Source organism: Janthinobacterium sp. NFX145 (genome assembly GCF_049810325.1).
Taxonomy (GTDB): Bacteria; Pseudomonadota; Gammaproteobacteria; order Burkholderiales; family Burkholderiaceae_D; genus Janthinobacterium; species Janthinobacterium rivuli.
In genome coordinates, this window is the sequence record NZ_CP187360.1 from 3,018,263 (window position 1) to 3,075,056 (window position 56,794).

At 61.4% G+C, this 56,794-nt stretch carries 54 protein-coding genes and 1 pseudogene (2 of these 55 cut by a window edge); 20 read left to right on the forward strand and 35 right to left on the reverse strand.

What is annotated here, in order from left to right:
- Positions 1-182: the end of a hypothetical protein gene (locus ACPJXG_RS13560; RefSeq protein ID WP_176389061.1), read on the forward strand. It extends 466 nt beyond the left edge of the window; only the last 182 of its 648 coding nucleotides appear in the window; the start codon falls outside the window, past its left edge; its stop codon occupies positions 180-182.
- Between the two features lie 76 nt (positions 183-258).
- Here the strand turns inward: ACPJXG_RS13560 and ACPJXG_RS13565 are convergent, their stop codons facing one another.
- The 10 genes from ACPJXG_RS13565 to ACPJXG_RS13610 form a co-directional block, all read right to left on the reverse strand.
- A complete protein-coding gene (locus tag ACPJXG_RS13565) occupies positions 259-507 on the reverse strand; it encodes a DUF3297 family protein (RefSeq protein ID WP_010398340.1) in 249 nt (82 codons plus the stop codon).
- A 54-nt stretch (positions 508-561) separates the two neighbouring features.
- Entirely contained in the window at positions 562-1,368 is an 807-nt protein-coding gene (locus ACPJXG_RS13570) for an OBAP family protein (RefSeq protein ID WP_425254560.1), read from the reverse strand.
- Positions 1,369-1,401: 33 nt separating this feature from the next.
- The gene (locus ACPJXG_RS13575; protein ID WP_035818984.1) at positions 1,402-1,716 is read right to left on the reverse strand and encodes a hypothetical protein; all 315 of its coding nucleotides are present in this window, start codon (positions 1,714-1,716) and stop codon (positions 1,402-1,404) included.
- 185 nt (positions 1,717-1,901) lie between these two features.
- Positions 1,902-3,674 carry an ABC transporter ATP-binding protein gene (locus ACPJXG_RS13580; protein ID WP_425254561.1) on the reverse strand — a complete coding sequence of 591 codons (1,773 nt, stop codon included), beginning with the start codon at positions 3,672-3,674 and terminating at the stop codon, positions 1,902-1,904.
- Positions 3,671-4,225, reverse strand: coding sequence for a hypothetical protein (locus ACPJXG_RS13585; RefSeq protein WP_425254562.1), 555 nt, complete (start codon positions 4,223-4,225; stop codon positions 3,671-3,673). The genes ACPJXG_RS13580 and ACPJXG_RS13585 overlap by 4 nt, the downstream gene beginning before the upstream one ends.
- Positions 4,225-4,740 carry a MauE/DoxX family redox-associated membrane protein gene (locus ACPJXG_RS13590; RefSeq protein WP_425254563.1) on the reverse strand — a complete coding sequence of 172 codons (516 nt, stop codon included), beginning with the start codon at positions 4,738-4,740 and terminating at the stop codon, positions 4,225-4,227. Before ACPJXG_RS13590 ends, ACPJXG_RS13585 begins: the two co-directional genes overlap by 1 nt.
- Entirely contained in the window at positions 4,734-5,600 is an 867-nt protein-coding gene (locus ACPJXG_RS13595; protein WP_425254564.1) for an SDH family Clp fold serine proteinase, read from the reverse strand. Before ACPJXG_RS13595 ends, ACPJXG_RS13590 begins: the two co-directional genes overlap by 7 nt.
- On the reverse strand, positions 5,582-6,595 hold the full coding sequence (locus ACPJXG_RS13600) for an ATP-grasp domain-containing protein (protein ID WP_425254565.1): 1,014 nt from the start codon (positions 6,593-6,595) through the stop codon (positions 5,582-5,584). Before ACPJXG_RS13600 ends, ACPJXG_RS13595 begins: the two co-directional genes overlap by 19 nt.
- 70 nt (positions 6,596-6,665) lie before the next feature.
- Positions 6,666-6,851 (reverse strand): hypothetical protein, encoded by a 186-nt coding sequence (locus tag ACPJXG_RS13605; RefSeq protein ID WP_035818970.1) that lies wholly within the window; start codon positions 6,849-6,851, stop codon positions 6,666-6,668.
- Between the two features lie 193 nt (positions 6,852-7,044).
- Positions 7,045-7,239, reverse strand: coding sequence for a hypothetical protein (locus ACPJXG_RS13610; protein ID WP_035818969.1), 195 nt, complete (start codon positions 7,237-7,239; stop codon positions 7,045-7,047).
- Between the two features lie 303 nt (positions 7,240-7,542).
- Here ACPJXG_RS13610 and ACPJXG_RS13615 point away from each other — a divergent pair, with 303 nt between their 5' ends.
- The 3 genes from ACPJXG_RS13615 (at position 7,543) to ACPJXG_RS13625 (ending at position 9,791) form a co-directional block, all read left to right on the forward strand.
- Positions 7,543-7,923, forward strand: a complete 381-nt coding sequence (locus tag ACPJXG_RS13615) for a hypothetical protein (RefSeq protein WP_425254566.1) — start codon at positions 7,543-7,545, stop codon at positions 7,921-7,923.
- Between the two features lie 7 nt (positions 7,924-7,930).
- Positions 7,931-8,260, forward strand: coding sequence for an immunity protein Imm33 domain-containing protein (locus ACPJXG_RS13620; protein ID WP_219309265.1), 330 nt, complete (start codon positions 7,931-7,933; stop codon positions 8,258-8,260).
- 85 nt (positions 8,261-8,345) lie between these two features.
- Positions 8,346-9,791: a serine hydrolase gene (locus ACPJXG_RS13625; RefSeq protein WP_425254567.1), complete on the forward strand. Its 1,446-nt coding sequence runs from the start codon at positions 8,346-8,348 to the stop codon at positions 9,789-9,791.
- Here ACPJXG_RS13625 and ACPJXG_RS13630 read toward each other — a convergent pair.
- The 3 genes from ACPJXG_RS13630 to ACPJXG_RS13640 form a co-directional block, all read right to left on the reverse strand.
- On the reverse strand, positions 9,788-10,363 hold the full coding sequence (locus ACPJXG_RS13630; RefSeq protein WP_176389057.1) for a type 1 glutamine amidotransferase family protein: 576 nt from the start codon (positions 10,361-10,363) through the stop codon (positions 9,788-9,790). The two genes, ACPJXG_RS13625 and ACPJXG_RS13630, sit on opposite strands and share 4 nt — an antisense overlap.
- A 216-nt stretch (positions 10,364-10,579) precedes the next feature.
- A complete protein-coding gene (locus tag ACPJXG_RS13635; protein ID WP_035818959.1) occupies positions 10,580-11,353 on the reverse strand; it encodes a ferredoxin--NADP reductase in 774 nt (257 codons plus the stop codon).
- A 225-nt stretch (positions 11,354-11,578) separates the two neighbouring features.
- A complete protein-coding gene (locus tag ACPJXG_RS13640; protein WP_425254568.1) occupies positions 11,579-12,685 on the reverse strand; it encodes an acyltransferase family protein in 1,107 nt (368 codons plus the stop codon).
- Between the two features lie 264 nt (positions 12,686-12,949).
- Here ACPJXG_RS13640 and ACPJXG_RS13645 point away from each other — a divergent pair, with 264 nt between their 5' ends.
- Positions 12,950-14,455: an anion permease gene (locus tag ACPJXG_RS13645; protein ID WP_425254569.1), complete on the forward strand. Its 1,506-nt coding sequence runs from the start codon at positions 12,950-12,952 to the stop codon at positions 14,453-14,455.
- Positions 14,456-14,480: 25 nt separating this feature from the next.
- On the opposite strand, the gene ACPJXG_RS13650 is transcribed toward ACPJXG_RS13645, so the two are convergent.
- From ACPJXG_RS13650 to ACPJXG_RS13685, 8 genes are all read right to left on the reverse strand, one after another.
- Complete coding sequence (locus ACPJXG_RS13650) at positions 14,481-17,021, reverse strand: EAL domain-containing protein (RefSeq protein WP_425254570.1); 2,541 nt, start codon at positions 17,019-17,021, stop codon at positions 14,481-14,483.
- Positions 17,018-20,680: a response regulator gene (locus ACPJXG_RS13655; protein ID WP_425254571.1), complete on the reverse strand. Its 3,663-nt coding sequence runs from the start codon at positions 20,678-20,680 to the stop codon at positions 17,018-17,020. Before ACPJXG_RS13655 ends, ACPJXG_RS13650 begins: the two co-directional genes overlap by 4 nt.
- 37 nt (positions 20,681-20,717) lie before the next feature.
- On the reverse strand, positions 20,718-21,875 hold the full coding sequence (locus ACPJXG_RS13660; RefSeq protein ID WP_425254572.1) for an ABC transporter substrate-binding protein: 1,158 nt from the start codon (positions 21,873-21,875) through the stop codon (positions 20,718-20,720).
- Between the two features lie 120 nt (positions 21,876-21,995).
- Positions 21,996-23,003 (reverse strand): NADP-dependent oxidoreductase, encoded by a 1,008-nt coding sequence (locus ACPJXG_RS13665; RefSeq protein ID WP_425254573.1) that lies wholly within the window; start codon positions 23,001-23,003, stop codon positions 21,996-21,998.
- Positions 23,004-23,040: 37 nt separating this feature from the next.
- Positions 23,041-23,850: an oxidoreductase gene (locus ACPJXG_RS13670; protein ID WP_425254574.1), complete on the reverse strand. Its 810-nt coding sequence runs from the start codon at positions 23,848-23,850 to the stop codon at positions 23,041-23,043.
- A 103-nt stretch (positions 23,851-23,953) separates the two neighbouring features.
- Positions 23,954-24,562 carry a TetR/AcrR family transcriptional regulator gene (locus ACPJXG_RS13675; RefSeq protein WP_425254575.1) on the reverse strand — a complete coding sequence of 203 codons (609 nt, stop codon included), beginning with the start codon at positions 24,560-24,562 and terminating at the stop codon, positions 23,954-23,956.
- 76 nt (positions 24,563-24,638) lie between these two features.
- The gene (locus tag ACPJXG_RS13680; RefSeq protein ID WP_152598688.1) at positions 24,639-25,169 is read right to left on the reverse strand and encodes a ribonuclease domain-containing protein; all 531 of its coding nucleotides are present in this window, start codon (positions 25,167-25,169) and stop codon (positions 24,639-24,641) included.
- Positions 25,170-25,172: 3 nt separating this feature from the next.
- On the reverse strand, positions 25,173-26,069 hold the full coding sequence (locus ACPJXG_RS13685) for a LysR family transcriptional regulator (RefSeq protein WP_035818931.1): 897 nt from the start codon (positions 26,067-26,069) through the stop codon (positions 25,173-25,175).
- 154 nt (positions 26,070-26,223) lie between these two features.
- On the opposite strand from ACPJXG_RS13685, the gene ACPJXG_RS13690 reads away from it, so the two are divergent.
- Positions 26,224-26,883: a hypothetical protein gene (locus ACPJXG_RS13690; RefSeq protein WP_425254576.1), complete on the forward strand. Its 660-nt coding sequence runs from the start codon at positions 26,224-26,226 to the stop codon at positions 26,881-26,883.
- 39 nt (positions 26,884-26,922) lie between these two features.
- Here the strand turns inward: ACPJXG_RS13690 and ACPJXG_RS13695 are convergent, their stop codons facing one another.
- The 3 genes from ACPJXG_RS13695 to ACPJXG_RS13705 all read right to left on the reverse strand — a co-directional run bounded on the left by ACPJXG_RS13695 (position 26,923) and on the right by ACPJXG_RS13705 (position 30,852).
- A complete protein-coding gene (locus ACPJXG_RS13695; protein WP_425254577.1) occupies positions 26,923-28,872 on the reverse strand; it encodes an FTR1 family protein in 1,950 nt (649 codons plus the stop codon).
- 139 nt (positions 28,873-29,011) lie between these two features.
- The gene (locus ACPJXG_RS13700) at positions 29,012-29,722 is read right to left on the reverse strand and encodes a hypothetical protein (RefSeq protein WP_219309229.1); all 711 of its coding nucleotides are present in this window, start codon (positions 29,720-29,722) and stop codon (positions 29,012-29,014) included.
- A gap of 92 nt (positions 29,723-29,814) precedes the next feature.
- Positions 29,815-30,852 (reverse strand): zinc-dependent alcohol dehydrogenase, encoded by a 1,038-nt coding sequence (locus ACPJXG_RS13705; RefSeq protein WP_235211667.1) that lies wholly within the window; start codon positions 30,850-30,852, stop codon positions 29,815-29,817.
- Between the two features lie 203 nt (positions 30,853-31,055).
- Here ACPJXG_RS13705 and arsH point away from each other — a divergent pair, with 203 nt between their 5' ends.
- A complete protein-coding gene (gene arsH / locus ACPJXG_RS13710) occupies positions 31,056-31,787 on the forward strand; it encodes an arsenical resistance protein ArsH (RefSeq protein ID WP_425254578.1) in 732 nt (243 codons plus the stop codon).
- A gap of 116 nt (positions 31,788-31,903) precedes the next feature.
- Here the strand turns inward: arsH and ACPJXG_RS13715 are convergent.
- The 6 genes and pseudogenes from ACPJXG_RS13715 to ACPJXG_RS13740 all read right to left on the reverse strand — a co-directional run bounded on the left by ACPJXG_RS13715 (position 31,904) and on the right by ACPJXG_RS13740 (position 39,455).
- Positions 31,904-32,688 (reverse strand): annotated as a pseudogene (locus ACPJXG_RS13715) (IS5 family transposase).
- 437 nt (positions 32,689-33,125) lie between these two features.
- A complete protein-coding gene (locus tag ACPJXG_RS13720) occupies positions 33,126-34,262 on the reverse strand; it encodes a hypothetical protein (RefSeq protein WP_425254580.1) in 1,137 nt (378 codons plus the stop codon).
- Between the two features lie 4 nt (positions 34,263-34,266).
- Complete coding sequence (locus ACPJXG_RS13725; protein ID WP_425254581.1) at positions 34,267-34,713, reverse strand: hypothetical protein; 447 nt, start codon at positions 34,711-34,713, stop codon at positions 34,267-34,269.
- A complete protein-coding gene (locus tag ACPJXG_RS13730) occupies positions 34,710-37,544 on the reverse strand; it encodes a hypothetical protein (RefSeq protein WP_425254582.1) in 2,835 nt (944 codons plus the stop codon). Before ACPJXG_RS13730 ends, ACPJXG_RS13725 begins: the two co-directional genes overlap by 4 nt.
- 171 nt (positions 37,545-37,715) lie before the next feature.
- Positions 37,716-37,988: an integrase core domain-containing protein gene (locus ACPJXG_RS13735; RefSeq protein WP_425254583.1), complete on the reverse strand. Its 273-nt coding sequence runs from the start codon at positions 37,986-37,988 to the stop codon at positions 37,716-37,718.
- An 828-nt stretch (positions 37,989-38,816) separates the two neighbouring features.
- Positions 38,817-39,455, reverse strand: coding sequence for an SDR family oxidoreductase (locus ACPJXG_RS13740; RefSeq protein WP_425254584.1), 639 nt, complete (start codon positions 39,453-39,455; stop codon positions 38,817-38,819).
- A 199-nt stretch (positions 39,456-39,654) separates the two neighbouring features.
- Between ACPJXG_RS13740 and ACPJXG_RS13745 the strand changes: the two genes are divergently transcribed.
- Complete coding sequence (locus tag ACPJXG_RS13745) at positions 39,655-41,220, forward strand: M28 family peptidase (protein ID WP_425254585.1); 1,566 nt, start codon at positions 39,655-39,657, stop codon at positions 41,218-41,220.
- Between the two features lie 269 nt (positions 41,221-41,489).
- Positions 41,490-42,890 (forward strand): chitinase, encoded by a 1,401-nt coding sequence (locus tag ACPJXG_RS13750; protein WP_257626234.1) that lies wholly within the window; start codon positions 41,490-41,492, stop codon positions 42,888-42,890.
- 36 nt (positions 42,891-42,926) lie between these two features.
- Here ACPJXG_RS13750 and ACPJXG_RS13755 read toward each other — a convergent pair whose 3' ends face one another.
- Positions 42,927-43,511, reverse strand: coding sequence for a TetR family transcriptional regulator (locus ACPJXG_RS13755; protein WP_425254586.1), 585 nt, complete (start codon positions 43,509-43,511; stop codon positions 42,927-42,929).
- A gap of 92 nt (positions 43,512-43,603) precedes the next feature.
- Here ACPJXG_RS13755 and ACPJXG_RS13760 point away from each other — a divergent pair, with 92 nt between their 5' ends.
- Positions 43,604-44,005 carry a nuclear transport factor 2 family protein gene (locus ACPJXG_RS13760; protein WP_425254587.1) on the forward strand — a complete coding sequence of 134 codons (402 nt, stop codon included), beginning with the start codon at positions 43,604-43,606 and terminating at the stop codon, positions 44,003-44,005.
- 158 nt (positions 44,006-44,163) lie between these two features.
- Positions 44,164-44,592 (forward strand): DUF2061 domain-containing protein, encoded by a 429-nt coding sequence (locus tag ACPJXG_RS13765; RefSeq protein ID WP_035818911.1) that lies wholly within the window; start codon positions 44,164-44,166, stop codon positions 44,590-44,592.
- 113 nt (positions 44,593-44,705) lie between these two features.
- On the opposite strand, the gene ACPJXG_RS13770 is transcribed toward ACPJXG_RS13765, so the two are convergent.
- Complete coding sequence (locus ACPJXG_RS13770; RefSeq protein WP_425254588.1) at positions 44,706-46,145, reverse strand: amidase; 1,440 nt, start codon at positions 46,143-46,145, stop codon at positions 44,706-44,708.
- Between the two features lie 101 nt (positions 46,146-46,246).
- On the opposite strand from ACPJXG_RS13770, the gene ACPJXG_RS13775 reads away from it, so the two are divergent.
- Entirely contained in the window at positions 46,247-47,140 is an 894-nt protein-coding gene (locus ACPJXG_RS13775; protein WP_425254589.1) for a LysR family transcriptional regulator, read from the forward strand.
- Between the two features lie 3 nt (positions 47,141-47,143).
- On the opposite strand, the gene ACPJXG_RS13780 is transcribed toward ACPJXG_RS13775, so the two are convergent.
- Complete coding sequence (locus ACPJXG_RS13780; RefSeq protein WP_425254590.1) at positions 47,144-47,938, reverse strand: SDR family NAD(P)-dependent oxidoreductase; 795 nt, start codon at positions 47,936-47,938, stop codon at positions 47,144-47,146.
- A gap of 189 nt (positions 47,939-48,127) precedes the next feature.
- Here ACPJXG_RS13780 and ACPJXG_RS13785 point away from each other — a divergent pair, with 189 nt between their 5' ends.
- From ACPJXG_RS13785 to ACPJXG_RS13815, 7 genes are all read left to right on the forward strand, one after another.
- Positions 48,128-48,535 (forward strand): MerR family transcriptional regulator, encoded by a 408-nt coding sequence (locus ACPJXG_RS13785; protein ID WP_051958548.1) that lies wholly within the window; start codon positions 48,128-48,130, stop codon positions 48,533-48,535.
- Complete coding sequence (locus ACPJXG_RS13790; protein WP_176390136.1) at positions 48,532-49,185, forward strand: SMI1/KNR4 family protein; 654 nt, start codon at positions 48,532-48,534, stop codon at positions 49,183-49,185. Before ACPJXG_RS13785 ends, ACPJXG_RS13790 begins: the two co-directional genes overlap by 4 nt.
- A gap of 566 nt (positions 49,186-49,751) precedes the next feature.
- Positions 49,752-50,303 (forward strand): DUF4142 domain-containing protein, encoded by a 552-nt coding sequence (locus tag ACPJXG_RS13795; protein ID WP_425254591.1) that lies wholly within the window; start codon positions 49,752-49,754, stop codon positions 50,301-50,303.
- A gap of 103 nt (positions 50,304-50,406) precedes the next feature.
- On the forward strand, positions 50,407-50,793 hold the full coding sequence (locus ACPJXG_RS13800; protein ID WP_425254592.1) for a hypothetical protein: 387 nt from the start codon (positions 50,407-50,409) through the stop codon (positions 50,791-50,793).
- A 14-nt stretch (positions 50,794-50,807) separates the two neighbouring features.
- Complete coding sequence (locus tag ACPJXG_RS13805) at positions 50,808-51,245, forward strand: hypothetical protein (RefSeq protein ID WP_425254593.1); 438 nt, start codon at positions 50,808-50,810, stop codon at positions 51,243-51,245.
- A 239-nt stretch (positions 51,246-51,484) separates the two neighbouring features.
- A complete protein-coding gene (locus tag ACPJXG_RS13810; protein WP_341353794.1) occupies positions 51,485-51,952 on the forward strand; it encodes a cache domain-containing protein in 468 nt (155 codons plus the stop codon).
- Positions 51,953-52,012: 60 nt separating this feature from the next.
- The gene (locus tag ACPJXG_RS13815; protein ID WP_425254594.1) at positions 52,013-53,563 is read left to right on the forward strand and encodes a methyl-accepting chemotaxis protein; all 1,551 of its coding nucleotides are present in this window, start codon (positions 52,013-52,015) and stop codon (positions 53,561-53,563) included.
- On the opposite strand, the gene ACPJXG_RS13820 is transcribed toward ACPJXG_RS13815, so the two are convergent.
- Both ACPJXG_RS13820 and cadR read right to left on the reverse strand, forming a co-directional pair.
- Positions 53,560-54,642, reverse strand: coding sequence for a hypothetical protein (locus ACPJXG_RS13820; protein ID WP_425254595.1), 1,083 nt, complete (start codon positions 54,640-54,642; stop codon positions 53,560-53,562). The genes ACPJXG_RS13815 and ACPJXG_RS13820 overlap by 4 nt on opposite strands.
- Positions 54,643-54,653: 11 nt before the next feature.
- Complete coding sequence (cadR, locus tag ACPJXG_RS13825; protein WP_035818887.1) at positions 54,654-55,085, reverse strand: Cd(II)/Pb(II)-responsive transcriptional regulator; 432 nt, start codon at positions 55,083-55,085, stop codon at positions 54,654-54,656.
- Between the two features lie 99 nt (positions 55,086-55,184).
- On the opposite strand from cadR, the gene ACPJXG_RS13830 reads away from it, so the two are divergent.
- Positions 55,185-56,794: the 5' portion of a heavy metal translocating P-type ATPase gene (locus ACPJXG_RS13830; RefSeq protein WP_425254596.1), read on the forward strand. It continues 700 nt past the right edge of the window; 1,610 of the gene's 2,310 nt are visible here — the first part of the coding sequence; it begins with the start codon at positions 55,185-55,187; its stop codon lies off the right edge, out of view.

Consider the following 56,794-nt stretch of genomic DNA (forward strand, 5'->3'; position numbering starts at 1 on the left):
TCACTTTCCGCTTCAGCAACGAGCAAAGCTGCTCGACCGCCTTCCTGGCCACCACGCCACTCTATGGTTTCCCCATCAAGGTCGTCGCCACGTTCAAGGAGAACAAAGGTTGCCTGAAAGTGTGCGACAGCCGCGACCAGTGGCCGGGTTTCTGCGCCTTCCAGCCGCCGCCTGCAGCCTGATCGGCCGGCTGGGCAATTCCTGCGGACGTAAAAAAGGCCGATGCAAATCGGCCTCGATGACAACTGTAGGTGTTGCTTAGCGGTAGAACGCTTCGACTTTGCCCTTCAGCTTGATCTGCAGCGGACGGCCGCGGCGGTCGAGGGACTTGGTGGAAGCAACCTTGATCCAGCGTTCGCTGATGCAATATTCTTCCACGTCAAGACGTTCCTTGTCGTTGAAGCGGATGCCGACGTCGTTCTCGAACACGGCTGCAACGTGGTAAGGGCTGCTAGGGTCGATCGACAAGCGATCGGGCAATGGGGGTAAGGTGGTGGTATCGTTCATGGGCGTAATTATCGCCCAGAATGCCGTTCCAGACAACGGCCTTTCGCGCGCAGCCTATCTGGCCGGGGGTGAAATGGCAGGCGCGGCCGTGTGCGGGGAGGGTGGTGACGGCGATGACGCAGCGTGCTGCGTTCCGCTCGGGTCGGCCAGCTGGATGGTCGTGCCGTGTTGCCAGGCATCGGCGCCGTCTATGATGGCGGGCGCGGCGATGTCGGCCCGCTGGCGGCGTTTTTCGGCGGAATCGATGCGGAAGCGGCGGTCGCGCGCGGCGACCATGGCGGCGTCGGCCTGGCCATCGCTAGTAAAACCCATCATCAGTTGCGGCACGCCCAGCGGCAAGGTCTTGTGCAGATCCGTGTGCCAGGTATGCCAGGTCTTGCCATACGTGGCGACGAGTTTTTGCATCAAGACTTTTTCGGCCACGGCGGGAATGCCGGGAGCGATCAGCTGGCCTGATTTCACTTCATGCACATGGCTGTGCCACAGCGCTTTTTCCGCCGCCGGCAAGCCCTGGTACAGTCTGGCGCTGACGATGTATTCGACGCCCATCAGCTTGGCGTCCTTGACGTTGCCATCGTAGATCACGCACTGGATCAGCTCTTCATTGACGATGGCGCAATAGTGGTGCGCTTCCATCTGGCCGCGCAGATTGCCGTTGTAAAAATGAAAACCGTCAAGATAGGCATTGAGTGCCGCGACGGGCGGCCGCGCTTGCAATGCGTCGGCACCCGCGTCCAGCATACGCGTGGAGACTCCGGCCGGCGCGCCGGGCGCCTCCACGTTCGATGCCGTATTCCTGGCGCCGCAGGCGGCAAGGCCCATGCCCAGCCCGGCGCACAACATGGCCGTCAGTGCTTTCATGTTGAGAAGGCGCGTCTAGCCATGCCTGCGGGATCAGGATTTGTCGTCATTCTTGTGGCTTTGACGTCCCGCTTCCACGTGCTGCTCATGCGTGCCGCCGCGCGTGCCGGTGCCGGAGCCCGATTGCTGGCCCGACTGTTGGCCCGATTGCTGCGAGCCCGACTGCTTGTCGCCGTCATTCTTGTGGCTTTGGCGGCCTGCCTCGACATGCTGCTCGTGCGTGCCGCCCTGGGTGCCGCCCGACGATTGGCGGGTGCCGGACTGCTTGTCCGACTGCTGGCTGCCCGATTGGCCCGATTGCTGTTTGTCCGATTGGCTACCGGATTTGTCGTTGCTGTTCGAAGTCATGGTCGTGTCCCCTATGGTTGGTTTGCTTGGTTTGCATGATCATCCGGTCCAGCATAGGCTGCACCGTTGGAACCATTCTCGCTGCCTGCGTCGGGCTTAACCATAGGGACACTACTTGTCGCCACGTAGGAAAACTCTGTGGTGGATGACAACCATTTCAATATTGCATTATTTAGTGGTGCCCTTTACAGGGTTGCCGTACTCTCATGCAACTGCTGGAATTGCGACAGTTGCTGCTGCATCAGCCGCGCATACTGGCCGCCCGCGCGCAGCAGCTCGGCGTGCGTGCCTTGCTGGCAAATCCGGCCTTTGTCCATGACGATGATGCGGTCCGCCTTGACGATAGTGGAAAAGCGGTGGGCGATGATGATCGTGGTGCGGCCTTGCATCAAGGTATCGAGCGCGAGCTGCACCTGCTGTTCGCTGGCGGCGTCGAGCGCGCTGGTGGCTTCGTCCAGGATGAGGATTTTCGGCGCGCGCAGGATGGCGCGGGCGATCGCGATGCGCTGCTTCTGTCCGCCGGACAACTGCACGCCCCGTTCGCCCACGAGGGTCTCGTAGCCGTCCGGAAAGGCATCAATAAAATCGTGGGCGTGCGCCAGGCGCGCCGCCGCCTGCATCTCTTCGCGCGTCACGGCGCGGTCCGGTACGGCAAAGGCGATATTGTCCGCGATGCTGCCGGAAAACAGCGCCGGTTCCTGCTCCACCACGGCCATCTGGCGGCGCAGCTGCGCCACGCCCAGCACGCCCGCATCGATGCCGTCGAACTGCAGGCTGCCCGCGTCAAGCTGGTAATGGCCCAGCACCAGGCTGGCGATGGTGGACTTGCCCGCGCCCGAGGCGCCCACCAGGGCGATCTTTTCGCCCGCGCGTATCGACAGGCTGACGCCGTCGAGGGCCGTGACCTGCGTGCGCTCGGGATACGAAAAGCACGCGTCGCGCAGCGCGATATGGCCGGCCAGAGGCGGCTGCGGTGCCGCTTCGGGCACGGTGCGGTGGCTGCGCAGGATCTCGAAGATGCGGTCGGTCGAACCCATGGTGCGCATCCACGTGTTCCAGAATTCGCTGATGGAGCCGGCCGTGTCCGTCACCATGCTGGCATAGATGACGAAGGCCGTCAGCTCGCCCACGCTCAGGCGGCCCTGGCCGATCAGGTGGGCGCCGAAGCACAGGGTGGTCAGCAGGGCAATAAAAGCCAGCAAGCCCTGCGCGCCCTGGAACACGGCCAGCAGGCGCGTACCGGCCAGGGACACGTCCAGCAATTGCCGCATGGCTTGCGCGTAGCGGGCCATGGCGCCGCCTTGCTGGTTGAACGCCTGCACCAGCCGGGCATGGGCAAAGTATTCCTGCGCCACCTTGCCGCTGGCGGCCAGGGTGGCGGAAATGGCCCGCGAACGCTGCCGGTAATTGCTGCCTGATAATTTGCCGAGATACAGGCTGATGGGAATGAACAAGGCCAGCGGCAGGCTCAGCATGGGCGACAGATGCAGCAGCATGGCGATGCCGCCCACAAAGACGCACAGCGAGCGCAGGGCATTGGCCGCGCCGATGGTCAGGCTTTCATGCAGGGCCGATACGTCGGACGTGAGCCGGCTGTTCAGCTCGCCGCCATGGTGCTTGTCGAAGAAGGCGATGGGCTGGTTGATCACCACGTCGAACAGGCGCCGGCGCACGCCCATGACGATCATGTGGCCGCTCGATTGCAGTAAATAGAAGCGCGCGCTCGTGACCAGCGCATACAGCAGGCTGAAGGCCAGCATGGCGGCGACCATGCCCGGCGTGACGCCGCGCTGCGTCAGTTCCGCCACATTGTCGATGAAATACGCGATGGCCTGTGGAAAGGCCAGCTGCGCGCCCACGGTGAGGACCATGCACAGCAAGCCGGCGGCGACGCGCCAGCGCACGGGATACAGCAGGCGCAGGCGTTCAACATGCGGGCCGAAGTTCAGAAGGCTCATGCGGCGCGCTCCTGCGACGGTTCGGCGTTCAATTGTTCGGTCAGGGCCAGCCAGTCTTCATCGCCGATCAGGCCGACCGCTTCCACTGTGCCCTCGTGATTGACGAATACATAGGACGGCGAACTCATCAAAGGATTCACGCGCCGGTAGTCGCGCAGCGTGAGCCGTGCCGTGGCCGCCCGCAAGGCCTTGCCGGGCAAAAAGGCGCGCAGCCGGCGGGCCGGTTCTTCGCTGATCAGCCACAGGGTCAGGCCGGCCTCGCGCGCCAGCGGCAGCAGCTGTTCGATGCCGGCCAGCTTTTCCCCGCATTTCGGGCAGCGGCTGGCGAGGAACAGCAGCACGGCCGCCTGGCCGCTGGCGCCCGGCTGGAAACGCGCGCCGCCAGCCAGGGGACGGGCTTGCACTGTCGGCAGGGGTGCACCCGGCACCAGCGCCGTGGGCGCGATGCGTTCGCGGCGGCTGGCGCGCAGCACGGCCAGGGTCAGCCAGATGTTGCCGGCGAGCGCAAACGCCAGCGCCGCCAGCACCAGTTGCAATGTCGTGGAATCCATCAGCCGGCCTTTGCCAAGGTGGCGATGTCGTGCAGGGAAATCACGGCCACGCAGACGATGGCTGCAAGGCCGGCGGCCAGAATGGAGGTGGCGACGGGCAAGGCGGTGTCCTGCGCCAGCGCAAAGTAAGCGCCGTTGATGCCGACCGCCAGCACGTTGCGCAGCAGGTCGTATTGCGAGACGGGCCGCGCCGCTTCGCCAAAGCAACTGCAGCGCACCACGCTGTGCGTGAAGTAGCGCCAGGCCAGCACGGCCGTGAGGGTACTCAGCAGCAGTAGTGACAGCAGCATGGGCAACTGCGTGCCGCCCGCCAGCAGCCAGCCGGCCAGCAGCAGTTCCGCCGCCACCAGGCCTGGCGCAGCGAATTGGGCGGCGGCGGGCGGCACACCGAACGAGGTGGCCAGGTTGCCGCGGAAGGCAGCATAACTGCGCAGCTTGCCTACGCTGGCCGCCAGCAGCAGCAAGGCGATGGCATGGCGCGCGATATCGGACAAAAAGGGGAGAGCTGTCAGCATTGCGTGCTCCACACCGGCGCGTAGCCGCCCGGACGCTGGCGCCGCAGCTGCACGCCGTCGCGCGATGCCAGCAGGGCATCGTTCCACGGCTCGTCGGGCGCGCTGCGCAAGGCGCCGCCTATGCTCGCCTGCAATTGCGTCGAGATGGCCCAGCCCAGCCGTTCGGCGTGGGCATCGCGCGCCATGTTCAAGCCCAGCTGGGCCAATTCCTCGCGCGTCAAGGCATAGTTGTGCGAGTGGTAGCCCGTCACCAGTTGTGCGACGATGGCGCGCCGGGCCTCGGGTATGGCATCAGGCAATTGCCAGGCCAGCAATTCCTCGCCGATCTGCGCCAGCTCCAGGGTGGTGCGGTAAAAAGCCGTCAGGGAAGGGGGAAAGATGCTGCCGCACAGCAGGGACAGCGATTGCTGGCGCGCTTCGCTGGCATCCACGCCGAACCACTGCTGCGCCATGTCGCCGAAGACCTTGATGTCCAGGCTGGACATGGAGCCGCCGTCGGCGCCATCGAGCTGCGGGTCGATGGGCGAGAACAGGGCCAGGTCGCCGGCGATGATCTCATCGGCGCCCAGGGTCAGCAGGGTGGCGGCCGACTGGCAGTGGAAGGGCACGATAAAGCTCAGGTGGCGCGCATGCTGGCGCAGCAGGATGGCGATGCGCCGCGCCGCGTTGACGATGCCGCCACGGCCGTGCAGCACCACGTCGAGGCGCGCCACGGGCCCGATGCCCTGGCACAGTTCGTACAGGGCGGGCAGCAGCTCCATGTCCAGGTGCGAGGCGGCCAGGACGATGGCGCGGCTGTCGCGCGCCTGCTCCAGTTCGCGTAGCCGCAGAGGGATCTGGCTCAGGTCTGGCTGCGGCATACGGCTCCTTCGATGAGGGTTGCGGCCACGCTTTCCAGCATGGTCAAGGCAGGCACCAGTTGTTGCACATACAAGAATTGACCAACAGGGTTGTTTTCCAGGAAAACGTACTCGCCGTCAGGCGTGACGATGAGATCGAGCGCGCCATACTCGAGGCCATAGCTGTGCACGAAAGCGAGGCAGCGCTGCTGTATTTCCGCTGGCAAGGTGCATGCTTCATAGCGGATGGGGGCTGACATATCGCGCGAATCGATGGCCGTGCGGGCATCGTCCTGGGAATACAGGCGCGCGGCAAACAGTTGCTTGCCGATCACGGTGATGCGCAGTTCGTATTGCTTGGCGATATATTCCTGAAACTGGCAGCTTAGTTCGCTGACGGCGTCCAGGCTGTCCAGCATGGCATCGTCGACAATGGTGGTGCCGATGCCGGCGCTGACCCTGTCGACGTCCTCGACCGTTTCGGCGGCCAGGCTGGGCGTGGACATGCTCTTGAAAATGATGGGCCCGTTGATGGCCGCGCGGAAAGCGCACACGTCGTCGGGCACATTGGTGATCACGGTGGCGGGCACGCGAAAGCCCATGCGCGCGGCCCGCGCAAGCTGTTCGCCTTTCCATTGGGCGCCGCGCAGGGCCAGCGGATGGCTGAGCCAGTAGCAATCGAGCCCGTACAGCATGCTGAAGATGGCTTGCTCCGTTTCCAGCTGGGCGTAGGCGCGTTCCTGCAGCGTCAGGTCGGCGCTGGCGTAGGCATAGTCGGCCGCCTTGCGCAGCCAGACGGCGCCAACTTGCTGCAGCTCAAGCCAGTCGCCATCGGGCAAGTGGCGCAGGCGCGCGCTGGCGCGGCCGTCCAGCAGGCGCTGGCACAGCTGGTAATCGCGGGGAAAGGCGTCGAGATCGATACGGAAAGGAGCATGGCCGCGCGCGGCGAGGATGGCTTCGACCAGGTCGGCGTGCAGATCGCCGCTATGGCTGATAATCAAAACCTTTTTGTGCATGTCGGGGAGGCCGCGGTAAGGGGGAATCAAAAAAGCCTTGCCGTGGCAAGGCTTTCAGCTGGTGTACGTATCAGCAGAACTCGCCGCCGTCACTCGAACCGATACGCGAATAGCGGTATTGCTCCTCGCTGTCGACCGCCGTGCAGCCGGCTACGGCGACACCGTCGCGTACTTTCCAGGGCGCAGGAAGCGCCGGCTTTTCTTCTTCCTTCTTTTCCGCCAGTTTGAATGCGAACAGTTTGGTTTCTTTATGCATGGGATCCTCTATTAATGGTTGTGTTCCGATTTTTACCGATAAATACTGATTATAAAAATGGAATCTGCAATTGAAAGGTGTTTATGTATTCATTGCGCGCAGAGAAGCCGCGCCGGAATAGGCGCCAGCGCCAGTTTGAATATAGCGGAATAGATGAAACCCCCACGCGGGCGGGGGAATGGGGCGCCGGGAATCAGCAGTACTGGCCGCCGTCGTTCGGCTGGAAGCGCGATGAATCGCGGTATTGGTCACGGGTGCCGACGGCGGTGCAGCCGGCTACGGCGACGCCGTCGCGCACCTTCCAGACGGTGGCGGGCGCTACCTGTTTTTGTACCTGTTTTTCAGCCAGTTTGAATGCGAACAATTTGGAGTGGTTCTGTTTTTGCATTGTACTATCCTCTTGTGATGGTTAAGTACTGCTTGCGCTGTATGCCATGGTATATGGCCATTCGATATTAGCGCCTGAATAAATAAGCGTCAACTTGAAAATCAATCGTATCCGCGATTATATTTTTCAAATACTCACCAAATATCACGCGAGCCATTTATGTTATTGCAGTGCGATAAATAATAAGCGCGGCACTTTAAATAATCGGCACGGTGCTTGATTATTGCCAGCAAACGGATCGGCCATGCCCGCGGCGAGGCACTATAATGGCGCCTGTTGAATGGATAAGGCACAACGTACTCTATGGAAATGGCCATCACAGACAGCTTGCGGCAGCTGGCATACGCGCAGGCCGCCGCCTTCGTGCAGACGCTGGACGGGCGCGATCCTGTTGCGCTGCAACGCGACTGGGGCCTGTCGCCGGGCGTGGCCGACGAGATCATCGACATGCTCGACAGCTATCTTGCGGCGAACCAGGCATTGTCCCTGGCGCTGCTGGCGCAAGCCTTCGTACCGGGCAAGGGCGGCCGTCCCGCCGTCGACGTGTATGCCACCGACGCCGGAGCGCTGGGCCTGGAATGCCTGCTGCTGGCCGATGGCAAGCCGGGCGAAGCGATCCTGCACCTGGAAATGTCCGGCCACGATGGCGCGCTGCGCCTCCACTACCAATATATCGGATCCTGAAGACCCTATGACTGAACTGATCAGCGAAACACAGCAGCGCATCTGCGACAAATTCGGCTTGCCGGCGCAAGCACCCGAACCCATGGTGGCTCTGGCCATCGGCAGCCTGGACCAGTCGCCCATCTATGGCACGCGCGTCGTGCTGCCGGAAAACGGTACCATCAGCTGGTTCATCCACTGCGGCGAACACGACGATGCCAGCGGCTTTTACCAGCCCCTGCATGCGGAACACCTGCACGAGATGCTGCCGCAGGTGGTCGATTACCTGGCCTTGCCCAGCGGCGCCAGATTCATCCTCGACCGCGAAGGGTACGAGGACGTGTGGCTGGAAGAGTAACTTTCCGACCGGCAAGATTGTCGTTGACGTTGATAAATAGGTATGGGATGCTGCGGTTCCGTTTTCCACTGTCGAAAGCCGCATCTTGAAGCCACGCCTGCCGTCTGTCCTGTTCGCCCTGGCGCTTGCCGCCGCCCCCGCCAGCCATGTGCAGGCATCCCCAGTGGAACACGACATTGCCGCCTTCGTGCGCAGCGAAATGCAGGAGCGCCAGATTCCAGGGCTGCAACTGGCCGTGATACAAGGTGGCAAGGTTGTGCTGAAGCGCAATTTCGGCCTGGCCAGCCTGCAATACCAGGTGCCCGTGACGGAGGCGAGCCTGTTTTCCATCAATTCGGCAACGAAGGCGTTTGCGGGTGTCGCCGTACTGCAGCTGGTGCAACAGGGCAAGATCGACCTGGCCGCACCCATCGGGCAGTACCTGACGGGGCTGCCTGTCGCCTGGCACGCCGTGACGGTGACGCAATTGCTCAACCACACCTCGGGCTTGCCCGACGTGCTGGACCAGCGCAGCGGCAAGCTGGTGGGGCCGCAGCCGGACGATGCCGAGGCGGCATGGACAGCAGTGCAGGCGCTGCCCGTGGAAGCTGCGCCTGGCCAGCGCTTCCGCTATAACCAGACGAATTACGTGTTGCTGGCGCAATTGGTCGAGCGGCTAGGCGGAATGCCCTTTACCACTTTCGTCCAGCGCGGGCAGTTTGACGTGGCCGGCATGCCGCATAGCGGCTTTGGCGACGCGAAGGACGTGGTGGCCAACAAGGCCAGTTCCTACGTGCTGGACCGGGGCGGCAACGGTTACCGCAATGTGATCGAAGATTTTCCCGTGTTCATGCGCGCCGGCGCTGGCATCAACAGCAATGCGGGCGAACTGGCCAACTGGCTCATCGCGCTGCAGTCCGGGCGCTTGCTGGCGCCCGCCGGTGTGGAACGGCTGTGGCAGCCGACCAGCTTGAATGACGGCAAGCCGGCGCCATGGGCGCTGGGCTGGCCCACCATCGGCCGCGATGGTCACCGCGCCGTGGCCGGCATCGGCGGCGCCCGCTCAGCCTTTTATGTGTATCCCAACGATGGCCTGGCCGTCATTATCCTCAGCAACCTGGCCGGCGCCCAGCCGGAACAGCTGATCGATACTGTCGCCGGCTTTTATCTTCCCGCCCTGCGCCAGCAGCGCGGCGGCGCGTATGCCGCGCACTTGCTGCGCAACAAAGCGGCCAGCGCCGGTTTCGACGGACTGGACAAGAAACTGGCGGCCATCCGGCGCCAGCATGGCTTGCCGGAACCCACGGAAGATGACTTGAATGCCTGGGGCTATCGCCTGCTGGGACGGCAGCAGCCGAAACAGGCGGTGGCCGTCTTCGAGCTTGGCGTGCAGCTGTATCCGCAAGGGGCGAATGGCCACGACAGCCTGGCCGAAGCGTACGAGGCCAATGGCGCGAAGGCGCAGGCCGTCACGCATTACCGCCGTTCGCTGGAACTCGATCCGGGCAACACGCACGCAATGGAGCGCCTGCGCGCGCTGGGCGCCAATTAGCCGGGCGTCTTGCCGTGTTCGGCGCCGTGCATGGCCAGGTAGGCGGCCAGGTTGTCATCGGCGATGCCCAGGGCGCGCAAGACTTCCTTCGTGAAGCTGACGGGCGCCGTGCCCGGTGCCGTGATGACACGCTGGTCGGCCACGGCCCACGGCACATCCTGGTACAGGGCGGCGCCCGCATAGCCGGTTGCCGTCAGGTTATCGGCGCAATTCGAGGTGTGGCGCACGTTATCGAGCACGCCAGCCTGCGCCAGCACGCGCGTGCCGTCGCAAATACCGGCCAGCACGATATTCTTGTCGCGGGCCGCGCGCAGCAAGGGGGAGATGTCGGGCGCCTTGCCGCTTTGCCAGTGGCTGCCACCACATACCATCAGCAAATCGAGTTCATCGAGCACAATCTCTTCCAGCGCCAGTTGCGGCGTGACCAGCATGCCGCCGGACGAGGTGACGGGCAAACCGCCGGGCGTGGCGAACTGCGTGTAAAAGCCGTAATACAGGCGCGCCGTGGAATTGAGCAGGGCGGTTTCCCAATCGGCAAAGTTCTCGGTCAGAATGGTGATGGCACGTGTCATGAAAATTCCTGTCGCAGGTGGAGATATCAATAGTAATACAGGCTCGCTAGCCTGCTGGTGCCGAAATCATAATGAACGGTACTGACAGTTTCTGTCAGGAGCGAACAGCCTGCGCAACAATCGCCGGCCCACTGACGCGGCAATGAAAAAGGCCCGGCGCCGCCGCAGTGTGCGGCGGGACCGGGCCCCTGGGGTATGGCGGATGACTCTTGCGGATTACTTCTCGGCGAACGCGCGCTCGACAACGAAGTCGCCAGGCGTCGAGGTATTGCCTTCCTTGAAGCCACGCGCTTCCAGCATTTCCTTCAGGTCGCGCAGCATGTCCGAACTGCCGCAGATCATCACGCGGTCTTCGGCAGGGTTCAGTGCCGGCACGCCCAGATCTTCGGCCAGCTTGCCGTTTTCGATCAGTTCCGTGATGCGGCCCATGTTGCGGAAGTCTTCGCGCGTCACGGTCGGGTAATAGCGCAGCTTGTCGCTGACCATTTCGCCCAGGAATTCGTGTTTCGGCAGGTGCTCTTCCAGCAAGTCGTGGTAAGCCAGCTCATCGACCTGGCGCACGCCGTGCACGAGGATCAATTCGTCGAAGCGTTCGTAGATGTCCGGATCGCGCACGATGCTGAGGAAAGGCGCCAGGCCCGTGCCCGTCGACAGCATGTACAGGCGCTTGCCTGGCAGCAGGTAGTCGGACACCAGGGTGCCCGTCGGCTTGCGGCCGACGATGACGGTGTCGCCCACTTGCAAGTGCTGCAAGCGCGACGTCAATGGACCGCCCGGCACCTTGATGCTGAAAAATTCCAGGTGGTCTTCGTAATTGGCGCTGGCGATACTGTAGGCGCGCAGCAACGGCTTGCCATCGACGCGCAGGCCGATCATGGTGAAATGGCCATTCGAGAAACGCAGCGACGGGTCGCGCGTGGTGGTAAAGGAGAACAGGGTATCCGTCCAGTGGTGCACGCTTAAAACGCGCTCTTCATTCATCGAACTCATAGTATGTGTTGGCTGGTCAAAAAAATGGTTAGTTGCTGGCAACTGCTGGCAAAAGTGAAACCCTGTGTAGGCCCAGACGCTATTGTACTGGCCTCCACACGAAATTGTTACCGTCTATCGCCGCCATTGCTGCCGCACGCGGTGCCGACATTATAGTGCGAATGGCAAGCCGGGGCTGGAAATGGGCCGGAAATGAGCGGTGGGCATGCGGACTCTTGACCTGGCTCACTTTTCCGCGGCACGCCGCCAGCGCTGGCGGATGGCGGCATTGGCCGGTTCGGACACGTAGCGGGCCACGAGGGCGGCAGCCAGCGCCGTTGCGGCCAGGAACAGCGCCAGCCACGGCAGGCGCTCGGCGTAGGCCAGGCCCGCCTTGTCCACTACATTGCGCATGCCGGCCAGCACGATAATATGGAACAGATAGAGTTCGTAGCTATGGCGGCCCAGCCATTGCAGCGGGCCGGGCCGTCGCTGGCTGGCCGGTCCGGCCGCCACGCCGCCAAGGATGAAGGCGGCGCTGGCTACGGCGACCAGGGTAAAACCGAACACCTCATGGCCACCGATGCCGCGCACATACACGGCCGCCAGGGCCAGGCCCGCTGTCCAGCGCAAGAGTCGCCCGATCCGCGCGCTTGGTTGCCAGCGTTGCGTCAGCATGGCCGTCAGGCAACCGATGGCGATGGCGTCGAAGCAGGCGATATAGCCGTACATGAAGTCAATCTCGTTGTCCGCATGCAGGCTGCGATACACGGGGCCGGCGACGATGGCGGCGCCGCACAGCAGCATGATCGCCTGGCGCCGGCGCAGGATGCGGCACGACAAAGGCAGCAGCAGATAAAACATTTCCTCGACGGACAAGGACCAGTACACATTCAGGCAGTAATTGAAATAGCCGGCGCTTTGCATCAGCACGTTATGCCAGAAGGTCAGCACGGAGGCGATGGCGATGACGAAATAGCTGGCGGGCAAATCCTTGCCGCCGTCCGAGTTGGCAAAGTAGGGCACGTCCAGCACGCCCAGCAGCACGATGATGGACAGGGCCAGCAGCAGCGATGGCAGCAGGCGGGCAATGCGGTAAAGATAGAACGCCGCCAGGTCGATGCGCGCCAGGTCGCCCCAGCGCTGCAGCGAGGTCGAGGTGATCAGATAGCCGGAAATGACGAAAAACATGGTCACGCCGTAATTGCCCTGGTAGGCGGCGCGCAGCAGCCAGACGGGCAGGATTTCGAGCGGGCTGTTCTTCAAGCCGTAGGCGAGGGCGAAGTGCAGCAGCAGCACGCCCAGGATGGCGGCGCCGCGCAAGGCGTCGATATGGTGATTGCGGGTATTCAATGGTTTCCTTGTCAGCCTGTCTGGCGACTAATGGGGCAATTATGCGACATGTGTCGCTTGCCGGTCAACGATTTTACAGATAGTCGGTAACGAACGCGGCAACGGGGCACGGGCAGGGAAGTCCTGCGTGTATGATATTGCCGAACAGAATTGTTGGGCATCTGTCATCGTTGACGGCGCGTTTTTTCCTGCGCCCCGGCCCAAGACTCTGCGCGTGCCACGCCGCTTGCTACGATGCCTGACCCACAGCGAAAGGTAATAAAGATGTATAAAACAGTGCGAGACTTGTTCCTGCATTTCAAGGAAGCCGTCCCATTCCGCCTCGTCCCCGCCCTGATCTGCACCGCTTTGCTCGTGAGCATGCTATTGCTGCCGGCGCCGGACGGCTTGACGCCCAAGGCCTGGGGCCTGGTGGCGATTTTCCTCACCACGATTTTGGCGATCATCCTGAAAGTCATGCCGATCGGCGTGATGGCCATGATGGCCATCGTCATCGTGTCGCTGTCGCAAGTGACGTCGACCTCGTCCAAGGGCGCCATCACGGATGCGCTCAGCAGTTTCTCGAATCCCCTGATCTGGCTGATCGTCGTGGCGATCCTGATTTCGCGCGGCCTGAAAAAGACGGGACTGGGCAGCCGCATCGGCCTGCTGTTCATTTCCTTGCTGGGCAAGCGCACCATGGGCATCGGCTATGGCCTGGCCATTTGCGAACTGGTGCTGGCGCCATTTACGCCCAGTAACACGGCGCGCGGCGGCGGCATCGTCCACCCCGTCATGAAATCGATCGCCAACGCCTTCGATTCGGATCCGGCCAAGGGCACGGAAAAGAAAGTCGGCACCTACCTGGCCCTCGTCAACTACCACGCGAACCCCATCACGTCTGCCATGTTTTTGACGGCCACGGCGCCCAACCCGCTGGTGGTCGACTTCGTGGCCAAGGCCAGCGGCCAGAGTTTCCACCTGACGTGGACCACCTGGGCCCTGTGCATGCTGCTGCCGGGCCTGGTTTGCCTGCTGGTGATGCCTTTGATTATTTATTGGCTGTCGCCGCCGGAACTGAAAGCCACGCCCGACGCCGTCACCTACGCCAAGGCGGAACTGAAAAGCATGGGTCCGCTGTCGCCGTCGGAAAAAGTCATGCTGGGCACCTTCGCCCTGTTGCTGCTGCTGTGGGCCAACGTGCCCGCCATGCTGTTCGGTCCCGCGTTTTCGCTCGATGCGACGGTGGTTGCCTTTGTCGGCCTGTTCGTGCTGATCATCACAGGCACCATCGACTGGGATGACGTGCTGTCGGAAAAGAGCGCCTGGGACACTTTGGTGTGGTTCGGCGCGCTCGTCATGATGGCCGAGCAACTCAACAAGACGGGCGTGATCGCTTGGTTCTCGGCCGGCATGAAGGCGGCGATTGTCGCCAGCGGCATGGACTGGCTGCCGATCGCCGGCGTGCTGGTGCTGGTGTTTGTCTTCTCGCATTACTTCTTCGCCAGCACGACGGCCCACATCAGCGCCATGCTGCTGGCATTCCTGACGGTGGGCCTGCACCTGATCCCGGCCGAATACCACGTGCCGTTCATGCTGATGATGACGGCCGGCTCGGCCATCATGATGACATTGACGCACTATGCGACGGGCACCTCGCCCATCATCTTCGGCAGCGGCTTCGTGACCATGGGCAACTGGTGGAGAGTCGGCTTCATCATGTGCGTGGTGGAGCTGCTGATCTTTGCCATCGTCGGCACGACGTGGTGGAAGGTGCTTGGCTACTGGTAAGTGGTAAGTGGTAAGCGGTAAGTGGTCAGGCGGCGCGGTTGCCGATCTCGATGCCATGCGGACCCACGGGCGGGCGTTGCACGCCCGATTCGAAGCGCACGAAGGCTTCGCGCAAATGGTCTTTCAGCAAGGTTTCGTCCCAGGGCTTGGTGATGAACTTGTACACCGAGCCTTCATTGATGGCCGCCGTGACCGAATGCAATTCGGGGTAGCCGGACAACATCACGCGCACGATCTCCGGATAGATGCCCTTGATGCGGCGCAAGAGTTCGTTGCCGGACATGCCCGGCATGCGCGCATCCGTAAGGATCACGCCCACGGCATTGGCGGCCACCAGTTCCAGCGCTTCCTGCGGCTTGCTGGTGCTGAGTATCTGGTAGCCTTCCTTGCGCAGCGAGCGGCGCAGGGCGGACAGGATGTGCTCTTCGTCGTCCACCAGCAGCAGCACACGCTGCGGCGTTTCGGCATGGCAGTTCTCGGGCGGCAAATGGGTGCCGGCATGCAACATCTGATCCATCTCGGCGCCGGGCAGCGGGCGGCTGAAGTAATAGCCTTGCATGGCGTCACAGTGGTTGGTATTGAGAAATCCCAATTGCCCCTCCGTTTCCACGCCTTCGGCTACGGTGGTCATGTGCAGCGACTTGGCCATGGCGATGATGGAGCGGGTCAGCGACGCGCCATCCACGCTGTCGGTCACGTCGCGGATGAACGATTGATCGATTTTCACCACGTCGATGGGGAACTGCTTGAGGTAGGACAGGCTGGAATAGCCGGTGCCGAAGTCGTCCAGCGACAGGGTGACGCCGATTTCCTTCAACTGTTCCAATGCCTTCACCACGAGGTCGCGGTTTTGCATCAGCACGCTCTCCGTCAACTCCAGTTCCAGGCAGTGGGCCGGCACGCCGCTGTCGGCCAGCACTTCGCGCACCAGTTGCGGCATATCGGCCTGGCGGAACTGGCGCGCCGACACGTTGACGGCCATCGTCAGGTGCGTAAAGCCGTAGGCATGCCAGACGCCCAGTTGCGCGCACGCCGTGCGCAGCACCCATTCGCCGATGGGCACGATCATGCCCGTTTCCTCGGCCAGGGGAATGAAGCGGTCCGGCGGCACCAGGCCGATGCCGTCGCGGCGCCAGCGCAGCAGCGCTTCCATGCCATAAATCTTGCCGCTGGTGAGGTCGACCTTGGGCTGGTAGTGCAGTTCCAGCTCGCCCAGCGCCAGCGCCTGGTGCAGCGCGTGTTCGATTTCGGCCCGCTCCTCCACCAGCACGCCCATCTTGTGGTTGTAGAACTGGTAGCCGTTGCGGCCCTTGTCCTTGGCGCTGTAGAGGGCGGCATCGGCCGTCTTGAGCAGCATGTCGCCGCTGTCGCCGTCGGACGGAAACACGCTGGCGCCGATGCTGGTGCTCACGTGCAGGGTATGCTCGCCCAGCACGAAGGGATCGGCGAACACCGCCAGCACTTTTTGCACGATCTGTTCAGCCGTCACGATGTCGGGCAGGTCCGTCAGCAGGAGGACGAATTCGTCGCCGCCCTGGCGTGCCACGGTGTCACCCTCGCGCACCGCCAGCTTCAGCCGCCGGGCCACTTCCCGCAGCAGCGCGTCGCCCACCGGGTGGCCGTAGCTGTCGTTGACGAACTTGAAACGGTCGAGGTCCAGCATCAGGGTGGCCAGGTGCAAGCGGGTGCGTCGGGCATGGGCGATGGCCTGGCCGATGCGGTCGTTCAGCAACTGGCGGTTGGGCAAGTCCGTCAGCGCATCGTGGTTGGCCAGGTATTCGATGCGCAATTGCTGCAGCTTGCGCTCCGTGATGTCTTGCACGGTACCGCGCATCAGCAGCACCTGGCGGCCTTCGCGCACGGCTTCGGCCTGGTGAAAGACGATGCACTCGCCGCCATCCGGCTGCAGCACCTTGTGTTCCAGGCCGTAGCTGGTGCCGTTCGCATGCAGTTCCATGAAGGCATCGAGCAGCAGCGGTCGCTGGTCTTCCGGCAGGCACTGCAGCAGGCGCTCGAAGCTGGTGGGGCCGGGATCGGCGTCCAGGCCCAGGATGCGCAACAGCTCCGGCGACCAGTAGCCGTCGCCGCCGGCGACCCGGTATTCCCAGTTGCCGAGGCGGGCCAGCGCCTGCGCGTGGTTCAGGCTTTCCTGGATACGGCTCAATTCGGTGAGCGCGCTGCTGGCCCGCAGCAGGTAGCGCAGCCGGTGCGCCAGCAGCCGCCATTGCATCGGCTTGGAGATAAAATCGCTGGCGCCCGCTTCCAGCGCCTGCTTGATGGAGTCATCGTCGTCGTTGCCGGTCAGCACGACGATGGGCACGTGCGCGCCGCCGGGCAAGCGGCGCAGCTGGGCGCAGCATTCGAAGCCGCTCATGCCGGGCATGGCGACGTCGAGCAGGATCAGGTCGGGCACGCCGCGCTGAAAGGCGGCCAGCGCTTCCAGGCCGCTGGCCGCTTCCTCGATGCGGAAGCCTTCCGGCTCCAGCGCTTCCGTCACCAGGATGCGCGTCATGGTGTCGTCATCGACCACCAGGACCAGTGCTTGCGGGGGCAGTGCGGTATTCATATGGCTTCCTTCTCAATGGCCAGGGCGGCGAGGACACGGTCGAGTTCTTGCTGGATGCCGCGGATATGGTTGAGCGCGCTGCCGACGTCATTGCCGCGCGCGTATTGTTCGATTTCACGGCAGGTGGCCGACAAGCCCAGCGCGCCCACGTTGGCGCAGCTGGACTTGAGCGTATGGGCCGCCAGCTGCAGGGCCGCGGTATCGCTGGCCTCGGCGGCCACTTCCAGCTGGCCCAGCAGGCGCGGCGCGTCGCTGTAGAACAAGTCGATGATGCGGCCCAGCACGTCGGGACGGCCGGGACGGCGCATGGCGCGCAGGTTTTGCAGGGCGGCGGCGTCGAGGATGGCGCCGGGCGCCGCTGCCTTTTCCACTGTTTCCACCGTCTTCACCGTCTTCACCGTCCCGCTTGCCGCCGGCGCGGCGGGCGACGGGCGCCAGCGGGCCAGCACGGCCAGCAGGGCGGCGCGCGTGTACGGCTTGGCCAGGTAGTCGTCCATGCCCGCGTCCAGGCACAGTTCGCGGTCGCCGAGGATGGCGTTGGCCGTCAGGGCAATGATGGGTGTGCGGACACGGCCTTGCTCGGCTTCCATGCGGCGCAAGCGCCGCGTCGCTTCAAAACCGTCCATTTCGGGCATCTGGCAATCCATCAGGATCACGTCGAACGGGTAGCGCTCCCACAGGGCCAGCGCGCGCCGCCCGTTGTCGGCCGGCGTCGCTTCGTAGCCGCTGTCTTCCAGCATGGCCAGGGCGATTTCCTGGTTGATGGCGTTATCTTCCACCAATAGCATGCGCAGCGGCGCCTGGCCTGCGTCTACGGTGTCCGCTGGCGCGGGCAGGGCAGGCAGGGCAGGCATTGTTGGCGCAAGGGTGGCGTAGCCGCACACGGCTTCGATGCAGTGGCGCAGTTCCAGCGCCCGCACGGGCTTGGTCAGACAATATGCCACGCCCAGCGCCGTCACCTGGCGCAACTCGGCCGAGGCATCGAGTGAACTGAGCATGATGATTTTCAGGGCCGCCAGGCCGGCGTCGGCCTTGATCGCCCGCACCAGCTCGGGGCCATCCATGACCGGCATGCGCATGTCAATGATGGCCAGGTCGAACGGACGCCCGCCGCGCAGCGCGGCTTGCAGCAGGCCCAGCGCTTCGGCCCCGTCGGCGGCGCTGGCGGCGGCCATCTGCCACTCGATCGCGTGCTGCTGCAGGATCGTGCGGTTGGTGGCATGGTCATCGACGATCAGCACGTGCAAGGCGCCCAGCGACACGCGCGGCGGCGGCGCCGGCGGCGCGTCCTCGGGCGCCACGGTGCCCACCGCAACAGTGACGGCAAAGCTGGACCCCTGGCCCGCCACGGATTCGAGCACAATGTTGCCACCCATCATTTCCACCAGCTGCTTGATGATGGCCAGGCCCAGGCCCGTGCCGCCGTATTTGCGCGAAGTGGTGCTGTCGGCCTGGCGGAACGGCTGGAAGACGGCGGCGGCCGCCTCCGGCGCCATGCCGATGCCCGTGTCGCGTACCTCCAGGCGGATCTGGCCGGCGGCGGGACAGCTGACATCGACGGAAATCTCGCCCCGTTCGGTAAACTTGGTGGCGTTGTTGAGCAAATTGGTGAGGATCTGGCGCAGGCGCACGGGGTCGCCGCGCACGTGCTGCGGCACGTCGGAGGCGATGCGGCAGGTAAATTCGATGGCCTTGCGCTGGATGCCGTTGGCAAACAGGGCCACGACATCGTCGATCACCTGGCGCAGGTCGAAGGGGATATGTTCGAGCACCAGCTTGCCCGCCTCGATCTTGGAAAAATCGAGAATGTCATCGATGATGCTCAGCAGACTTTCGCCCGAGCGGTGTACCGTGTGCACGAAACGCTGCTGCTTGGGACTCAGTTCCGTGCGCTGCAGCAATTCCGTCATGCCCAGCACGCCATTCATCGGCGTGCGGATCTCGTGGCTCATCTTGGCCAGGAATTCTGACTTGGCGCGGTTGGCGGCGTCGGCCTCGGCCTTGGCCTGCTTGAGCGCCAGGTCGCGCTGTTCGACGTGCTCGAGCATGCCGTTAAAGCCCATGATCAATTGCCCCAGTTCATCGCTGCCATGCTGCGCCACGCGCACCGACAGCGGTTTGCCGCCGCGGATATGGGCAATCGCATGGGACAGGTGCGCCAGCGGCCTGGCGATGGAAGCGCTGATCAGCCCCGTGATGGCCACGCAGGCCAGCAGCAGGATCAGTCCGATGCCGAGAATCAGCACGAAGGCATGGCGCACGCCGTCGCGCACCTGGGCCACCGCGTCCTGCTGCTGCCCCGTGATGCGCGCCACTTGCTGCGCCGAATAGGCGGCCTGTTCGCGCTCGAAGGCGCGCACGTGGTCGATGACCTCGTCCAGCGCCTTTTCGCTGTCCAGTACGCTGCCCTTGGCTTGCACCAGCCGCTGTCCCGACCGCTCGACCTTGTCCAGGTAAGTGTTGACGCCGCGCGTTTCGGCCAGCAAGCCCAGCTGGCCTATGCTTTGCAGCAAGGTTTGCATGGTGGCCATGTCGCCGTGCAGGGTGCTGATGTGCAGGGCGATATCGTCGCCCAGGCGCGTGACGTCGCCGGCGGCCGTGGCCAGCATGACTTCGCCCACGCCGATGCTGATGGCGTCGACGGCCAGGTTGATTTCGCCGCTGGCGTCCTCGATGCGGGCCGAAGTACGCATGTAGCGGTTGGCCTGCGCCAGCCGGTCGCGCCCGATGGCCAGCTGCAGTTCGATGGGATCGAGTTCCTCGGCCAGGCGCAGGAGCGTGGAGGCCAGGGTGGCGCCGACTTGTTCCTTGAGCGCGGCATAGTGCGCCTGCTGCGCCGCGCTGGCGCCGCCCTCGGCCAGTAGTCCGGCGCGCAGGGCCAGCAAGCCGGTGGCGGGATCGAGCATCTGGCGCGCCGTGGCCAGCAGCTTTTCCCGCAGCGCCTGCTGGGCCGGGCTGATGCCGCGCTCGCCGCTTCCCGCCAGATGCGCGACGGCCGCCGTCAGCCGTTCGCGCAAGGGGGCGATGCGAAAACGGTTCTTCACGGCCTCCGTTTCGGCCAGCGCAATCTGCATGTCGAGGATGCTCTTGCGCAAGTCGGTCAGGTAGCGCGCGTTCTCGTTCAGGCGCTGGCTTTCCAGCTGCACTTCGGCGGCGGTGGCCTGGGCCTGGCTGTCGACCAGGCGGATCTTGCCGCGCGCGCCCTTGGCGGCGGCCTTGATCTGCGCCAGCACCTGGCGCATTTCCGTCGCCTGCGCCTTGTAATAAGCCTCGTTTTCCAGACGTTTGCGCACGGCCACGCGCATGCGCTGGAATTCCTGCTCGAAGGCCGAGTGGTAGCGCGGCGTTTGCAACTCGCCATGACGCCGTAATTGCTGGCTGATGCTCTCGGCGGCCTGGATATTGGCGACGATCTTGCTTGATACCTGCTCCAGCTGCGCCAGGTCTTCCGCCTTGCCCAGCTCGAAAAAATCCGATGCCATGTCTTGCACGGTATAGCGCAGGCGCAAGACGTCCGTGTACAGCGGCACGGTACGGTCGGTCAAGCCGTGCACATGGGTTTCGATGCCTTTCACCAGCAGCAGGCTGGCCGCCGCCATGGCCGCCACGCCCGCCAGCAGGACGGTGGTACTGATGATCAGCTTGGTCCTGATTTTCATGTCAGGCTCCAGGTCGCGCAGGGCAGGGGAGCGCGCATCACTTCGCGCCAGGGGCCGGGTCGGCCGGAACGATCCTGCCGTCGGCGATGCGGGTCAGGAACACGGCCGTCGACGCCTGGTGGTTGTCGGGCCGCAGCGTCACCCGCATGCCGCCCAAGTCAAGCCGGTCGAACGTTTCGAAGCTCTGGATCAGGTGCTCGCGCGTGAGGTCGGCGCCCGCGCCGCGCAGCGCCGCCACCATCAGGGTGGCCGAGATGCAGCCTTCAAAACTGACGAAAGACAGCCTGGCCGCCGGCACATGCCTGGCCAGCAGCGCGGCGCAATCGGCGGCGATGGGCAACTGGCGGTCGTCCGGCAGCGGCACCACCTGGGAAATGACGATATTGTCGCCTGCCTTGCCCAGCAATTGCAGCAGGCTGTCCGTGCCAACAAACGATACCGTGGCCAGGGCCGCCTTCAGCCCGGTCTGGCTTGCCTCGCGCACGAACGCGGCCACCGGCGTGTAGGGCCCGGCCATGATCACGGCTTGCAGGTCGTGTCCGATCAGGGCCGCCAGTCCCGCCTTGACGGCCGTCGTGCCGCGCTGAAAGGAACCCTTGGCGACGAGTTCCATGCCGCGCCGTTGCAGGGCGCGCACGGTGCCGTCGAGTACGGCATTGCCGAAGCCGTCGTCCTGGTACAGCACGCCAAAGCGTTTGACGCCGCGGCTGGTGAAATACTGCACCAGGGCATCGGATTCATCGTCATAACTGGCGCGGAAGTTGATGATTTCATGCACCACGGGGCGGCGCAAGGTCATCGCCCCCGTAAACGCGCCCACCAGCGGCACCTTCATTTCCCGGACGATAGGGATGACGGCGTTGGTGGTCGGCGTGCCCACGTTGCCGAACAGGGCGAACACCTGTTTTTCCTCTACCAGCCTGAGCGTTTCGCTGATGGCGCGGTCCGGATCGTAGCCATCGTCGGCAAGCACCAGTTCGATGCTGCGGCCATGGATGCCGCCGCGCTGGTTCGCTTCCTGGAAAACGGCCGTCGCGCCGTCGAGCATGGCTTTCCCCAGCCCCGAGGCCGCGCCCGTTTGCGCATTGACCATGCCCAGCCGGATGTGCGTATCGCTGACACCCGGTTCGGCGGCGTGGACCATGCCAGCCACGAGGGTGATAGCGAGCCAGCAGCATTCCGGGAAAACGCGCATGAGCTACCTTTATGGAGGTTGACCGGTATCAAGAGGCACACGGTTGACAACGAGTATGGAGTAAATTGCCAACAAAAAACTCACACATAGTCACAGCGCGGAAAGCAGTTCAAATATGCCTCAAGACTCGGGCAGTTGCACCACCACCTTGCCCCGTGCGCGGCCCTGCGCCAGGTAGGCCAGCGCCTGTTTCGCCTCAGCAAAAGGGAACACCTTGTCGATGACGGGGCGGATGGTTCCCGCCTCGAGCAGGGCGGCGATCTGTGCCAGCTGGCTGCCGTCGGGACGCACGAAGTGAAAGGCATAGCTGGCGCCGCGCCGCTTCGCCAGGCCGATGATCTTGCGGCTAAGCAAACCAAACACCAGTTTCAGCACCACGTTCATGCCGCGCGCGCGGGCAAAGGCGGCGTCCGGCGGACCGATCAGCGACACGATGTGGCTGCCCGGCTTGACGATGCGCAAGGCTTTTTCCAGCCCGTCGCCGCGCACCGTGCCCAGTACGGCGTCGTAGCCCTGCAGCACGTCCTCGAATGGCTGTTGCTTGTAGTCGATGACCTCATCGGCGCCCAGGCCGCGCACCAGCTCCACGTTTGCCGTGCTGGTGGTGGTGCCCACGCGGGCGCCCAAGTGCCTGGCCAACTGGATGGCAAACGTGCCGATGCCGCCGGAACCGGCTGGAATGAACACTTTCTGGCCGGCCTTGAGCTGCATGCGCTCGTGCATGGCTTGCCACGCCGTCAGGCCCACCATGGGAATCGACGCCGCCTGCACGAAATCGAGGTTGGCCGGTTTCAGCGCGGCCGCCTGTTCCGGCACGATGGCGAATTCGGCAAGGCTGCCGTGCGGCGTGTCGAAAATACTCGCATACACGGCGTCGCCCACTGTAAAACGCGTGACGCCGCTGCCGACGGCCACGACCACGCCGGCCAGATCGCTGCCCAGGGTGGCCGGCAAGCGCGTTTTCAAGATCGGCTTGAAGTCGCCCTTGGGAATCAGGTTGTCGATGGGGTTCAGACCCACGGCGTGCACCCGCACCAGCAATTCGCCGGGGCCGGGCGTGGGGCGGGGCAGTTCCACAAACGCCACGTGATCGGGGCCGCCGTATTTTTTCAGTTGCAGAGCTTGCATGCTGTTCTCTTTGTCAGGTTGAATGAAATGCCCGCGTTCACGCCAGGCGCAGGTCCTTGCGCAAGCCGGCGTCCAGCAGCGACGCGGGCATGAAACGTCGCATCAGGCGCAGGCGCGCGGCCAGCGGCCCGGCCGTGTAGCGCAATTTTGGCTCGCTTGCCTGCGCCGCCGCCAATACGCTGTCGGCCACGATGGCCGGGTCATCGGCACCGGCCATCAGCGCTTGCAGCCGGCTTGTGACGGCTGCGCTGACTTGCCGGTAGGCCGACAGCGGCGTATCGGGCGCCAGCAGATTGGCTTCGAACGTGGTTTTCGTATAGGCCGGTTCGATGACGCTGGCGCGGATGCCCCAGCCACGCACTTCATGGTCGAGCGATTCAGTGTAGCCTTCAATGGCGTGTTTGGTGGCCGAATACAGCGCGCCGTAGGGCATGGGCAAAAAGCCCACGACGGAACCGATATTGAGGATGCGCCCGCCCCCCTGGGCCCGCATGTGTGGCAGCACGGCCAGGGTCATGCGCACGACGCCAAAGAAATTCGTCTCGAAGATGGCGCGCGCTTGCGTGATGGAACTTTCTTCGGCGCCGGCCGGGGCCACGCCGAAACCGGCGTTATTCACCAGCAGGTCGATGCGGCCCTCGCGCTGCATTACCTCTGCCACGGCGGCAGCGACGGACTCCTCGCTGGTGACGTCGAGCGCCAGCATGGCGTATTGCTGGCCAGGGAGCTGCGCGCCGCTGCGGCTGGTGCCGTACACGGTATAGCCCGCTTGCGCCAGGCGCCGGGCCGTGGCCGCGCCGATGCCGGACGAGGCGCCGGTGACCAGGGCAATCTTCTTGTTTTTCATGATGTTCCTTCAGTAGTTGACAGCGTGGAATATAAAATATGACGGTCGTCATATTCTTGTTTGAAAAAAAGCCCGGGACGGATCATGGCCCAGGCCGGTACGGCTAGTCTGGTGTCTGAAACTGCGCCAGGGTGGCCGCGCACAGCGCGTCCGACAGGGCCGGCTCGTCGACGGCGCGCGCCAGGATGGTGGTGCCGATCATGGCGCACACCGTCGCCATGGCTTGCGCGTGGGCTTCCGGCTGGCCCCAGTTCGGCATCTGGCGCGCGAACAGGTCGATCATTTCCTTGATGTGGATGGTGGCGGCGCGCCGCACCTCGGGCGCCTGGCGCGGCATTTCCGAACCCAGCGCCGAGACGGGGCAACCCACCTCGATGGCGGCGATGTGTTCGGGCGACAGATAGGCGGCCAGCATGGCCTGCAGCGCCTGGCCCGGTGGGGCGGCGGCGGCTACCCGGGCTGCCAGCGCCACCGCTTCGGCGCCCGCGCGGTCTCCCGCTTCGGCCAGCAGGGCGTCGCGCGAGGCGAAGTGCGCATAAAAGCCGCCGTGCGTCAGGCCCGCTTCCTTCATGATGTCGGCCACGCCCGTGCCCGCGTAGCCGCTGCGGCGGATGGCGCGCGTGGCCACTTCGACGATGCGTTCGTGGGTGGCTTCCTTGCGGCTTTGCGCCGAGGGTTTCTTGTTGGGTAAGTTCTGCATGACGGTCATCATATCGTACTTTTCAACACCGTGCACGCGACCAGCCGCGGCAGACGTTTCACCGCCGCGGCCGGTAGTTGAGGAGGGACTAGCTCTTCAGGCTGCAAAAGCTGGCATAGTGGTCCTGCGTGTAATAGCGCTCCACCAATTTGCGTTTCCCCTTCGGTGTCTGCACAAGCAAGACCGCACGATGCGAACCGGCTCCGCCATCGCCGCCGATCCCCAGATAGTATTCATAATAAACCTCGTCCTTGCCGGCGGCGGGAAGGCGGCCCTCATTGTTATTGAAGACGGTATTGCCGGGACCACCGGCGACCGCGCTCGTTTTCGCATTGCGGTAGGCGTCATATTCGCTGTTTTGCGGCGTGGGCAGGGTTTTGCTTGGCTCCCTTTTGCCGCAGTCGGGGATTTTCGCCGCAAAGGCGTGGGAAGAGAGCAGGGCGCCTGCCACAATAAGACCCAGCGACCAGCTAGTTGCGCGTGAAGTTTTCATCGATATGCTTTCGTTGGTGGAACGTTCAATGGATGGGTTGCTTCCGATACGGCCAATGTCCGGCTGGCCGGCATAAATCTCTGCAATAGCGAATATAGTTAAATTTTTGAAAATATTACTATTCAATTGTCACGCACCGTTGTTGAACAGCCCCGTAGTCCAGTCGATGAACGCCCGCATCGCAGGGGAAAGAAAGCGCTGGTGGGGGTAGAGCAGCGATACCGGCACGGGCGCCGGCCGCCTGTCGGCCAGCACCTCGACCAATGTTCCGGCCTGCAAATGGCCGCTTACGAGGATCTCGGCCAGCTGCATCAAGCCGTGGCCGGCCAGGCCCAGCTCGATGTACAGCCCCGTCTCATTGACGGCGACCGTGCCGGGGAGGGGAACGGTGATACTGGCCCCGTCGTCGATGAACTGCAGCTCGCCGCCGCGCCGCGGCGTGCTGGAAAAGTAGTGGACGGCCCGGTGTCCATGTACATCTTCCAAAGTTGCGGGAACGCCGTGCTCGGCCAGGTAGGACGGCGCCGCGCAGGTGATCCAGCGCAGTTCGCCCAGCCGGCGCGCGACCAGCGTCGAGTCTTCCAGGCTGCCGGTGCGGATGACGCAATCGACGCCTTCCTGTATCAAGTCGACCTGGCGGTCATTGACGCCGATCATCAGGTAGATATCGGGGTAGCGTTGCTGGAATTGCGCCAACTGGGGCAGGATCACGGCATGGGCGATGCCGCCAGGCATATCCACGCGCAAACGTCCTTGCGGGCGCTCGCTGGAACCCTGCAGGCTCGCTTCGGTGTCGGCGATCAGGTCGAGTATCTCTCGGCAACGATGAAAGTAGCGTTCGCCCTCCGGTGTCAGGCTGAGGTTTCTGGTGGAACGGTTCAGCAGGCGCGCCTGCAAATGTTGTTCCAGCCGCTTGATGATGCCGGTGACCGACGAGGCAGGCAAGCCCAGGGTCTCTGCCGCGCGCACAAAACTCTTGCTCTCGACCACGCGGAGGAATACCTGCATTGCTTGTACGCGGTCCATGTCTTGTCTTGTCTTGTTGGCAGTAGGGGAAACGGCACTATAACCCAACATTGTTCGGTTTTTCCGCATGCTGAAAACGCGGGGCGCCACTTTTCCCCCGTGCTTGCCTGCACTAGACTGCGTGCAATCCACTACCTATGGCAGGAAATCACGCATGTCTGAACAAGTCTCCCAATTGCTGGCTCCGCTGGCCCCAGTCCCGCACAAGATGCTGATCAAAGGCGCCACCATCATCAGCATGGATGGCAATGTCGGCAATGTACCCAGGGGCGATATCCTGATTGCCGATGGCACCATCGCCGCCATCGGCCAGAACCTGCAAGCCGGCGGCGCCGAAGTGATCGATGCCGCAGGGATGATCGCCATTCCAGGCATGGTCGATACCCACCGCCATTCCTGGGAAGGCCAACTGCGCCGCATCAACCCGAATGCGGCAACGCTCGAGGACTATTGCAACGCCACGCATTTTTCGTTCGCCAAATACTACCGGCCGCGCGACATTTACGTAGGCAATGTGCTCACGGCTCTGGGCTGCATCGACGCCGGCATCACGACCGTGGTCGACAATTCCCACAACAGCCGCACGGCGGCGCACTCCGACGCGGCGGTCGACGCGCTGCTCGATGCGGGCATCCGCGCCGTGCACGCCTCGGGGGCGCCCGTGTCGGGTGTCTGGGATGAGGCGCATTGGCCGGGCAACCTGGCGCGCTTGCAGGCCAGGTATTTTACGAATCCCGACAGCCTGGTGACCAGTGCCGCCGGTTACGAGCCCGATCTGTTTGCCGAGTCGTTCGCGCCGATCCACCAGGCGTAGGCAGCGCCCGCTGGACGCTGCCGTGCCCCGACTGCAGGATCAGGCCAGCTTGCGTTTGCCTGCGGAAACGCGGTTCCAGCCATAGCCGGCGACGATGATGGCCACGATGGCCGCCTGCGCCAGCAGGGTTTCCAGGGTCGGCAGGATGCCCAGCAGGTCGACGCGGATGAAATCGACGGGGCTGACGCCAACCCAGCCCGCTTCCTGCAGCGCGGCCACGCCTTTGCCCATCAGGATCACGGCCAGCACGGCCACAAAGGCGGACGTCCACGAGAAGAACTTGCCAATTGGCATGCGGGCGCTGGTGCGCAGCAAGGCCCAGGCGATCACGACCAGCAGCACGATGGCCACCAGGAAGCCGCCCAGCAGGGCGCCGCCATTGCCGTCCGCCGCCAGGGCGGAATAGAACAGCACGGTTTCAAAGACTTCGCGGTAGACGGCGATGAAGGCCAGGGCGAACAGGCCCCAGGCGGAGCGCCGCGTCATGGCCGCCGTGAGTTTCTCGTGCAAATATTCCTGCCAGCGCCCGGCGCTGCTCTTCTGGTGCATCCACAAGCCCACGCTCAGCAGGACCAGGGCCGCGAACACGGAACCGAGTCCCTCGCTCACTTCCCGGCTGGCGCCGCTGATGGTGACCAGATACGTCGCCGCCACCCACGTCAGGCCGCCCGCCACCAGCGCGCTGGCCCAGCCCGCATGCACATAGGCCAGCACGTCCTTGCGCTTGGCCTTGCGCAGGAAGGCGATGATGCCGATCACGATCAGCAGCGCTTCCACGCCTTCGCGCAGCAGAATCGTCAGGGCGCCGACAAAGGTCGTCATCGGGTCGGCCTTGGCGTCGCCCAGCTCCGCTTCCACGTGGGTAAACAGTTGCTGCAGCTTTTCACCGGCCGCGTCGGCGTCGGCCACCGTGCCCTTGGCCACGGCGGAACGGTAGGCCAGCATGGCGTTTTCCACGGCCAGCAGCAAGGACTTGTTGCGCGCGCCGACCATCGGCTCGATCGGCTCGAAACCGTCCAGGTAGGCCGACAGGCCCAGGCGCGTGGCGCCCGCGCGGTCGCCCGCATGCATGGCGGCCAGGCTTTCGGCCAGGCGCAGACGCGACAAGGCCAGGCCGGCCGGCTTGTGCGCCTCGGCCTTGTCGGCATGGCTGCGCAAGTACGCCGTCAGCGCTTTGGCCTCGTCCGCGCCCAGCTTGGCGGTCACGGCTTCCTGCGTCAAGGTCGTCACGGCGGCCAGGTCCGCGTACAGTTTTTTGCTGCGCGGATCGTCCTGCCACAGCTTTTCGCCCTGCGCGCTGGCCGCCGCATCGTGCGACATGCCGCCGATATAGAAGGCCAGATCCCAGCGCTCGTTCTCGGACAGCTGGCCGAAACTGGCCATCGACGTGCCGGCCACGCCTTGCGAAATGACCTGGTACAGCGCCATCAGGCTGCGCGACTGCGCCCGTTCGCCATCCGTGAAGGCGATCGGTTTCGGCTCCAGGCTGGCCGCCAGCGGACCATCGCCGCCGCCGGCCACGCCGTGGCAAGAAGCGCACTGGGCCGCATACAGGGCCGCGCCGCGCGCCAGGTTCGGCAGCACTTTCGGTGCCACGGGTATCGGGTAGGCGGCGATCAGCAAGCCGTTCGCGTGGTGCGCCAGGCGCTTGACTTCCACGCCGTCCGCCTTGGCGACGACGGCTTTGCGCAGGTCGGCGATGGCGGAGGCGATGGCCGCTTGCGAAGCGTGGGCGGGCAGGGCGGCGATCTGCGTCGTCGCGTTGTCCGTAAAGTCGAGCATTTCGGCGTATTCCGCCTCGCTGACCACTTTGCCGTGCTCGACGGCGCCGCTGTAATCGACGGCAACATAGTCAATCAATTGCCACAATTGCTTGGCGCCGGCGCCAGCATCGGTCGCTTGCGCGTGCGCGCCACCGGCCAGTAACAGGCTGAGGCTGGCGGCCACGAGCGGGTAGCACGCGAGCCATTTCTTGATAGAACTGAACATGATTCTCATTCTCATTTGTCGTTAACCCGGCGACTATAGGACAGACCGCGCAGGGTGTCAACGGCGCACGGGCCTTGTCCTGGACGATATTGCCGGTCAGGCGCCGAGCTGCTGTAGAGAATGGGAGGGGGAAGGCGGCTTACTGGCCGGATGCCTTCGCGTACAGGCCCTTGGCGACGGCGCTGTCCATGCCGTGCAGTTTCAGGCCACCCTTGACCACCCGAAAGTTCAGCGTCTGGAAGGCTTGCCCCCTGAGCCATTGGGCGTCGGTGACGGCGAATGCGGCGAGGCGTTCCTGCGCCCGCTCGGCTGGCACGGCCAGCCATTGATAATCGGCTTTGGAACCCTGGCGGCGCAAACCGGCCCGCACCCAGTGTTCCGACGCCGGCATGCGGACGATGGCGTCGCCGTTCGCCACACTCACGGCCGTGGCCGTTTTGCCGCTTTGCGCTTCGAACTTCACTTCCACGTCGGCCATCGGTCCCACTTGGGGGAAACCGACGATGGCCACCCACGTGCCCGCTTCGGCGGGTTTCTGGATGCGCATTTCCGATTCCTCGAACACGCGAAACTGCGGCTCCTTGCCGCCGTCGCCCGCCACCAGGGTTACCATGTCGCCGGCCACGCGCCACTCGCCGCTGGCTTGCTCGTCGGTATTGCCATAACTGAGCGTCCATTCGAACTTGCCATCCTTTTTCAGCAGCAGTTCGGAGCCCACTTCCATGACGCCTTGCAGATAATAGTGTCCGGGCAGCGAAGTCGCGGCGGGTTCCGCCGCGTTGGCCGCGCCAGCCGAAAAGGACAAGGCGAGGGCGGCGCAGGCCAGCAGGCCGGAGAGGGATTTCTTCATCGGTAGGTCCTCGGTGTGTCTTTATGGAATGCCATCATAGCAACATAAATTTACTTGCCGTCGCACGACACACCGGCATGCCGGCGTCGCGCTTACTTGCCGCTGAAATCGAGCACCACGCGCGAGGCAACCTTGCCGTGCTCCAGCCGGCTGAAGATCTCGTTGATGGCCGACAGCGGCTGCAATTCCACGCCGGCCTTGACCTTGCCCGTGGCGGCGAAGGCGAGCGCCTCGGCCATGTCCTGGCGCGTGCCCACGAAAGAGCCGCGTATCGTCACGCAATTGGCGACGACGTCGAACAGCGGCGTCGGGAAGTCGCCCGGCGGCAAGCCCACCAGCACGCAGGTGCCGCGTTTGCGCGTCATGGCCACGCCTTGTTGGAAGGCATCGATCGACGGCGCCGTGATCAGCACGCCGTGGGCGCCGCCCCCGGTCGCTTCGCGCAAGGCCGCGACGGGGTCGCCCTGGCGCGCATTGATGGTCACTTCGGCTCCCAGGGCGCGCGCATGCTCCAGCTTGCCTTCATCGATGTCGACGGCCGCCACGCGCAAGCCCATGGCCACCGCATATTCGATGGCCAGGTGGCCCAGCCCGCCGATGCCGGACACGGCCAGCCACTGGCCCGGCCGCGCGCCCGTTTCCTTGATGCCCTTGTAACTGGTCACGCCGGCGCAGATGATGGGCGCCGCCTGCACGGCGGATAGACCCGCCGGAATGTGCGCGACGTAGCGCGGGTCGGCCAGGATGTACTCGGCAAAGCCGCCATTCTTGGTGTAGCCGCCGAATTGCGCCTCGGCGCACACGGTTTCCCAGGCTGCCAGGCAATGTTCGCAATGGCCGCACGCCGAGTACAACCATGGCACGCCGACCCGGTCGCCCAGCTGCACTTCCGTTACGCCCGTACCCACGGCCACCACCAGGCCGATGCCTTCGTGGCCGGGAATGAACGGCGGCGTCGGCTTGACGGGCCAGTCGCCGCGCGCCGCATGCAAGTCCGTGTGGCACACGCCGCACGCTTCCGTCTTGACGAGGATCTGGCCGGGGCCGGGCACCGGCACGGGGACGTCGCGCAGCACCAGCGGCTGGCCCAGTTGCTCGACAACGGCGGCTTTCATTGTTGTGGGTAGCATATTATTCCTTTGAAGTGGGTAATGTGTAGTGCAGGATGCAGAACAAAGTCTTGCGAATGATCATATTCTGCTGCACACGATACAAAAATTGATTGATCCACATCAACATATACGGGAAGCGATGGCATGTGCTCAGATGGAAAACAGGCTTACATTAATTCCATAATTCGACTATTATGGAATAATTGAAGAAGGAAACCACCATGCATGACTTGCCCAACATCAGCGCGTCCCACCTCGACACGCCGACCCTCGATAAACTTGCGCCGCCGGCGGTGGCCACGCATGCGCCGCGCATCCTCTTGCTGTACGGCTCGCTGCGGGAACGCTCGTTCAGCCGTTTGCTGACCCTGGAAGCGGAGCGGCTGCTGCGGCATTTCGGCGCCGAGACGCGGGTGTTCGACCCGCATGGCTTGCCCATGGTCGACAGCGTCGGCCCTGACCATCCCAAGGTGCGGGAACTGCGCGAACTGTCGCTGTGGTCGGAAGGGCAGGTGTGGTGCAGCCCGGAGCGTCATGGCGCCGTGACGGGCGTGTTCAAGTCGCAGATCGACTGGTTGCCGCTGGAAATGGGCAGCGTACGCCCCACGCAGGGACGCACCCTGGCCGTGATGCAAGTGTCGGGCGGCTCGCAATCGTTCAACGCCGTCAACGGCTTGCGCGTGCTGGGCCGCTGGATGCGCATGGTGACGATCCCGAACCAGTCGTCCGTCGCCAAGGCATACCAGGAATTCGACGACAACGACCGCATGAAGCCGTCGCCATACTACGACCGACTGGTCGACGTCATGGAGGAATTGTATAAATTCACCCTGGTGGTGCGCGACCGTTCGGATTACCTGACCAGCCGCTACAGCGAACGCAAGGAATCCATGCCGGCCGACGTGCGCGCCCTAGCTGCGGCGGCCATGGTGCACGAGGCGCCGGGCAAGTAGGCTGTTAATGGCCAGTTTGTTAATGACCTGTCAATGCCTGTCGACGCGCGACACAGTATGGAAGGCATTTTGTCGAAACATGCAATTATCCATGCACGATTGGCGACTTAGAGCGCCTAACAGAACCTCCGAATATATCGCCAGAAGATGAGTATGCAGGCAAGCGAGAGGAATGCATGGTGGATATCGGCTCGGCGCTCGTAGCGGATACGCAGCCGGCGGAAACGGTGAAGCCAACCGAGTGTGCGTTCGACAACCCAGCGCCATTTGCCCAGTCGCTCGCGCGATTCGATGCCGTAGCGAGCAATGCGCGGTGCAATCCCTCTGCTACGTAGCCAGGCCCGATGTGCACGTGATGCATAGGCCTTGTCGGCGTGCAGTTTGGCCGGACGTTTGCGTGGCCGGCCCGCCAGGCCTGCCACTGACGGGACGGCTTCGAGCAGCGGGATCAGCATCCGGGAATCATGTACCTGAGCCCCCGATATGCTCGCCACCAGAGGCAGTCCGCGTTGGTCGACGAGCAGATGGTGCTTGCAACCGAGCTTGCCGTGGTCGGTGGGATTGGGGCCGGTATGCTGTCCGCCCAGGGGGGATGGCACGCTGGCCGAGTCGACACTGGCGCGTTCCCATTGAATCTGGTCGTATTCCCGCAAGTGCTGCAGCATGGCTTCATGGATGCGTTGCCACACGCCAGCCTGTTGCCATGCATGCATGCATGCAGGCGCCGCCAGCAACTCATGCCGCTACCACAGCCCAGTTCACGAGGAAGATATTCCCAAGGCAAGCCTGTCTTGAGGACAAACAGGATGCCGGTCAAGGCGGTGCGGTCGTCAATGCGAGGGCGTCCTCCCTTTGGCGAAGGATGATGTACTGGCAGTAAAGGCTGGATCAGCGCCCACAGGTCATCAGGAAGAAGTGCTTTGGCCTTTTGTTACGTGTTCTAAAGCTAGTCACTAGCAATATGTCTCTATTTGGTTACTAGTGGTAGTCGGTAAAGCTGGAAGTCCAGCGGTCAGTGGTGGCAACCTGGCGACAAACTGGAGTTTTGAAATCTAGAATGTGTAGAGTAGGCAGGGAGCGTTCCTGCCCCGTCAGTTCGGAAAAAAAATGAACTTGGCCACGTAGACTGGCACAGCCTGGCCATTGTCTTCGGCATACTTGGCCACCTATACTGGCCAAGCTGACCTCCACAGTAACCCCGTCTACAGGAAGGAAAGTGGCCCGTCAGCAGCTGGGCCGAGAATAGCTATACCTCCGTCCCAGTTCCTCGGGAAAGGGTGAATAACTACACCAGTACGTGCAGTATGCAGCTATTGCTGTCATTTACCACGCCAGACATTACACGTATTTAGGTAAAATCCGTCGCATGACTTCAGTCACGAACCGCGCTGACAATACGCATGCACTATTATGCAGAGCATCTCCTTTCCCGGAGTTGCCCATATCGACGACCGATTTTGCAGCGAAATAAATGGGGTTTCCTTGTGATTGAATCGCAGCTTCGTACATTGCATACATTTCCATCTCCAAAGCAGCCCATTTTCGATGTTGTATCCCAATTTCGGCCATTCTTGCCTCATCAGCAACCACTGCGGAACCTGAAGAAATTGGTCCCAATGTCAACTTTGAGGTTTTTAGTTCTGTATCAAACAATCCAGCTTTCAGATTACTCAAAAAGGCTTTGTCCTCAATCAGTTGCTCAAGCAAAGTACGTATTTGACTCGATACAGGGGCTTGGTAAGGTTCCTGCAAAAATTGGTTATCTTTAAATTTACCTGTCTGATACTCCCAACATATATCGCCAATTACGATATCTAGCAAGTTGGTTGCACCATCAACACCGGCGCAAATTCCGCTCATTCCAACTGCTTTCGGTTGAAATATTTCGATAGCTTTTGCCGCTGCTATCGCCATATGTACCAACCCCATTCGACGCGGGGTAATACAAAACCCACTGAAATCATCAATAAAAATCTCTTGACAATTAAGACCACCAATAGTCGAGAGATCACCCAGCCTTGCAGATGTATCGGAAAATGCCGCTCGCTCTTTGCTGAGTGCACAAAAAATTAAGAAATCGCATCTCGGTTTTACTTCCAATCGCGCAAACTTTTGCGACAAGCTAAGCTTCCACTTGTCGTCACTATCATATGCAACTACAGTTATTCCATGATTGTTGAAGTTTGATAAATCCTTATCCTTATAGAGAGTTAGGGCTATACTTTCACAATGATAATTTTTGCTTTGAGCGAAGACATTAATCAAATCCTCAGAAATATCTTGTTCTTCCTCTCCCTTCCGCAATGGCAAATAGAGATCAAATATTATCAAATCGAAGGACATAGTTAAGATTTTAATCCGAGCGTCATCCAAATTATCTGTATGAACAATACTTGCTGTCGGGTCTAATTCTCGAAGCTCGGCTTCCACTGCTTGACGTTTTTCTTCGCGGTCTTCAATTATCAAAAAATTCATATTATTAATTATTCAAAAAAGTTTCAATCGGCATTACCCACTCGGTATCGCCATGCTCATAAAATACAGAAACAATGTTCTTTAATCCGTAATGACGAAAAAGTGCATCGGGTGCATCGATAAGCTCATAGTAATCGTCCTCAATCTCAAAATCTGGATACTGAGTGAGGATGGCAATGGGCAAATCGTTTATCTGTAAACGGCGCAATTCGAGAAGAACTTCAACCCCACCTGAACTCATGGAAACTGGGCTTCCTTCACCGGCCACCGGGGGGTGAGTGGGAAGTGCCATATCGAGGATCAGCTTATCTGGAATTTCTTTCCTCAAATATCTCACTGCGCCATGCACACTATCAAAGTGCGTTATTTCAGCAGTTGGTATCGTGGATTTTACGAGTGCGCAAATCTGAGTAAATTTATAGGAATCGTCTTCAATAATCAATATTTTCATGATTGGTAATCCAAGACAAATTCAAATGATGCAACAACACGATTTCCGTCAAAAGAATATTCGACGTTTCGTATATAAAGATCCTGCTCCATCCGTCGCAGCTTCCTAATACCACTCCTTCCTTCGACAACTAATGCATCCTCGCAGTCGTCATCAAGCGCTGATTGTATAGAATTCCGAACTTCGGTCGGATCATCGGAATCGGCCAACTCAGAGGCAATGGTGATCTTAAAATGAGCCTTACCTTCTTTTTCTTCGATAACAACACCGAAATACAGTTCACCATCGAGTTTTCCGTACCTTGCTGCGTTGTATATTATAATAAATAGCGCATCATAAATTACAAAGTAGGCACCTCCTCTAATAACCCAACCTTGCTCATCAAGGTTAAGCTTTGGCGAGAAATCAACAAAAAATCCTCGAATCTCTGATAGCACTGCCTTAAATAATAATAGCAATTCTGCGGATGGAGATGCGATTGAAGGCTTATTGAACCAGGACTCAATTAGGCGAAATTTATCTGATACTAGTGAGTTTAATTCCTGATTAAATTCTTGTACTTCTCGCTGTCGCGCTCTAGCGCCATTTGTACAATCAAATCTGAATACACCGTAACTCGCCTTTCGCTCCATGATGAGCTCCCTCAGCTTCGTTAGGTCTTCTTCAATAAGCCTCCAGCAGTATTCTGTGATGATATATGGCATTTCAAGGCCATTCTTATTGTTATAAAACGATTTTAGCACTTCCAAGAGCATATGATTTGCCGAGGATATCTTTCCTAGCGAATCAAAATGTCTAACAATCATCCCATTTGGGTGTTTTTCATCCTGGATGTGCACGTAGTTGTCACGAAGGTCGACAAGACAATTTTCGTAGTCACAGATCCAGCTCCGAAATTCCTGGTTAAAAGATTCTATTGTGAGTAAGTCAGTGAATTCATCGCGGGTCGCAAAATTTTTGACATCATTAAAGCCAGTATTCTTTAGCGTACCATGCCTAATTCGGCGACCTATATATGATGCAATCCCAAACTTCTTATTCGAACAGAATTCATCATATGCTTTCAATATAATTGTGGCTGCTTGCTCCAATTGTGTCATACCAGATCTGACTTTGCTCCATTCCATTGATGGCAGCGAAGGTTCATTTTCAGCACAAATGTCGGCAACCAATAATGATAATTGATCCAATACATTATCATTAATCCATTGCACAAACTTAACAGGGTCAACATAGATGCGCGAATCATCAATCGTTCCTTTCTCTTTATTGATTTGCACATCAATTCTTAGATTTTTAGCGCGTTCCAAATAGGTAGAGTCACCAACTTTGGAGGAATACCATTCAAATATCTTGGCACGATGCTCAATTGCGGAATTTGGCCGATCAACCATAATGAAGAGTTTCGTTAGAAACGCCTCATCCATGACTTGTATTAAGTGCTCAGTCACCGATGGAGATTTATGGTATAAATTCTCAAGTAGCAAAACCAAGTCGGAATCGAAACGAGACATCGCTATCTCTTGAATGACACTTCGTAATTCATGTTCATTCATTTGCGTCTGCGATTTAATATAGGAAAGGCAGGCAACAACAAGTCGAAATTCATCTGACGTCGCTTTACTGGACATTGAGAGCAGGTATCGCTTCTCACAAATAACTCCGATATCGCGGGTTGAGGACATAAGTTCGACAAATGTAGCCTCGTCGCCCACCTCACCGTCTCGCTGTTCTAATATATACATCAATGCAGTTGACTTCTCGAACCAAGCTATTGCGCAGTTGCTTTCATTTGTCGCCACGTCTACGAAACTTGCGACGTCCCTGAGGCTACGAATTTCGGAAAAATAGCCTTTAATTAGACCTACCTCGAACGGTAGTCGCTTAAATGCCTTTCCATCTGTTCCGCTGTAAAATGCACCGTGGCATGTGCGATACTCGTAGCAAACATTTAGTTCAATTAAGAGCAAGCTATCCCGGAAAAATGAAAGGCCAGGATCTCCGGAGTCAGCGTAATGTCTATCCGGGACAAGCATGGCGAGCTTTGAATACGCTGCTACGATCGATTCTTCGATCCTAGCTAAATCTCCGAATACTTGCGTACGCGAAACCACAAGGTAATAGAGCGTTGCATCCAGCGCTGAAATTGCGTAGAAGGAATTCAAGGTCTGAAGGAAGACTTCGCTTGATCTTGGGATGTGATCCGTCAGACTTTTTGCAATTAACCCAAGGTAATCGCTTTCGGCGAAGTTTACCTTTTCTCGTATATTCAAATACTCCGTATTTTGACTAGTTAACTCCCTTATAACCAGCTGGGGGTATCTAATATTTCTGGCTTGAAGCCGATCAAGCAGGCCATCGACCTTCTTTACCAAATTCGGTTGATCAGCGCGATTTTTTATATAGTAGGCTAGCCGCAACAAAAATACAGATGCGCCTTCTTTTTGCACAAAATCATCAATATGATCAATGGCCGACTCAAACTGTAGTTTGCAGATTGCATCAACGACGTCATACGCAATTATGATCAGCTCCGCAATTTTTGCAGAAGATGAGTTAATTTGCTCAATGATCTCGTCTTCAACATACTCAGGAAACTCAAATGGCCGAGAAAAATGCTTTGGAAAGTATCGGCTAAAGTCATTTAGCTTAAATAATTGACTTTTTCGCAATAAGTCAAGTGCTATTTTATAGTCGCTTAAGGTCGCAAACTGAGCAATCTTCGTTAGACCACGCTCAGTCGAGGTTTTGTTGGGGTTCGCCAACATCCCCCGAACGATGTTTCTTACCCCATGGGAACCAATTTTCTGCAGGCCAGTCTTGGTAGTCATTTTTGTAATAAAAATTTCAATTGACCAATATACCTTGCAACTCCATTCTTTGTCACGTTCTAATGTAATGCCCAGCCCAGCCCAGCCCAGCCCAGCCCAGCCCAGCCCAGCCTACTCAACTTATACCGCTAAAGAAAATGCCATTACGGGTGTTTTCATGCCCAGCGCCTGTTACATCCAGTCGGCTATCGTCCGCCTGGCGTGCTGCATGCTGTCGAAACGGTGGCGAATCACGCACTGCTCCTTCAGCGTACTGATCACGCGCTCCACCATGCCATTCTGGCCCGGACAGTGTGGTGTGATGAACTCCTGCCGCAAGCCATGGCATCGTACAAGCCTAGTGTAGTTGCGGCTGATGAAAACCAAGCCATTGTCTGACCGCAGTAGGAACGGCGCCGTGACCTTGCCCAGCGATCCATAGCAGGCAATCAGTGCTTGCTCCAAGGCCGCCTACGCGGTCTTGGCTCTGCCGGAACGTGACAGATGAAAGAGGAGGGAGGCGTACCGAATTTTGCCTTCTGCTTAATTTCAGTTTGGCTGTTAATTAGGCGAAGGTTGCCGCGAGGCGTCGAAGGAACAACGGGAACAGGAGCAACGCCGGCATGAACAGCAGGTCCAGTAATTACATGCCGTATTTTGGCAAGCGCAGCAGACGGCCGCAGTAAAGCAAGAGGACGTGACCAAGTTGAACTACGTGGGTGCCAAACTGGTGGCTGAGATCCATCGCATGCCAAGTTGGTCATTTCGACGGGCGTGCAAGCAGGAGGCGAAGCTGTAGCAGATCCTGGTCCTTGAACGGAAGCTGCATGGCACCGAGAAGAAGTCCGCCAATAAAGATGGTCGAATCGAGCAGCTGCGCCGCTAATTGGAATAGGTCCACGCGAACGACGAGCAGCTGGCGGGAAAAGTGCGCGAGGTTGAAGTCGCTTTGGCTTGTGCCGCCACGGCCTATCGGCAATTAGGATTGGCGGCGGAACTGCGACGATCGCTGGACAATCATTATCGAGTGGATTAAGCGAAGAAGCGACGCGGTGGAGCTGCTTTGGACAACAAAACCTGACTGGCCTAAAATGAGATGCTACTGCAGGACGATTTATACTATGACACTGATGAACACCCCTAACTTAGGTCGTTGTTTTACATAATATAAATTATGCGAAGTTATGGATGAATTTCGTAAAACCCCCATTTTGCCAACTCCCCAATCGCAAATGCGATTTTCCCTATCCGCGAGCCGCTGTCGCGGCCGCTGGATTCCTTCGCTTGAACACGCTACATGAAATACGGCTTGTCCCCGTCCGTGTTCGGTTTGTTCACGCCCAGGTTGGCGTGCTTGTGCAAATCTGGCGCGTCGATGATGCTGGCGATCAGGTCTGCCACGCTCTTGCGCGATACCACGGTGCCTTTGAATGGCGCGTGGCGCGTCGTCAGTTCGTAGTCAACTTCATCCTCGTCCGTCATCCAGGCTGGGCGCATGATGGTGTATGCCAGGCCCGACGCTTCGATGGCGTCGGCGGCGCGGCGGAATGGTTTCAGGTGTTCCGCCAGCCTGGCGTTGTTCCATGCGCCGAATTTGCCGGGAACTTCGTCGTAGATGCCCATCGACAGGACGAAAATCAGGCGCTCGACACCAGAGGCCTGCATGGCGGCAATGATGCTGTTGGCCTGGTCTTCCATGTCGTCGCCCACCAGATTGGCGTAGACCAGGTCGTGACCGGGCATCGTTTGCAGCAGCAATGCCTGGTCCAGCACGTCGCCGGCCAGCACGGTGCCGTTGGACGGGACTGGCGTGGGCAGCTTGCCGGGATTGCGCAGCAGCAGCGTCAAGGCGATGTTGTCACGACCCGCCAAGGCGCGGATGACCCACTGCGCCACCTGTCCGCCTGCACCCAGTATCAATATCTTTTTCATGATTGTCGCTTTCGCCATGGCACGCTGCCATGCAGGAAGTTACAGGTTTTCTTTGAAGAAAGGAACCTGGCGCTTGAAAAAGCGTCGCCCGCTCAGGCGTGCCGGCCCGGCGCCTGGTCTCGTGGTAAATTGCCGTCCGTGAGCAGTATTTTCAAAACCTACAATATCAATGAAATCAGGCATTTACCGACTATTTTGCATGAGAATTCTCAAGCTACCTGCACGCACGGCGCTAGCGTCTTGCCGTCGCTTCCTGTCCCTCGCCGGCGCGCTGGCCCTCGCGGCCGCCTTGTCCGCCTGCGCCAGCAAGCCTGGTCCCTGGCCTGCGCGCGCTCTGCCTGCATCGGCTGCCGTGACGGTCGACGCCACGCAGTTCCTGTCCAGAAAACAGCTGCTGGACTGGCAAGTCGACCTGGATGAGCGCCGCCTGCGCGCCACGGGATCGCCCCGGCATGAAGCGTATATCGACGCCCTGCATGAACGCCTGGCGCGCGCCGGTGTCAAACAACTGCGCTTCGAGCCCGTCAGCTTCCGGCAATGGTCGGTGCAAATGGACGACTGGGGCCTGGAACTGCTCTACGACGACAGAGTTAGCGTATTGTCCACGGTCGGCTACATCCCGTATTCGGGCGTAACGCCGCCGTCTGGTATTACGGGCCGCATCGCCTATCTGGCGCCGGGGGCCAGGCCCGATGCCAGCCTGGCCGGCAAGCTGGTGCTCGTCAACATGCCCGCCGTGGCGTGGACAGGCCAGGCGTTTCACCAGACCGCGGTGCACGTCCACGATCCGGACCACGCCATGGGGCCGGATACGTTGTATGCACGCCAGTTCCAGATGCTGGGGCCGTTCATCGCCCTGCTGGACAGCCTGCAGGCGGCCGGTGCGGCGGGCGTGATCGTCATTCTCGATACGCCGCCATTGACGGCGGCCGGCCTGTATGCGCCCGGCGATGGCAAAGTGCGCCAGTTGCCCGGCGTGTTTATCGACCGCGACGGTGGCCAGCGCCTGCGCGAAAGCGTGCTGGCAGGCACGGCGCCCGTGCTGCGGCTGACCATGGCTGCCACCGTGCGGCAGGTGCAGACGCGCAATCTGATCGGCATCATCCCCGGCAAGTCCGAGGAATTGATGGTGCTGGGCAGCCACACGGATGGCACGAACGCGCTGGCAGACAACGGGCCGAACGCCATCGTCGACATGGCCCAGTACCTGACGCGCCTGCCGCAGGACAGCTTGCCGCGCAGCGTCATGCTGTTGCTGACGAGCGGCGAGCTTGCCGGCGGCGTGGGCACCGAACAGTTTTTCGAACGGCACGAGAACGATGGCTTGATGCAGCGCATCGCCGTGATGCTCGCCATCGGGAACCTGGGCGCGCTGGAAGTCCTGCCCGACAGCAACGGTTATTTGGCTCCCACGGGCAGGTTTGAGCCGGCCGCCGTGTTTTCGCCCCGCACGCCGGCCCTGATGGAGGCGTCCCGTGCCATGGTGCGGCAGGCCGATGCGGCGCCAGCGTTCGTGTTGCCTTCAATCAAGCCCGGCGCAAAGTATGCCCGCTGGCCTGGCGCGGGCCAATATGTACGCGTTTCGCGGCGCATTCCCACGGTGCATTACGTCACGCAACCGACCTATTGGCTCAACTATGGCGTCGACGCCGTGACCCGGGCGGATTACCGGCTGATGCAGCGCCAGACCGTGGCCTTGACGCAAATGCTGCTGGATCTGTCGCGCGTGCCGCATGCCGATTTGCGCGAGGAAACAGCGCCGTAACCGCCGCAAGACCTTGCCTGGTATCCACCTCCCTTCCCCGCCCTGCTCCCGGCGCCATTTCTGGCACCATACCAGCACACTGGAAAATAGGCACTGGTATGGCCCACATCGCCCTTCATATGGGGAAAGACGGCAACTGGTATTGTGATCTTGCGCAAGGAACAAAACCAGTTGACTACCACCTGCAATGCTTGCACTCTGAAAAATCGGACGGTGTCCAGCCGCCCGGCCAAAAAAATACACAAGGAGACGCAATGAACCGGACAGTCATGAATACCCTCATCCTTACCCTCTTCGGGGGAACGTTGGCCGCCTGCGGTGGCGGCAGCGGCGACGCATCCAGCGCAAGCGCTAGCCAGCTGCTGGCCGCCTCGGCCCAGGCGGTCGCCTGCTACACGCCGTGGAACAGCGGCACGGCCTACAACGGCGGCGGCCAGGCCAGCTACAACAACGTCAATTACACGGCCAATTGGTGGACGCAAGGAAATAACCCGTCGACCAGCAGCGGCGGCGCCGGCAGCGGCCAGCCCTGGACGGCGGTGGGAGACTGCGGCACGCCGACACCTACGCCCACTCCGACACCCACTCCGACACCCACTCCGACACCCACGCCTACCCCAACACCTACGCCAACACCTACGCCAACTCCCACCCCGACGCCTACCCCGACTCCAACTCCTACACCGACGCCCACCCCCACCCCCACCCCCACCCCCACCCCCACGGGCCTGGCGAAACACGCGCTGATCGGTTACTGGCACAACTTCACCAACCCCAGCGGCGCCACGTATCCGATCAGCCAGGTCAGCGATGACTGGGACGTGATCGTCGTCTCCTTCGGCGACAACGCGGGCGGCGGCAATGTCAGCCTGACCATCGATCCGGGCGCGGGCACAGAGGCGCAATTCATCGCCGACGTGGCCGCCAAGCGTGCGAAAGGCAAGAAAGTCATCCTGTCGCTGGGTGGGCAAAACGGCTCCGTTTCCGTCGGCAACACGGCCGAAGCGACGAATTTCACCAACAGCCTGTACGCCATCATCACCAAGTATGGCTTCGATGGCATCGACCTGGACCTGGAAAACGGCGTGGCGCAAGGCGCGGCCATCCAGACCTACTTGCCGATTGCCGTGAAAAACCTGAAAACCAAGGTCGGCAGCAGCTTTTACCTGTCGATGGCGCCGGAATGGGTGTATGTGGAAGGGGGCTACACGAGTTATGGCAGCATCTGGGGCGCCTACATTCCCATCATCAACGCCTTGCGCAGCGAGCTGACGGTGTTGCATCCGCAGTATTACAACAATGGCGATATCTACACGCCGTACGCCACCGGCCCCATCAAGGCGGGCTCGGCCGACCAGCTGGTGGCCACGGCGCGCATGCTGATCGAAGGATTCAATTATGGCGGCAATACCTTCGCCGGCCTGCGTCCGGATCAGGTGGGCTTTGGCGTGCCGTCGGGCCGCAGCTCGGCCGGCTCGGGTTTCACGACGAATGCCGACGTCAGCAACGCCCTGAATTGCCTGACGCGCCTGCTCAACTGCGGCACCATCAAGCCGCTGCAGGCGTATCCGGACTTCCGCGGCGTGATGACGTGGTCGATCAACTGGGACCGCCACGACAACTATAATTTCTCAGTGCCGACGAAGACTGTGCTGAAAACCCTGCCGTAACAACCCTGGCTCGACTGCGCATGGGAGCTTTGCCGCTCACATGCGCAGCAGCGCCGCGCCCAGCAGGCGCATGTGCAGCGCCATGCCCTGGCGCAGCGCCTCCCCTCCCCCTTGCGTGTGCTTGATGCCATCCATGGTCGCCACCAGCAAGCCGGCCACCTGCACGGCAGTCGCGTCCACCCGGCGCAGCGCGATGTCGCCCGCCGCTTCGGCCTGATCCAGCGCGCCGGCCAGGGATGCCACCAAGGTTGCCCGCGCCGTCAGGGTGATGTCGGCAGCCAGGTTCATATTGGCATCGAACAATTCCTGCCCATGGGCGCTGGCTGAAATTTCCGCCATCAAGCCTTGCTGGAATGCCAGCAGCGCCGTTTCGATGCGCGTCAAAACGGGGCCGGGTTCGGCCAGCGCCGCGGTCACGTGCGCCATGACGGTGGCATGGGCCCGTTCGGAACCGGCGCGAAACACGTCTTCCTTGTTTTTGAAGTGCAGGTATAGCGCGGCGCGTGACATAGCGGCCGCCTGCGCGATGTCGAGCATGGACGTCTTGCGGTAGCCGTAGCGGCAAAACACGCCGAGGGCTGCGTCGAGTATGCGCTGGGTTTTATGGGTATCGGTGCTCATGTAGCCATGTTGACACTATGGTCATATCGTGTCAACATGGATTTTGGACAAAAACCGTCAAAGTGTCAATCACCTACCCGAACAGGACTGTCATGATCGATTTCAATGCAGCAATGGATAACGAACAGCAAATAGAACTGCTGCGCCACACGGAACGCAGCCGCTTGCGCGCCCTGGTGGCGGCGGATACCGACGCGGCGCACACCCTGCACGCGGATGATTTTCAGCTGATTACACCCATCGGCAGCATGCTGTCGCGGGAAGAATATCTGGGCGCCATCGCGGCGGGTCAGATGCGCTATCTGAGCTGGGAACCGGGCGAGATCGCCGTGCGCCTGTACGGCGATGCGGCCGTCCTGCGCTACCAGGCCCAGCTTGAAATCAATTTCGGCGGCCTATCCGTCCCCCGCTCGCGCTATTGGCATATGGATAGCTACGAATGGCGCGAGGGCCGCTGGCAAGCCGTGTGGTCGCAGGCGACGGCGATACGCTGAACGCTGTAGAGGCCTGTGCCTAGAGCAGGAGCAATTGATATTTCACATACCATAGCTTCAATCTATGAGTCCGGTTGAAATATTTTACTTCCTTTTGTAAATGAGAATCGTTACTATCTAAATCAAGGATAAGCGAATTCAACAGAAAGGAGCCTCCCTTGTTCACCGCCATCAAAACATTCAGCCAGGTCTGCACGCATATGTCGATCGCCTTCGGCCTCGCCTACTTGCTGACGGGGTCCCTAGCACTTGGAGGCCTGGCCGCAATCATCGAACCGATCATCAACGTGGCTCTGTTGCCTTGGCATGAAAAAGCCTGGCACGCGATTCGCCGCCGCTACGCCGCCAGCCGTCTGGGCTTTGCCGCCCTGGCCGGGGAAAAGCTCAGCCAGACAAGCCTGCACATGGGCGTGGCGTTCGGCGTCATGTACTGGGCCACGGGTTCCATGGCCTTCGGCGGCTTGCTGGCCGTGGTCGAGCCGATCTGCAACGTGATCGTCCTGCCCTTCCACGACCGGCTGTGGGAAAAAGCCCGCTTTCGCCTGGAAAGCCGCGGCGCGGCGCCGCTGGCGACGCTGCCCACCTGATATTTTTCACCCAAGAACAAGGAATGGGGCCGGGCCCGGCGTGTCCGACCCCGGCTACTTGCCGCAGGCCAAAGCCGATATGGCGGCCGGTTTCAGCCGCCTTCATGGCATGCTTACACCTTGCCCGCCCACACGGGCGGCCGCCGTTGTCCCCACGGCGCCGCCCGCTCCAGCTGCCCTGCCAGGCGCAGCAAGATCCCATCGTTCGCATAGCCAGCCATGAACTGCATGCCGATCGGCAAACCGTCATCCGACATGGCGAGTGGCACGGACATGGCCGGCAATCCCGCCACGTTGGCCAGCGGCGTGTACGGCGAATGCTCGAACAGGCGCGCCGTCCAGCCCAGGCCGTCAAGCTGTTCCTCCTTTTCACCATAGCGCCCCAGTTGCCACGGCAAGTCCGGCAAGGTGGGCGTCAGCAGCACGTCGTACTCGCCGAACAAGGCGCCGGCCTGGCGCGTGACCATGTTGCGCACGTCGAGGGCCGCCACGAAATCGATTGCCGACACCGTCTTTCCATGGCGGTAGCAGGCCAGGGTCGCCGCTTCCAGGGTGTCGAGCGACACGGCGCGGCCGCTTTCCTGCGCCAGGGCATCTATCCACGGCACCAGATTGGCGCACCAGATGCTGGCGTTCGCGTGCACGAAGGCTTCCCACGACACGCCCAGCGCGGGTGACACTTCTTCCACGTGATGGCCCAGGCTTTCCAGCAGGCGCACGGTGGCGTTCAGCGCGGCATCGATGGCGGGCACGGGCTGGGCGCCGTTGCAGGCGGCGGGCTGCACGGCGATGCGCAGCTTGCCTGGCGCCACGCTCACCTGCGACAGCCAGCTGTGGCCGGGCGGACTCGTCACATACGGCTCGCCCGGCAGCACGCCCTGCACGCAATCGAGCAAGGCGGCGCTGTCGCGCACCGTGCGGCTCACGCCCAGCTGCACGCCCAGGCCGCTGAAGATCTCGTCCATGGCGGGGCCGTTCGAGACCCTGCCCCGGCTCGGCTTCAGGCCGAACAGCCCCGTCGACGCGGCCGGCACGCGGATGGAGCCGGCCGCGTCCGTCGCATGGGCCAGCGGAACGATGCCGGCCGCCACGGCCGCCGCCGCGCCGCCGCTGGAGCCGCCCGCGCTCAAGTTCAGGTTCCAGGGATTGCGCGTGGCGCCGTAGAGCACGGGTTCCGTGGTGGTGGCAAACGCCATTTCCGGCGTGCTGGTGCGGCCAAAGGTGGCCAAGCCAGCTGCGCGAAACTGCGTCATCAGGTGGGAGTCAAGTGTCGCAACATGGCCGGCGCCCAGGCGGCTGCCCGCTTCGCTGCGCTGGCCCGCCATGGTGACGGCCACATCCTTGATCAGGAACGGCACCCCGGCGAACGGCGCCGCGTGGTCGATGGCGGACAAATCCGCCGGCCACAGCTCGACCACGGCGTTGAGGCGCGGGTTGACGGCGGCGCAGGCGCGCATGGCGGCGTCGTGCAATTCGGTAGCGGAAACGGCGCCGTCGCGCATCAGCTGGGCCAGTCCTAAACCATCAAAGCTTGTATATTCATGGAGTTGCATCAGTTTATTCCTGTAATGGATGAAGAGTGGATATCACAGGAACTACTGTAGGGCTTGCGCTATCATAGTGGAAATGAATAGTTGATATACAAGGTATAGCCATGAGCAATTTACACAAGCTGGACTTGAACCTGCTGCTGACCCTGAATGCCTTGTTGATTGAACGCAACGTCACGCGGGCGGCGACGCGGCTGCACTTAAGCCAGCCTTCCGTCAGTGTGCAGCTGGCCAAGTTGCGCGCGGCTTTCGACGATCCGCTGCTGCTGCCCGGCCCGCGCGGCATGCTGCCCACGGCACGGGCGCTGGGCCTGTTCGCGCCCTTGCAAGCCGTGCTGGCCCAGCTGGAGCAAGTCTTGCAGCCGGAGTCGGCGTTTGAACCGGCCACGGCGGAGGTGTGCTGGAACCTGGCGGCGGCCGATGCCACCGAATACGCGATTTTGCTGCCCATACTGCCGGCCCTGCGCGCGCAGGCGCCGTTGTCGCGCATGGCCGTGTTCGAAGCCGTGCCCGCGCGCATGGCGCACGACCTGGAAAGCGGCCAGGTCGACCTGGGCTTTTTGGCCCGGGAAGAAGCGCCGCCTGGTTTACGCCACCGCACCCTGTTTACCGAACATTACGTGCTGGCGGGCCGCCACGACCACCCGCTGCTGCAGGCACAGCCGGGCCTCGATCAATTTTGCGCGCTGGAATTCATCGTCGTCTCGCCCAACGGCGGCGGTTTCCGCAGCAACGTCGATACGGCGCTGGAACTGTTGGGACGAACGCGCAAGGTGGTGCTGTCCGTGCCGCACTTTCTGATCGTCCCACCCTTGCTGGCGGCGTCCGACATGGTGGCCCTGCTGCCGTCGCGCCTGCTGAAAAATGCGCTGGGTGGTCTGCGCACGTGGGAACCGCCCATCAGCCTGCCCGACTACGAGATGGCCATGGTGTGGCACGAGCGCATGCACCTGGATCCGGCGCACCGCTGGCTGCGCGAGCGCATCATGGCCTTCTGACCCCTATGCCGTCTTCGGCTTGAGCATGCCTTCCACGATGCCCAGCACGGTCTGGCGCGGCAGCAAGCGCGGCAGCCAGGCCAGCAGCCGGTTGGGCCGGCCCGCCACATGGCTGCTGCGGCCCCGGTCCAGCGCCCGCAGCGCTTCATCGACGACGGCTTGCGGATCCATGCGCTTTCCCACGGCCGCTTCGGGCGCGGCCACCACGTCGAAGAAGGCCGTCTCGGTTGCGCCCGGGCACAGGGCCAGCACGCGCACGCCGCGGCTGCGGTTTTCCGCCCACAGCGCTTCCGAAAACGACAGCACGAAAGCCTTGCTGGCGCCATATACGGCCATGTAGGGATCGGGCTGCAGGGCCGCCGTGGACGCCACGTTGATGATGGCACCCCGTCCTTTTGTCAGCATGTGCGGCAAGACGCAGTGCGTCATTTCCATGAGCGCCGTGCAATTGACGGTCACTTCGGCCGCCTGGCGCGCGAGATCGATGCTTTCGAAGCGGCCGTGCGTGGCGAAGCCCGCATTATTGATCAGTACATCGGGCGCCATGCCCATCGACCAGGCTTGCGCATGGGCTTGTGCCGCAGCGCCGGGCTGGCTCAGGTCGGCCACCAGCGCATGCGCGCGGATGCCATGGCGCTGCGAAAGTTCTTTGGCCAAATTGTCGAGCACGGCGCCGGAACGGGCCAGCAGCAGCAGATGGGCGCCGCGCGCGGCCAGGGTTTCCGCAAAGATGCGGCCGATGCCGGACGAGGCGCCCGTGATCAGCACGGTCTGGTTGGTGAAATTGAAAGCGGTCATGGCAGTGGTGTGGAGTAGATGAGGTTTTCACTGTAAACTGTCGACTTTAGTCCACGGTCAAGCGTGGAACGCAAAAAAGTGCGCATGGCTGCGTTGCATTGGCTTGCCGTACTAACGTACTGTCTGCGCCAATACGCCTTGCCCTGCACATTTTTCGCGTTCCACAAATTAGTAGAAAGTCAAAAAACGATGCGCATCGGAGAAATCACCCGCCTGACGGGCGTCAGCAAGGACACCGTGCGTTTTTACGAGCGCCAGGGGCTGCTGGATGAAGCGCCGCAGCCGGGTCTGACGAACAACTATAAAGAGTACTCGGCGCAAGCCTTGCGGCGCATCGAGCTGATCGGTCATGCCAAGGCGCTGGGTTTTACCTTGAAGGAAATTGCCGAAGTCATTGCCGTCTGGCAGGAAAATGCGCTCGATGCGCAGACCAAACGAGCTATGCTGGAAACGAAAATTGCCCAGATCGACGACAAGGCCCGCTCGATGGCCGTGCTGCGCGCCGGCCTCGTCGATGCGCTGGCCAAGGTGGAGACGGGTTGCACCGATGCGGCGCCAGTGCGCGTAGACAAGAATAAATACAAGGAGAATCAATGAGCAACCATTACACGCGCTACCGCCACCTGGCTATCGAGGGCGCCAAGCCTGCCCCCACGGCGCAGCAGATCGCCGCCATCGAAGCCTTGCTGGAAGCACCGTTGCCGCCCGCCTTCCTGGCGTTCTTGCAAGTGGCCAACGGCGCTTATTTTGATTACACCAGCGATGTGCCGGACGGTAATGGCGGCGTAGAAAAAATGGGCTTCAATACCTTCTTCAGCGCCGACGAAGGCGATTTCTGCGATGAAACCTTGGTGGGAGAGATTCGCGCCGCGCGCAAGCATACGGACATGCCGGCGCGCATCCTGCCGTTCGCCCGCGATGGCGGCAATTCCATGGTCTACCTGGACCTGACCGAGGAAGGCGGCGGCCGCGTGCTGGCTTATGTGCAGGAATTGCCGGACTGGACGGGCAAGCGCGCCCACGGCCTGATGGAACTGGCGCCCTCGTTCGACGCCTGGCTGGACAGCCTGTATATCGACCGCGACACGGTGCTCGATGAACTCGAACACAGCGTCTCGGAGCCATCGCACCTGGACGCGATGGCGGAATGGCTCGATATCGGCATGCCCGCCTGGCGCCGCGATGCCGGCATCGCGGCTTTGTTTACCCTGAAACAAGTCGAATTGTGCGCTAACGAACAGGACTAGTCCTGTGGGCTGCTCGACAGCGACCTCAAGACTGGCAAAATAAAATGCTGTTCAGTATTAGCTGAACAGCATCGGTTTGCAGACCGCCTTTTCACGAATCGCTATCAATGGGATTTTTTACGCCGTTGCGCAGTCAAGGAAGCGGCGAATGCAATCGCATTAAAAATGATCACACTCGATAGCAGATTCCAGCCATTGAAGCTCAATGAAGAAGTCATTGCCCATGCGATCAGGCCACCGCACGTGCCAAACGACAGAATTTTTAAGTAACGCATATTACTTTCCCCATGATAATTAAGAATCAACAATCCAATACTAGGCATAGTGATTCGCCCTGCATATCAGACTCCTCTTAAATTTGCTGTCGCAGCAATCTGACGACCGACCTCTTCGAACCTTCTCCGGCGAACAGGATCAATCCTACAGAGAAGATCGTTCCTGTCCTATGGGTGTGTGTGATTGGCTGGATTAACATTCCAATCAGCTTGTAAAAAAATCACGCACGATTTGACGGCATGACCGCGAATGTCATTCGATTTTCTGCGCCATACACGAAAGGAGTTCTTATGCCTATCTCTACCACCAGTTCCCGTACCCCCTCCCTGAAAAGCGTAGCCATCGGCGCCGCCGTGGCGCTGTTGAGCGGCATTGCCATCAACAGCATCGCCGCTGCCGCGCCGGGCGCGTACGACAAGCAATTCCTCAGCAAGGCCGCCGATGCGGGCAGCACGGAAATTGCCGCCAGCAAAGTGGCGCAAAGCAAAAGCAGCAATGCGCAAGTAAAGGCATTCGCCGATGCCATGGTCGCGGACCACACGAAAGTGGCTGAGGAGCTGAAACATCTGGCCAGCAGCAAGCAGATCGAGGTCAGCGACCAGCCCGGCAAGAAACACCAGGCGCAGATCGACAAACTGAGCCGCCTGGAAGGCCAGCAGTTCGACAAGGAATATGCGGCCAGCATCGGCGTGGCGGCGCACAAGGACGCCGTGAAACTGTTTACGGATGCCAGCCAGAAGGCGAGCGATCCCGACATCAAGGCTTTTGCCGCGAAAACCTTGCCAGCGTTGCAACATCACCTGGACATGGCGAATACCCTGCATGCGGCATTGGCGAAATAGACAGCCATACGCGGGGAAATACTTGCCGTACGTGCTGTACAGCAAGTATTTCTGCTCTTGACATACAATGCCGCAACTTCGTTTTCGGCCATGCCATGACCTCATGCAGCTACTCAAGAAAACCGGCCTGATCGCCGCCGCCTTCCTGCTTATCATTGTGCTGGCAGGCTGGCTCTTCATCAAGGTAAGCGCGGCGCGCAATGCCACCGTCTATGCACAGCAGTGGAACGACCAGGGCACGTGCGTGATCAAGACCTATGTACCGCATTACGGCAACGGCGTGCCGCAGAACATCGTGCGCGCGCTGAGCACCTCCACCTTCTTCCGCGTGTACCACAAGGATGGCACTTTGCTGGAAAGCACGGAATGGGTGCTGGACATGCATGAAGACGGCATCCTCGACCATGCTCGCTGGGGCCAGAACCAGAATCGCGCCATCTACCCGACCGACCTGGGCCACGAAGGCTGGACCTTGCCAGAATGCGCGTAAACGGGGGAACCATCATGCAAGAACTAAAACAAAAGGGGCTGCGCGGCCCCTGGAGCGACGCTCTCTACGTTCCCACCTTGTACCATTTCCTCGGCCCTTTCGACGTGTATGACCGCGAACACACCCTGGGCGTGGAGCTCGACACCTGGGACATGAACGACCCGGTCCAGCGCGCGGCCTTGATACGGCGCGACATCACCTCGCAATACAAGGAGCTCAGCTACCGCCACCGCCACGCGCTGGTGGCCGTGCTGGCGCAGGCCTTGCAAGACCCTGCCTACGATTTCCAGGCCATCCTCGAACACGACCCCGAGAGCACATACGCCCTGCCCGTGCTGTGGGTCGAAATGGACGACCCGCGCGCCTTCTTTGCCGATATCCACCGTCTGTTGCGGCAAGACTGGCGCGACGATCTGGCGCGCGCGGCGGAGGAAGACCCGGCCAGCTGGTAGCGCGGCACTGGCGCCACACTATCGACACGATAGCCTGCGCCTGTCTTCCCCCTATGACATATCGATTGCTGCATCGTGCACGCAACGTTGCAAAAACGCCCGTCTGAAAAAATATCTGTTGCACCAGCGCATCTTCGCTGGCATCGCGCTACCATGCACCGTCGGCATTCCGATAGGCGCCGCCTCACCGCGCCGGTTCCCCACCGGCGTCCCTCTGCCGCAATGTGAAGGAGATTCTCATGCCCAAGTTCGCCCCTGCCATGTGCCTGTCGCTCATGCTTGCCGCCGCTACTCTGCCGTGTATTGCCAGCGCTGCCGAAGGCGGCGCCACGCGCGCCGACGCGGAAGCCATGGTCAAGAAAGGCGTGGCCTACATCAAGAGCGCCGGCGACGCCAAGGCGTATGGCGAGATCACGGCCAAGTCGCCGCAATTCATCCTGCACGACCTGTACCTGGTCGTCTACAAACTCGACGGTACGGTCGCCGCGCATGGCGCCAACCAGAAAATGGTGGGCAAGAACCTGATCGAGCTGAAGGATATCGATGGCAAGGCTTTCGTCAAGGAACGAGTCGACCTGGCCAAGAGCAAGGGTACGTTCTGGCAGGAATACAAATTCACGAATCCGGAAACCAAGAAGATCGAGCCGAAGGCGATGTACTGCGAAAAGCTGGCCGAGACCGTCGTCTGCGGCGGCATCTACCTGTAGCCAGCCGCCGCGCCGCCAGTGCCGGGATGGTTTTCCACTCTCTTGACGATATGGGTTCCGATGAAAATCGCACAGAAGATGTTGATCGTCCCGGTGGTCGCGCTGGCTTGCCTGCTGGCCATGGGTGCCTTGCCCTACTTCGCCATGCAGCAGAACGAGCAGCGCATGCGCGAACTGAAAGACGTGACCCTGACGGCCGAACGGCTTGCCAACCAGCAAGCCATTGCCCTGGGCCAAGTGCACGCCGACGTGTATGCGAAGATCGCCATCGCCGCCAGCCTGTCGGAGGAACAGTTCAAGCAATTCGGCGCGCAAACGGATGGCCAGCTGAACGCCATCGCGCAAGGCTTGAAGGAATTGCAGAAATTCTCGGGCGCCGCCACGGAAGCGGGTCAGGCGCTGCCCGGCATCGAGCGCTACCGTGCCAGCGTGGCGCAAGCGCTGGACCTGGCGTCCATGGACCCGAATACGGGCGTGGCGGCGATGCAAAATGCCGCCGGACACTACCAGCAAGTGCGCGGACAGTTGCGCCAGGTGCTGCTCAACCTCGACCACCGTACCGTTGTCGCCTTGCAGGAAACAAAAAATGCGGGCCAGCGCGCCGGCTGGCTGTCGCTGGGCACCATGGCCGTCGGCTTCGCCCTGCTGGCCCTGATCGCCACCTGGGTGGCGCGCTCCGTCGTGCGGCCCATCGATGACGCTTGCCGCGCCGCCGAATCGCTGGCTGCCGGCGACTTGACCACGCGCATCGAGGCGCAGGGCGACGATGAAGTGGGCAAGCTGTCGCGGGCGCTGGCCACTGTGCTGAAAAACTGGAACACTTTATTGGGCGAGATACGCCAGGCGGGCTCCACCATCACGGTGGAAGCGAGTGAAATCGCGCTCGGCAATGCGGATTTGTCGGCCCGCACGGAGTCGCAGGCTCATTCCTTGCAAGAAACGGCAACGTCCATGCACGCCCTGACCGATACCGTGCGCGAGAATGCCAGCCACGCGCACCAGGCCAATCAGATGGTGTTGTCGACGTCGAACGTGGCGCTGGAAGGCGGCCGCGTGGTGGGCCAGGTGGTCGAGACGATGGGTTCAATCAAGGCCAGTTCCGGGCGTATCGTCGATATCATCGCCGTCATCGACGGCATTGCGTTCCAGACGAATATCCTCGCCTTGAACGCGGCCGTGGAAGCGGCGCGCGCGGGCGAACAGGGGCGCGGCTTTGCCGTCGTCGCCACCGAAGTGCGGGGCCTGGCGCAGCGCTCGGCCACGGCGGCGCGCGAAATCAAGCAGCTGATCGAGGATTCCGTGGCCAGGATAGAAACGGGCAGCGAGCTGGCCGACAGCGCCGGGCGCACCATGGGCGATATCGTTGCCTCCGTCCAGCAGGTGACGGAAATCATGAACGACATCACGGCGGCCAGCCAGCGCCAGAGCAAGGGCATCGAGGAAGTCAACAATGCCATCACGGAAATGGATGAATTGACGCAGCGCAATGCCGCCCTCGTCGAGCAATCGGCCGCCGCCGCGCAAAGCATGCAGGACCAGGCGCATGATTTATTGCGCGTGGTCGACGCCTTCCGCCTCGGTGATGGCGGCCCGCCCTTGCTGCCGCGTTAGTGAGGTTGCGGCAATGCGGCCCTGGCGCAGGCCAGCATGTTGCCGCCTGCCGCGGCCAGCGCGGGATCCTGGTCCGCCTGCAAGACCTTGCCCCGGCTGTTCTGATCGTCGTAACTGCCCAGCATGGCAGCATACAGCGAGGCCTGGTCCTGCAAACGCCAGGTGGCGCTGCGGGAATTGCCGGGCGCCTCAGGCATACTGGCGCTGAAGTAACTATACAGGCCGCCAATCTGCTTCTTGTGCAGCCATTCCATCAATTGCACGATGCGGTACTGTTCCAGCAGGCTCAATTCGCTGACATTCACGCTGGACAAGGCGTAATACAGTTCCAGACGGGCCATCCAGTTGCCCTTTGCGCCGGCCGCCACCAACCCATCCCAGGCGGGACCGGAGCGCACATCACGCACGGCGCGCGGCGCGACTGTCCAGGCATCGACAAAGGCCTGGTCCGGCACGGGGCCGTAGTCATCGGGCGCACGGCAGACGAACTGGCGCGCATCGGGCCCGCCATCCTTGAGCGCGTTGCCAATCTGCGCGGCAATCTTGTCGCCGATGCCCAGCAGGCGCGTGCCATAGCTCTCTATCGTCCAGCTCGAAGGCAAGCGCCCCAGCCAGGCCAGTGCATCGTCGTTGGCCCGCGCTTGCACCGCATAGGCGGCGATCCTGGCCTGCATCTTGGCGTCTTTCTGCTGCTCCGCCAGCTTGCGCGCATCCTGCTCTTCATCATGGCGGCTCGTGGTTTTGGCCAGTTGCATGCATTGCTGGAAGGCTTCCGGCGCACCCTGCCAGCATTGTGCCGGGACCTTCAGCTGCCAGCGCATGCTGACGGTTTTCAAAATATAGTTTTCTTCGCCGTCTTCCCCCTTGACATAGGCGCGGCCGTCCGCCTTGGTCACGCCTTTGCTCAGCTGCTTGCCGCCAACCGTGCTCCAGGTATACGGGTCATCGTCTTGCGGCACGCCGGGCGCGGCGTACAGGGTCAGGTAGTGGCTGGCTGCGGCGGGCGCATCGGCCGCATGGCTCAGCGGCGACAGCAGGGATAAGGCCAGTAAAGTGCTTCCAGGTTTCAGTTTCAGCATGCAGCAATCGTTCAATGCAGTTCGGTATGGCAGGCGCAATCGTGGCCGCTGGCCGCTTCCGACAGGTTTTGCAGGATGGCGCAATCTTGCGACGGCTGCGGCTGGTCGCATTGGTGGCGCAAGGTTACCAGTTGCTGCTGCAATATTTGTAAATTCGCCATTTGCTCGGCGATGCGCAAGATGTGGTGGTCGAGCAATTCATTGACGCTGTGGCAGCCTTCGGCCGGGTTGTTCTTAAATTCCAGCAAGGCGCGGATGTCCGTCAAACCGATCTGCAGGGAGCGGCAATGGCGGATGAATTGCAGCCGTTCCTGGTGTTCTTCGCGGTACTCGCGGTAGCCGGCGCTATTGCGCCCCGGTTCCTGCAGCAAACCCGCCTTTTCATAGTAACGCACGGTTTCCACGTCACAATCTGTCCGTTTGGCCAGTTCTCCGATACGCATGGCATCCCCTTTTCATTCTTTCATGCAAATTCTGCTTGACCCTGTAGCGACTACAGGCTTTCTAATGGAAGCATACACGAAACCGGAAGGACGAATGCGATGCCACACGATAGCCATACCCATACGCACGACCACGACCACGCGCACAAGCATGACCATAAGCACGACCATGAGCACAAGCATGACCATGCACCCAAGGCGGCCAGCTGCTGCTCCAGCCAGCATGCGTGCTCGTCCACGCCTGCCGACGCATCCGCACCGGCCCTGCCCAGCGCAGCCATCGCCGGCGCGAACACGGCCAAATACCGTATCGCCAACATGGATTGCCCCACGGAAGAACGGCTGATCCGCAACAAGCTGGGCAATATGGCTGGCGTCGTGGGCCTCGATTTCAACCTGATGAACCGGGTGCTCGACGTGCACCACACCCTGCCCTCGCTGGCCACGGTGGAAGCTGCCCTGCACGGCATCGGCATGGAAGCGATCCCCATGGCAGCGGACGCCGCCGTTGCGCGCGACCCGAACGAAGGCAGCCTGAGCACTCTGCAAAAAGGTTTGCTGGTCGTCTCCGGCCTGGCTGCTGCGGCCGCCGAAGCGCTGGCGTGGACCACGCATGAAGACAGTTCGCCCCTCGTCATCGCCCTGGCCCTGCTGTCGATTGCCACGGGCGGCTGGCCGACCCTGAAAAAGGGCTGGATTGCCCTGAAAACGTTCACGCTGAACATCAATTTCCTGATGAGCCTGGCGGTTTTCGGCGCCGTCGCCATCGGCCAGTGGCCGGAAGCGGCCATGGTCATCTTCCTGTTCGCCATTGCCGAGCTGATCGAAGGCTTGTCGCTGAACCGGGCGCGCAATGCCGTGCACAGCCTGATGCAACTGGCGCCCGACACGGCAACGGTCGCCGACGCCAGCGGCGCCTGGCAGCCAGTCTCCGTCGCCACGGTGGCCATCGGCGCGACCATGCGCGTGAAACCGGGCGAGCGCATCGCACTCGATGGCGTGGTGGCCAGCGGCGAATCGTCCGTCAACCAGGCGCCGATCACCGGTGAAAGCATGCCGGTAGACAAGGCTGTGGGCGACGTCGTGTATGCGGGCACCATCAATGAACGGGGCTTGCTCGACGTCACCGTCACGGCCAACAGTGGTAACAGCACCCTGGCGAAAATCGTCAAGGTGATCGAGGAAACACAAGGAAAACAGGCGCCCACGCAGCGCTTTGTCGACAATTTCGCCCGCTACTACACGCCGGCCGTCGTCGTCTTCGCCATCCTCGTGGCCGTGCTGCCGCCCCTGCTTTTCGGCGCGCCCTTCATGGACTGGATCTACAAGGCGCTGGTGATGCTGGTCATCGCCTGCCCGTGCGCACTGGTCATTTCCACCCCGGTCACGGTCGTCAGCGGCCTGACGGCGGCGGCGCGGCGCGGCATCCTGGTGAAAGGCGGGCAATTCCTGGAAACGGGTTATCGCATCAAGGCCATCGCCGTCGACAAGACGGGTACCTTGACCATGGGCAAACCGGCTGTGACGGACGTGGTGGCCATGGACGGCAGCAACCGCGACGCCATCTTGCTGCTGGCCGCCAGCCTGGACGCCAATTCGGCCCACCCCTTGGCCGCCGCCATCGTCAAGGCCGGTCCGCCCGCCGGCAGCCACTTGCCCGTGACCCAGTTTGCCGCCCTGCATGGCCGCGGCGTGCAAGGCCATATCGA

Coding starts and splice junctions, on each gene's coding strand:
- ACPJXG_RS13565 (WP_010398340.1), bottom strand. CDS start 507: ATGAACGATACCACCACCTTACCCCCATTGCCCGATCGCTTGTCGATC.
- ACPJXG_RS13570 (WP_425254560.1), bottom strand. CDS start 1,368: ATGAAAGCACTGACGGCCATGTTGTGCGCCGGGCTGGGCATGGGCCTT.
- ACPJXG_RS13575 (WP_035818984.1), bottom strand. CDS start 1,716: ATGACTTCGAACAGCAACGACAAATCCGGTAGCCAATCGGACAAACAG.
- ACPJXG_RS13580 (WP_425254561.1), bottom strand. CDS start 3,674: ATGAGCCTTCTGAACTTCGGCCCGCATGTTGAACGCCTGCGCCTGCTG.
- ACPJXG_RS13585 (WP_425254562.1), bottom strand. CDS start 4,225: ATGGATTCCACGACATTGCAACTGGTGCTGGCGGCGCTGGCGTTTGCG.
- ACPJXG_RS13590 (WP_425254563.1), bottom strand. CDS start 4,740: ATGCTGACAGCTCTCCCCTTTTTGTCCGATATCGCGCGCCATGCCATC.
- ACPJXG_RS13595 (WP_425254564.1), bottom strand. CDS start 5,600: ATGCCGCAGCCAGACCTGAGCCAGATCCCTCTGCGGCTACGCGAACTG.
- ACPJXG_RS13600 (WP_425254565.1), bottom strand. CDS start 6,595: ATGCACAAAAAGGTTTTGATTATCAGCCATAGCGGCGATCTGCACGCC.
- ACPJXG_RS13605 (WP_035818970.1), bottom strand. CDS start 6,851: ATGCATAAAGAAACCAAACTGTTCGCATTCAAACTGGCGGAAAAGAAG.
- ACPJXG_RS13610 (WP_035818969.1), bottom strand. CDS start 7,239: ATGCAAAAACAGAACCACTCCAAATTGTTCGCATTCAAACTGGCTGAA.
- ACPJXG_RS13615 (WP_425254566.1), top strand. CDS start 7,543: ATGGAAATGGCCATCACAGACAGCTTGCGGCAGCTGGCATACGCGCAG.
- ACPJXG_RS13620 (WP_219309265.1), top strand. CDS start 7,931: ATGACTGAACTGATCAGCGAAACACAGCAGCGCATCTGCGACAAATTC.
- ACPJXG_RS13630 (WP_176389057.1), bottom strand. CDS start 10,363: ATGACACGTGCCATCACCATTCTGACCGAGAACTTTGCCGATTGGGAA.
- ACPJXG_RS13635 (WP_035818959.1), bottom strand. CDS start 11,353: ATGAGTTCGATGAATGAAGAGCGCGTTTTAAGCGTGCACCACTGGACG.
- ACPJXG_RS13645 (WP_425254569.1), top strand. CDS start 12,950: ATGTATAAAACAGTGCGAGACTTGTTCCTGCATTTCAAGGAAGCCGTC.
- ACPJXG_RS13650 (WP_425254570.1), bottom strand. CDS start 17,021: ATGAATACCGCACTGCCCCCGCAAGCACTGGTCCTGGTGGTCGATGAC.
- ACPJXG_RS13655 (WP_425254571.1), bottom strand. CDS start 20,680: ATGAAAATCAGGACCAAGCTGATCATCAGTACCACCGTCCTGCTGGCG.
- ACPJXG_RS13660 (WP_425254572.1), bottom strand. CDS start 21,875: ATGCGCGTTTTCCCGGAATGCTGCTGGCTCGCTATCACCCTCGTGGCT.
- ACPJXG_RS13665 (WP_425254573.1), bottom strand. CDS start 23,003: ATGCAAGCTCTGCAACTGAAAAAATACGGCGGCCCCGATCACGTGGCG.
- ACPJXG_RS13670 (WP_425254574.1), bottom strand. CDS start 23,850: ATGAAAAACAAGAAGATTGCCCTGGTCACCGGCGCCTCGTCCGGCATC.
- ACPJXG_RS13675 (WP_425254575.1), bottom strand. CDS start 24,562: ATGATGACCGTCATGCAGAACTTACCCAACAAGAAACCCTCGGCGCAA.
- ACPJXG_RS13685 (WP_035818931.1), bottom strand. CDS start 26,069: ATGGACCGCGTACAAGCAATGCAGGTATTCCTCCGCGTGGTCGAGAGC.
- ACPJXG_RS13690 (WP_425254576.1), top strand. CDS start 26,224: ATGTCTGAACAAGTCTCCCAATTGCTGGCTCCGCTGGCCCCAGTCCCG.
- ACPJXG_RS13695 (WP_425254577.1), bottom strand. CDS start 28,872: ATGTTCAGTTCTATCAAGAAATGGCTCGCGTGCTACCCGCTCGTGGCC.
- ACPJXG_RS13700 (WP_219309229.1), bottom strand. CDS start 29,722: ATGAAGAAATCCCTCTCCGGCCTGCTGGCCTGCGCCGCCCTCGCCTTG.
- ACPJXG_RS13705 (WP_235211667.1), bottom strand. CDS start 30,852: ATGCTACCCACAACAATGAAAGCCGCCGTTGTCGAGCAACTGGGCCAG.
- arsH (WP_425254578.1), top strand. CDS start 31,056: ATGCATGACTTGCCCAACATCAGCGCGTCCCACCTCGACACGCCGACC.
- ACPJXG_RS13720 (WP_425254580.1), bottom strand. CDS start 34,262: ATGAATTTTTTGATAATTGAAGACCGCGAAGAAAAACGTCAAGCAGTG.
- ACPJXG_RS13725 (WP_425254581.1), bottom strand. CDS start 34,713: ATGAAAATATTGATTATTGAAGACGATTCCTATAAATTTACTCAGATT.
- ACPJXG_RS13730 (WP_425254582.1), bottom strand. CDS start 37,544: ATGACTACCAAGACTGGCCTGCAGAAAATTGGTTCCCATGGGGTAAGA.
- ACPJXG_RS13740 (WP_425254584.1), bottom strand. CDS start 39,455: ATGAAAAAGATATTGATACTGGGTGCAGGCGGACAGGTGGCGCAGTGG.
- ACPJXG_RS13745 (WP_425254585.1), top strand. CDS start 39,655: ATGAGAATTCTCAAGCTACCTGCACGCACGGCGCTAGCGTCTTGCCGT.
- ACPJXG_RS13750 (WP_257626234.1), top strand. CDS start 41,490: ATGAATACCCTCATCCTTACCCTCTTCGGGGGAACGTTGGCCGCCTGC.
- ACPJXG_RS13755 (WP_425254586.1), bottom strand. CDS start 43,511: ATGAGCACCGATACCCATAAAACCCAGCGCATACTCGACGCAGCCCTC.
- ACPJXG_RS13760 (WP_425254587.1), top strand. CDS start 43,604: ATGATCGATTTCAATGCAGCAATGGATAACGAACAGCAAATAGAACTG.
- ACPJXG_RS13770 (WP_425254588.1), bottom strand. CDS start 46,145: ATGCAACTCCATGAATATACAAGCTTTGATGGTTTAGGACTGGCCCAG.
- ACPJXG_RS13775 (WP_425254589.1), top strand. CDS start 46,247: ATGAGCAATTTACACAAGCTGGACTTGAACCTGCTGCTGACCCTGAAT.
- ACPJXG_RS13780 (WP_425254590.1), bottom strand. CDS start 47,938: ATGACCGCTTTCAATTTCACCAACCAGACCGTGCTGATCACGGGCGCC.
- ACPJXG_RS13785 (WP_051958548.1), top strand. CDS start 48,128: ATGCGCATCGGAGAAATCACCCGCCTGACGGGCGTCAGCAAGGACACC.
- ACPJXG_RS13790 (WP_176390136.1), top strand. CDS start 48,532: ATGAGCAACCATTACACGCGCTACCGCCACCTGGCTATCGAGGGCGCC.
- ACPJXG_RS13795 (WP_425254591.1), top strand. CDS start 49,752: ATGCCTATCTCTACCACCAGTTCCCGTACCCCCTCCCTGAAAAGCGTA.
- ACPJXG_RS13800 (WP_425254592.1), top strand. CDS start 50,407: ATGCAGCTACTCAAGAAAACCGGCCTGATCGCCGCCGCCTTCCTGCTT.
- ACPJXG_RS13805 (WP_425254593.1), top strand. CDS start 50,808: ATGCAAGAACTAAAACAAAAGGGGCTGCGCGGCCCCTGGAGCGACGCT.
- ACPJXG_RS13810 (WP_341353794.1), top strand. CDS start 51,485: ATGCCCAAGTTCGCCCCTGCCATGTGCCTGTCGCTCATGCTTGCCGCC.
- ACPJXG_RS13815 (WP_425254594.1), top strand. CDS start 52,013: ATGAAAATCGCACAGAAGATGTTGATCGTCCCGGTGGTCGCGCTGGCT.
- ACPJXG_RS13820 (WP_425254595.1), bottom strand. CDS start 54,642: ATGCTGAAACTGAAACCTGGAAGCACTTTACTGGCCTTATCCCTGCTG.
- cadR (WP_035818887.1), bottom strand. CDS start 55,085: ATGCGTATCGGAGAACTGGCCAAACGGACAGATTGTGACGTGGAAACC.